This is a genomic window from Solibacillus sp. iso_87, from assembly GCF_056173085.1.
The window spans coordinates 3840857-3898527 of record NZ_CM149656.1; the positions used below are offsets into that span (position 1 = coordinate 3840857).

Consider the following 57671-nt stretch of genomic DNA (forward strand, 5'->3'; position numbering starts at 1 on the left):
AGTACCTTCCGTATTATCTTTTTCTAACGTATTACGTAAATATTCATTGTCGCCAATGATATCTAAAATTTCTTGATCCGAGCCAAAACCTAATGCACGTAAAAGTACTGTTACCGGTAATTTACGTGTACGATCGATACGTACATATACAACGTCTTTAGCATCTGTTTCATATTCAAGCCATGCACCACGGTTTGGAATAACCGTTGCACCAAAGCCTTTTTTACCGTTTTTATCCGTTTTTTCGTGGAAGTATACACTTGGAGAACGAACTAACTGTGAAACGATAACACGCTCAGCACCGTTAATAATAAACGTACCTGTTTCTGTCATTAATGGGAAATCACCCATGAAGACGTCTTGCTCTTTCACTTCGTTTGTTTCTTTGTTGTGCAAACGTACTTTTACACGTAATGGTGCAGCATAAGTAACGTCACGCTCTTTACACTCATCCACATCATACTTAGGATCTCCTAAAGTATAGTCGACGAATTCTAATGAAAGATTACCTGTAAAATCTTCGATTGGAGAAATGTCGTGGAACATCTCGCGCAACCCTTCTTCAAGGAACCACTCATAAGATGCTGTTTGGATTTCGATTAGATTCGGAAGTTCCAGCACCTCACTAATACGCGCAAAGCTTCTACGCTGGCGGTGTTGTCCGTACTGAACTAGTTGACCTGTCAACTCATTCACCCCTCAATAAAGCGATAATAGGTCTTTGCAAATACATACAAATGGTGTATGATTTCGAAAGACAAAAAGAAAACGAGACTTTTTTTAAACCTCATTTTCGGTTAAACTTAACTTATTCTTAGCAGTATACCCGTAACTTTGAATATTTAATGCAAAAGGGCATACTACCTCAAAATAATAATTTTGCATTTTATTATGTTATCATACTCGATTTGTCAAGTCAATATTGGAAACTAACCTTACTTATTTTTTTGCACGAATAATCCAATATCCTTTTTTCTTCTCAACGACATCTACCTCTGAAAACATTCCTTCTAAATGACTCATAGTTGATGGAGCGCCTTGCTTCTTCTGAATGACAATCCACAGCTCACCATTTTCCTCTAACAATTCATATGCACCGTCATAAAACTTGAAGATCGTTTCTTTACCAGCACGAATTGGAGGGTTTGTTAATACTGCGGCTACCTTCGTTCCAGGTTCAACAGCGGCTAATCCATCACTTTCAAAAATACGTACATTTTGAACCCCGTTAAGCTGGGCATTCTTTTGAGACAAACTAACTGCTCGTGAATTAATATCCATCATGTATACTTCACGATCAGGGTTGTTTTTTGCAATCGATAATCCGATCGGTCCATAGCCACAACCTACATCAAGCAAAACACCATCAGTTTTAGGCATTTCAAACACATCGATTAGTACACGGGAACCAAAATCTACTTCGCTTTTACTGAATACACCCGTATCCGTTTCAAACGTAAATGTATTGCCTAATAAAGTAAATTTCCATTGGCGTGGTTTACTTTCAGTTTGAGGCTTATTTGAATAATAATGTTCAGACATGCAACACGCCTCCTTAGAAAAAATACATTTTGCGCTTTGTGCAAAATGATGTCTTTTCATGTGGATTACTATAAAAAATCAATATTTTCATATCCACAAAAGTTAAATAAAGAAAAGCCCGCCGCAAAAATGTGACGAGCTTTCCTTATTAAACTAAGCTCATAGCCTAGCAATTAAAGTTAAACTAAAATTATTTAACTTCTACTGAAGCGCCAACTTCTTCAAGTTTAGCTTTGATAGCTTCAGCTTCGTCTTTAGAAACGCCTTCTTTAAGAGCTTTAGGAGCGTTATCAACAACTTCTTTAGCTTCTTTTAAGCCTAAACCAGTGATTTCACGAACCACTTTGATTACTTTGATTTTTTCTCCACCAGCAGAAGCTAATACTACGTCAAACTCAGTTTTTTCTTCAGCAGCGCCTGCAGCACCACCAGCAACTACTGCTACTGGAGCAGCAGCTGTTACACCGAATTCTTCTTCGATTGCTTTTACTAAATCGTTTAATTCTAGAACTGTCATAGCTTTGATAGCTTCTAAGATTTGCTCATTGTTCATTTTAATTTCCTCCTATGGAATGTTTATTAGTTTTAGGCAGTTTGCCTGATTTTTGAAGTTATGAGGCTACTATTAAGCGCCTTGCTCTTCTTTTTGTTCTGCAACAGCTTTTGTTGCAAGTGCGAAGTTGCGCACTGGAGCTTGAAGTACTGATAAAAGCATTGATAATAGACCTTCGCGAGATGGAAGTTCTGCAAGAGCTTTAACGTCTTCAACTGATGCCACAGTACCTTCGATGATACCAGCTTTAATTTCTAACGCTTCGTTTTTCTTAGCGAACTCGTTAATAATTTTAGCAGGAGCTACTACGTCCTCGTTAGAGAATGCGATAGCGTTAGGACCAGTTAAGAATTCATTGATTCCTTCTAAACCAGCAGCTTCAGCAGCACGGCGAGTTAAAGTGTTTTTGTAAACTTTGAACTCAACACCTGCTTCACGTAATTGCTTACGTAATTCAGTAACTTGCGCTACAGTTAAACCACGGTAGTCTACTACTACGATAGAACCAGCAGCAGAGAATTTATCAGCGATTTCTTGAACTTGAACTTTTTTAGTTTCGATTGCTTTGCTCATGATGACACCTCCTATTAGAATGAGTCATTTATACCGACAAAGAAAAGCCTCTATATCAATAATAGACATAGAGGCTGAAAGTACATCATCTTAAAAAGAATCCGAACTCCTATGTCCTCGGTAGGATCATTAAGTGCATATGGCACCCCTACTGTCTACGGTACAAATGGATGATTCACAACAGCACTCATCTTACCAAGTAAGAGGCGCGTTGTCAACAAATTTTATTTTACGATTTAAAAAAATCGGAAATTACTTAATTGTTACGTTAGCAGCGTCAACTTTTACAGCAGGACCCATTGTAGTTGTAACGTTTACAGACTTCATGTAAGTACCTTTTGCTGCAGCTGGCTTAGCTTTTTGAACTACTTCAAATACAGCTAAGAAGTTTTCTACTAATTTTTCTGTATCGAAAGAAACTTTACCGATTGGTGCGTGGATGATACCAGCTTTTTCAGCACGGTATTCTACTTTACCAGCTTTGATTTCTTCGATTGCTTTTGTTACGTCAAATGTAACTGTACCTGTTTTAGGGTTTGGCATTAAACCTTTAGGACCTAATACACGACCTAATTTACCAACTTCACCCATCATGTCAGGAGTTGCAACGATTACATCGAAATCAAACCAACCTTGTTGGATTTTTTGGATGTATTCTGCATCGCCTACATAGTCTGCGCCAGCAGCTTCTGCTTCTTTAAGTTTTTCGCCTTTAGCGAAAACTAATACGCGTTGAGTTTTACCAGTACCGTGTGGTAATACTACCGCACCACGGATTTGTTGGTCGTTTTTACGAGTATCGATACCTAATTTGAATGCTACTTCTACAGTTGCATCAAAGTTTACAGTGCTTGTTTTTTGCGCTAATGCTACTGCTTCTTCAACAGAGTACAAAGTTGCGCGGTCGATTAATTTAGCTGCTTCTTGCAGTTTTTTACCTTTTTTAGCCATTATAATTTCCTCCTTGATTGTGGTTGTAACGGATTTGACCTCCCACGAATAAAGGTTGCGCACTCATCAAACAAGTATCCGAGTGCAGCAACCTTCCAAAAACAAAAACATCATCAAGTGTTGAAGATGGGATTAGTCTTCGATCGTAATACCCATGCTTCGCGCAGTACCTTCAACCATTAACATAGCAGCTTCAACTGAAGCAGCGTTAAGGTCTGGCATTTTTTGTTCAGCGATTTCGCGAACTTTATCACGTTTAACCGTTGCAACTTTTTTACGATTTGGTTCACCAGATCCAGATTGGATACCAGCAGCTACTTTAAGTAATACTGCAGCTGGCGGAGTTTTCGTAATAAAAGTGAATGAACGGTCTTCAAATACTGAAATTTCAACTGGAATGATAAGACCAGCTTGATCAGCAGTACGAGCGTTAAATTCTTTACAGAATCCCATAATGTTTACACCTGCTTGACCTAATGCAGGACCAACCGGTGGCGCTGGGTTTGCTTTACCAGCAGGGATTTGAAGTTTTACAACTTTAATAACTTTTTTAGCCACGAGACACACCTCCTTAAGTCCGTGATGTGGTAACTGGGTTGCCCCTCCCACTCAAATATCTGTTCGTCAGCTAACTTGCCGATAACATTAAAACTAATTATAATCATACGTCCAATACTTGGACAGTCTGACCTTTGAAATGATAACACTTTTAAATTACTTAATCAAGTGTAAATAATTCTATATTTTTTGAACTTGGTTAAAGTCTAGCTCCATTACCGTTTCGCGACCGAACATATCAACAAGCACTTTTAATTTTGCTTTGTCGACATCTACTTCTTCTACGCGGCCTTGGAAATGTGCAAATGGTCCTTCAAGAACTTCTACAACTTCACCAACAGTAATTTCAACTTCACCTAATAAAGTTTCATTCATACCCATTTGTGCAAGCAGACGTTCCGCTTCTTCAGGTAATAATGGAGTCGGTTTGACACCGCCGCCTGAAGAACCGATAAATCCTGTAACACCAGGTGTATTACGAACGACATACCAAGCATCATCTGTCATAATCAATTCTACTAAAACGTAACCAGGGAAGATTTTACGCATTACTGCTTTTTTCTTACCGTCTTCTTTTACATCGATTTCTTCATGCTCAGCTACGATTACACGGAAAATTTTATCTTGCATACCCATCGTTTCCACGCGTTTTTCAAGATTTGCTTTTACTCGGTTCTCATAACCAGAATACGTATGAACTACATACCAATTTTTCTCCATATAGGTAGGACTAAATCGTCCGTCCCTCCTTTACATTAAGTGTGTTAGGGTATATATTTCCCTGTTCACAAAACTTCAATAATCTATTTCTTTAAATTAAGCTGTCAGCATTTTTTAACAAATGAAAAAACCCGTTATATGGCATGGACGGGCTATTTCGAAATATTAACATGATATTGCTTACAGAGACAAGAACCAACGGAATAATTCTGAGATTCCTAAATCTATTGCTGTAAAGAATAACGCCATCACGATAACCGTTGAAACAACTACTACCGTATACTTCGTTAACTCTTTACTTTTCGGCCAACTTGTTTTGCGCATTTCCGAGCCGACTTCTTGTAGAAAGTTTGTTACTTTACTCATCTTTGCCTAACCTCCGAACAACGAATTAATCTATGTTTCATTTATAACGTTTGTTTATGCATTGTATGCTCATTGCAATGAGAGCAAAATTTCTTCAGTTCTAAACGCTCCGTTGCCCCTTCTTTTTTCGGGACATTGTAGTTTCTTGAACCGCATTTTTCACAACTTAAAACGACTTTCTTTGCCATGTTTATCACCTTTTCGGCAGTTTGTCCTTTAAAGACTAACACCTAAATTTCCCACTGTCAATAAAGGCTCTTGGTGTTTAAGTCATTTCTTTTAGTTCAATATGACGCTCCAATTTGCGCTTCACCCGCTGTAATGCATTATCGATGGATTTTACATGGCGGTCCAATTCTTCAGAAATTTCATTATAGGATTGTCCTTCCAAATAACGAACCAATACTTGCTGTTCGAGTTCGCTTAACACTTCGCCCATCTTCTCTTCCAAATAAAGATAATCTTCACGATTGATCATCAAATACTCAGGGTCGTCCGAAATCGGACTCGTAATAATGTCCATCAACGTACGTTCTGATTCTTCATCGTAAATTGGCTTATCTAAAGAAACATATGAATTTAGTGGAATATGCTTTTGTCTAGTAGCTGTTTTAATTGCCGTAATAATTTGCCGTGTAATGCAAAGTTCTGCAAATGCACGGAATGACGCCAGCTTGTCCTCTTTAAAATCCCGAATCGCCTTATATAAGCCAATCATTCCTTCTTGGATAATATCTTCTTTGTCCGCACCAATTAAAAAATACGACCGCGCTTTCGCCTTAACAAACAATCGGTATTTTGTAATCAAAAAATCTAGCGCATCTGTATTGCCAAGATGCACTTGTTCTACAAGCTCTTCATCTGTCAAATGTTCAAAACGTAGTACCATTTGTAACTTCTCACTTTTAAGCAATGAAAATCACCTCAGTTACGCTAGAATAATTAGGAATAGTATAACTTAATTGGAAATTACGGGCAATCAATTACTTTAGCCCTCTTCTCCATTTTTCAAACTGTAGTTCCACTTCTTTTGAAAGCTTAATTCTTGAGGCCGGTTTTTCGTCGATCGATTCTTTTACTTTGGATGAAATTTTAGACTGAATAATTTGCATTTCAATTTCAAGCTCACGTGCCGATTTTCTTAAAGCACCATGACCAAATACAACGTTTTGTTCAGTCATATCGGATGTTGCGACGTGTATTTGGATTTTTCGTCCTTTTAGTTCGTTCGATAATTTTTCAATGCGCTCGTCCGCTGTTTCGTTTTTACGTGTATAAAGCACTTCCACAGCATGCTGAATATACAATTGCTCAGTGCCTGGTACAAGATGGGCATCAAATACAACGATAACACGCCAGCCTGTATGCGCTTTATACTCCGCCATTCGTTCAATTAACCGATCTCGTGCATCTTCAAAGTGAGGATCGCGTAACGGACGAAGCTCACTCCATGCACCGATCATGTTATAGCCGTCTACTAGCAATATGTTCTGCATGACCTCATCCGTTAGCTTCTTGTCGTTTGCGGTACACTTCATACATAAGTAATGCCGCTGCTACGGAAGCATTCAATGATGTTACATGACCGACCATCGGCAAGTGATATAAGAAGTCACATTTATCTTTTAAAAGACGGCTCATTCCCTTACCTTCACTACCAATAATTAATGCAAGCGGTAATGTTGCATCCATTTTACGATAATCTGCAGAACCTTTCGCGTCTGTTCCGGCAATCCATACACCGCGGTCTTTTAGCTCATCCACCGTTTGGGCTAAATTGGTTACACGGACAACAGGTACATGCTCGATAGCACCTGTTGAAGCTTTAGCAACAACTGCTGTTAAACCGACTGCTCGACGTTTTGGAATAATGATACCATGTGCACCGATCGCATCCGCTGTACGCATAATCGACCCTAAGTTATGTGGATCTTCCAACTCGTCCAATATTAAAAAGAACGGGTCTTCGTTTTTTGCCTTAGCTGCGTTAAATAGATCATCCAATTCTGCATAGTCATATGCCGCGACTGATGCCACAATTCCCTGATGATTTTCTGCAAGCTTGTCGACTTTTTGTTTTGGTACAAACTGTACGAGGACACCTTGTTCTTTCGCTAAGTCCATTAACTCCTGTACACCTGTTTTCTTAACGCCTTCAGCAATCCATAACTTATTGATTTCTCGGCCTGCGCGAAGTGCCTCAAGTACCGGGTTTTTCCCTGCAATCATTTCTCCTGATAATTCTTCCTGGGCAGATTGCGGTTTTTCTTGTTGCTTTTTCTCATGAGTTTTAAAAGTATCTGCTTTTTTTTCGCGTTCTTTAAAATCTCTTGGTTTACGATTTTGCTGTCTTTTCTCTGCCATAGTTACACTCCTTTTGCCTGTTCGACAATTTCGATTGCGTAATCGATTATTTCATTTGCGCGGTGATGTTCTTTGCTAAGGAATAAGAAGCCTAAAACCGCCTCAAATCCAGAGCTATTTCGATATGTGCGGACATCTGTATTTTTCGGAACAGATCCTGATTTGGCATTGCGTCCTCTACGGAAAACAGCTTGCTCTTCTTCTGTTAAATAATTCTCTTCAATCATGCGATGCACAATATGGGACTGGGACTTGGCCGAAACGTATTTCGTTGCTTCTTTATGCAATGTGTTAGGCTTTGCACGGCCCGACAATATTAAATGTTCCCGAATTCTTTGTTCCAGCACGGCGTCGCCCATATAAGCGAGCGCCAGTGCATTTAGCTGTATGACATCATGTGGTGTTAAATTTTGCATTTACTGTCCTCGTTTCCAGCGTGTACCTTGACGAGTGTCTTCAAGCACAATATCCATGCCCAGCAGTTGGTCACGGATTTCATCTGAACGAGCGAAATCACGGTTTTTGCGGGCTTGATTACGTTCCTCGATTAATGCCTCAATTTCTTCATCGAGTAAGCCAGCTTCTACTTTTATATGAATACCTAGTACATTTCCAATTGTATCAAACATCGTTAAAATTGCCTGCAATACTTCTTTATCCGTATTTGCTTCGTTTAAATACACATTGGCAATATGGGAAAGTTCAAATAACGCCGAAACCGCATTTGCTGTATTAAAGTCATCATTCATCGCGTTTTCGAAATCAACTTTAATCTGACCAATTTTTTCAAGCCATTGCTCACTGTTATCCCCTAAACTTGCAGAAGATGTGAGACGGTGCTCCACATTCGTATAAGATGTACGAATACGGTCTAAACCATTTTTTGCTGCTTCCACTAAATCCTGAGCGAAGTTGATCGGATTACGGTAATGAACAGACAGCATAAAGAAACGCAACACTTGCGGGTCAATTTGCTGGCGGATATCATTCACTAATATAAAGTTGCCTAGTGATTTTGACATTTTTTCATTATCAATATTAATATAGCCGTTATGCATCCAATAACGCGCGAATGTTTTATCATTATGCGCTTCAGATTGGGCAATTTCGTTTTCATGGTGAGGGAATGTTAAATCCTGTCCGCCTGCGTGAATATCGATTGTATCACCTAAATGCTCACGTGCCATTACAGAACACTCAATATGCCATCCTGGACGTCCTTCTCCCCATGGTGATGCCCACTTAATTTCGCCTGCTTTCGCCGCTTTCCATAATGCGAAATCCAACGGGTCTTCCTTTTTCTCGCCGGCTTCAATACGTGCTCCTACTTTTAAATCATCGATAGATTGGTGACTTAACTTACCGTAGCCATTGAATTTACGCGTACGATAATAAACATCGCCTTGGGATTCATATGCGTAGCCTTTGTCGATCAGCACTTTTATGAACTCGATAATATCATCCATATGCTCTGTTACACGTGGATGGGCATCCGCCTTTTGGCATCCAAGCGCCGTAATATCTTCAAAGTAAGCAGCGATAAAGCGATCTGTTAAGACAGAAGTTTCTTCACCTAATTCATTTGCTGCTTTAATAATTTTGTCATCCACATCAGTAAAGTTTGAAACAAATTTCACTTCATACCCTGCATATTGTAAATAGCGGCGTACCGTATCATAGACGATTACCGGGCGGGAATTTCCAATATGAATGTAATTGTATACAGTTGGTCCGCATACATACATTTTTACTTTGCCTTCCTCCAACGGAATAAATGGTTCTTTTTGTCTTGTCAACGAATTGAAAATTTGAATCGTCATATTGCCTCTCCTTTTTCATTGTACTCTTTAAAAATTCATTGGGTTAATTTGTAATTTCAATTAAAAAAACGCCTCCATCACCTCCGGAAGGTGACAGAGACGCTAGATGCGCGGTTCCACTCTGGTTGAAAAAGTATCAATACTTTTTCCGCTTGAAGTCCTGTAACGTGGACAAATCGATTTAACCTACTTCAAGTTCAGTTAAATACTCAAAGGTGCATTTCAGCTTTGCCTTAACCTGGATCACTTTCAGCCGGTGGTGATCCTCTCTAATAAGGGGTGCGCAGCGTACTTCTCCTTCTCAACGTGCTATCACTTATGGAATTTACATTCATTTTACATCTATTTTCAGAAAAATCAATCATTATATCCATTCAAACAATTCGGTATTTAGTTCCAAATTTTCGAAAATGGATTACTGGGCAAATTTTTCAACACGAGCAATTGTTTTTTCCTTGCCGATTAAGGCGATGGCATTCGGCAATTCCGGACCATGTGTTTGACCAGTTGTCACAACACGGATTGGCATAAACAGATTTTTACCTTTTACACCTGTTTCTTTTTGTACAGCTTTAATAGCTGCTTTAATTGAAGCGGCATCAAAAGATTCTAATGCTTCTAATTGTGTTTTAAATGAAGCCATAACAGCCGGCACAGTTTCACCAGCTAACACTTCGTTTGCTTCTTCATCATATGCAATTTCTTCTGTGAAAAATAGGCTGGATAATTCTACGATTTCTGCACCGAAGCTCATTTGCTCATGGTAAAGAGCGATTAAATCAGAAGCCCATGCATGTTGTTCTTCCGATAGCTCTTCTGGAAGTAAGCCTGCTTTTTGCAAGTGTGGCAATGCTAAAGCAACTACCTCTTCATGAGACATTTTTTTAATATATTGGTTGTTCATCCATGTTAGTTTTGTTTTATCGAACATTGATGGTGATTTTGACAAGCGCTTTTCATCAAACAGCTTTACAAATTCGTCATGTGAGAAGATTTCTTCTTCTCCCTCAGGTGACCAGCCAAGTAATGCAAAGAAGTTAAACATCGCTTCCGGTAAGTAGCCTAGGTCCTTGTATTGTGTAACGAACTGAATGATTGACTCATCACGTTTTGATAATTTTTTACGCTCTTCATTTACGATTAATGTCATATGACCATATTGCGGATATTCCCATCCGAATGCGTCAAAGATCATCATTTGTTTCGGTGTGTTTGATAAATGCTCTTCCCCACGGAATACATGTGTAATTTCCATGAAGTGGTCATCCAGCACTACCGCATAATTGTAAGTTGGGATACCGTTTGCTTTTACAAGTACCCAGTCACCGATATCTTTTGATTCGAAAGATACTTCACCGCGAACTAAGTCAGTGAACTGATACGTAACATTTTCAGGAACACGCATACGAATTGTGTGCGGGATACCAGCAGCTTCTTTTTCAGCAACTTCCTCAGCTGTTAAATGACGGCATTTACCATCATAGGCAGGTGCAGCAACACCTTGTGCTTTTTGTTTTTCGCGTGATGCTTCAAGCTCTTCTGAAGTACAGAAACATTTATAAGCTTGTCCGTTTTCCAGCATTTTTTCTGCATGCTCTTTATAAATATCAAGACGCTCCATTTGACGGTAAGGTGCATATGGGCCGCCGATATCTATTGACTCATCCGGCATAATGCCTAACCAGCGTAAGTTATCAAGTTGAGAAGCTTCCCCGCCCTCTACATTACGTTCAATATCTGTATCTTCAATACGTACTACAAAAGTACCGTTGTGATGTTTTGCATATAAATAGTTGAATAAAGCTGTACGTGCGCCACCGATATGTAAAAATCCTGTTGGCGATGGTGCATAACGAACGCGAACTGTTTTCGTCATAATTATTGCCTCCTAATTTTAGCGTTAAAACGCTCGACCTTTTTCGCATATAAAAAAGTTTACTTTTATATGTATATAAACGGACACTATATTGTCCAATATCGGCACAATAGATGTCTTTTAAACTTTAACCATTCTACCACTGTAAGTTATTAAATTAAAGTAGCGTGTGCCGATTTTTGACACACGCCCTCATTTTTATCCCGCATTAACGGGTAGTAAGTCTCCCGCCTCCAGACTTACGTAGGGAAAGGGATAGGCGGGAGATCAACTACCCGTAAAAGCCCGATTGGTTCGTACAACAAGATGTTGGTCACACAAGCGTTGTCACAGGATGTGACGGTTTTAGCTTGTGTTCCTTCTAATCAGCGAGGATGAAGATCCCCCACTGATTGAAGTTTCACTTTATGCTTTAACTAAAAGAATCGTTGCCATTGCTGCAATTCCCTCTTCACGGCCAACAAAACCTAACTTCTCTGTTGTTGTCGCTTTTACATTTACTTGTGAAGGTTCCGCATTCAATAATTGTGCTATACGGTTTTGCATTTGTGAGATATATGGAGCCATTTTCGGGCGCTGTGCCATAATCGTACAATCCACATTTCCTAATTTATATCCGCGCTCTTCTACCATCTTCCAAATGTATTCAAGTAACTTCGCTGAATCGGCATCTTTCCACTCCGGATCTGTATCAGGGAAGTGACGGCCAATATCCCCTTCACCAATTGCACCTAATGCCGCGTCTGTCACTGTATGTAAAAGTACATCGGCATCCGAATGACCTACTAAGCCGCGCTCATGTGGAATTGTAATCCCACCTAAAATTAATGGACGTCCTTCTGCAAATTCGTGAACGTCAAATCCTTGTCCAATTCGAAACATATCGTTGCTAGCCTACATAGTAAACTAGCTTTCACCTACTTTCTGCTAATCTCATTATCATTAGTATAATCAACTTGTCCGAAAAAAGCCTCGCAAACCTATTTTCTTTTCAAGGTATCTTCTATTTTCGTTGTTTTAAAATAGCTTCCCCAAAAATCAGATCTTCCTGCGTTGTCATTTTTACATTCTCATAACTGCATTCCACGATATGAATATCATGCCCTAAACGTTCAACGAGCATTGCTTCATCAGTTCCTAAAAAACCTACCTTTTCGGCTACGTCTTCAGCTTCTGCCAGTAAATCGTAACGGAACGCTTGCGGCGTCTGAACCATCCATAAAGATTCACGGTCAACAGTTTCTTTAATTAGGCCGTTATGGACAACTTTCATTGTATCCTTTGCACGAACCCCTGCAATAGCTGCTCCTTTTTCATAAGCGACTTTTGCAAGCTCGGTAATCTTCGGAATCGTAATAAAAGGTCTTGCAGCGTCATGAACAAGGACAACATCCACTGCATTCATTTCTTTAATGCATGAATGCACTGAGTGTTGCCGTTCTTCACCACCTGTAGGCATACCTTTTACTTTTGCAATATTATACTTTTCGATGAGCGACTGGATAAATGGACGTTCCTCATCTTTTACGGCAAGCCAAATACCCGTACAGTTTTCATCTTGTTCAAAAACAAGAAGTGTATGAACTAAAATCGGTTTATCCGCTAAGTTTAGTAATAATTTATTTTGCCCGGCACCCATGCGCTTTCCACTTCCTGCTGCCGGTAAAACAACTTCATAACGCAAAATGCTTCACATCCTAATCCTCTTTTGGCTTGGCAAAAATCATTCGCCCTGCCGATGTTTGAAGTACGCTCGTTACAGTAACTGTAATTGCCTGGCCAATATAGCTTCGGCCGCCTTCTACTACAATCATTGTTCCGTCATCTAAATAGGCAACACCTTGATTGTGTTCTTTCCCGTCTTTAATGACAACGACTTGCATATCTTCACCTGGAATAACGACCGGTTTCACCGCGTTTGCCAAATCATTAATATTCAATACTTGTACACGGTGCAGTTCACAAACTTTATTTAAATTGAAATCATTCGTCAATATTTGAGCACTCATGTTTTTTGCTAAACGAACCAGCTTTAAGTCCACTTCAGACACATCTTCAAAATCCACTTCCGTAATAAGTACCTTTGAAGCACGTTCGTCCTGAAGACGTTTTAAAATATCGAGACCTCTGCGACCACGCGTACGCTTCAATGTATCAGATGAATCCGCAATATGCTGGAGTTCTGTTAATACAAACTGAGGCACGACTAAAATTCCTTCAACAAAGCCTGTTGTTGAAATATCGGCAATACGCCCATCAATGATGACACTCGTATCAAGTAATTTGTACTGCTCCTGAACTTCCTTGACAGATCCGTCACTTTGCCGCTTTTTCGTAGATTTCCCGGAAAAAATCTGCAATAGCTCATCCCGTTTACTGAAACCTAACCGGAAACCGAGATAGCCCAGAACAATGGATAAAATAGCAGGAACAACAGCGGTAATAACAGGAATGTTCATTTGATTGATTGCGACACCGACTAATGTTGCTACACATAGTCCCACAATTAAACCGAGTGTACCAAACAGTAGATCCGCTGCAGGCAATTTGAATAATACTTCCTCTAACCAAGTAATTAATTTTACAAAGTAATCAGATAATGCAAACGATAAAACGAATAATAAAGCAGCACCTATCGCGACACTGAAGTATGGATTATTAAGCCAAGGATTGGATGATAAGTTCATGAATGCATATAAGGGCGGTAAGAAAATAAGGCCTAATGCTCCACCGATAAATAAAAATGCTACTTGAATTATTTTCTTCAACATTTGTTTCACCTCCAGTTAATAATTATACATCTAAAGTTTCATTCATGCGAAGCCCAGGTACCAAAAGACAGGGCAAATAATCAACAAACTGCAATTCCATTCCAATATTAGGATTTTACCCATTTTTTAAGATTATTCCCTATTTTTTTAGTTAAGTTTTACGCGATACTAATTCAAAAATGACGTACTTCATTCTAAATTCCCACTACCGGTAGTTTAATCAAATTAATGTATATTTTATTTTAGTATAATAGAAAATTTCAACTTAGAAGAGGAGAGTACGTTTTGAATACTGCAAAAGAAGTAAAAATTTCTACAGCTGACCCGTCTGCAATTGGTTTATTCGGTTTGGCGATTGTAACATTTGTTGCTTCCACTCAAAAGTTAGGCTGGACAGATGGCTTAGGTTTGGTTATTCCTTGGGCAATATTTTTAGGAGGTATTGCACAATTTTACGCATCTGTATTAGATTCAAAGCATAATAATACATTTGGTACGACGGCATTCAGCGCATATGGTTTGTTCTGGATGGGCGTAGGTATGAGCTGGTTCGTTCAAGCCGGTTTATTTGGTGCAACATTACAGGTATCTGCTGATACAACTCAGCTCGGTGTTGTGTATTTAGGTTATTTAATCTTTACCCTATTTATGACGATTGGTGCAGCTCAAACAAATAAAGTTCTATTCGCCATCTTCGTCATGATCGACTTCTTATTTATCGGTCTGGCATTAAGCTCATTTGGAATTATGGAGAACGGCATGCATTTACTTGCAGCTTACTCTGAGTTAATCATCGCTCTTTTATCACTTTACGGTGCTGGGGCCAATGTACTGAACAAGCATTTCAGCTTCAACTTCCTGCCGATTGGAAAGCCTTTTGGCATTTTCACAAGAGAAGCATTTTTAAAGAAAGAAAAAGGCATGAAAATATTTCCACTTTCCATGCCTTTTGATCGTATTACTAAAAACGTATTCTCTATAAATTTTGGAAAGATTCCCGCAGTGCATCGCTGATTGTTTCGACGCCAACGACTTGAATGTCCGGCGGGAATTCCCAGCCACCAATATTAGAAGCTGGAATAAAGGCGCGTTTAAATCCTAGCTTTGCCGCTTCCTGAACACGCTGTTCAATTCGCGAAACGCGGCGTACTTCACCAGTTAACCCGACTTCCCCGATAAAGCAGTCTGTCGGACGTACTGTCTGATCTTTAAAGCTTGAAACAATACTTGTTAATACAGCCAAATCAATCGCTGGCTCATCCAGCTTCACGCCACCCGCAACTTTAATATACGCATCCTGTGCCTGAAGCATCATGCCCATGCGTTTTTCCAATACCGCCATTAAAAGCTGTACACGGTTTTGATCAACCCCTGTTGCCATACGTTTCGGATAATTGAAACTCGTTGGTGTAACAAGAGATTGTATTTCTACCAAAATCGGGCGTGTCCCTTCCATAGATGCAACAATCGTCGAACCGGGGGCACCTTGCGATCGCTCCTGTAAAAATAACTCAGACGGGTTCAGTACTTCCTTTAATCCTCCATGGAGCATTTCAAAAATCGCAATTTCATTTGTAGATCCAAAACGGTTTTTCTGACTGCGTAAAATCCGATGGTTATGATGGCGTTCCCCTTCAAAGTAAAGCACCGTATCTACCATATGTTCTAAAATACGCGGTCCGGCAATCTGACCTTCTTTCGTTACATGACCAACAAGGAAAATAGCAATATTTTTTGTTTTTGCAATACGCATCAGTTCCGCGGTACATTCACGCACTTGCGACACACTGCCTGGTGCGCTTGTTACTTCCGGATGGTGTACCGTTTGAATGGAATCGACAATAACAAATTTCGGTTGTACTTCATCAATTGTTTGATTTAAAAACTCCAGATTCGTTTCCGAGTAAATATAAAGCTCCGGCGTATGTACACCTAAACGTTCAGCTCGCAGCTTCGTCTGACGTACAGATTCTTCACCGGAAATATATAAAACACGTTTTCCCTGATTGGAAAGAAGCGCCGATACTTGCAGTAATAAAGTCGATTTTCCGATACCTGGATCACCGCCTATCAATACAAGCGAACCTGGTACGATACCGCCTCCGAGCACACGGTTGAACTCATTCATTTCTGTAGCGATACGTGTTTCTTCCTGTACCTCCACATGAATAATAGGTGTTGCCTTTGTAGCGGTTGTAGAATGCTGGAACGCACCACGCGGACCTTTTGTGATGACTTCGACTTCTTCATTCATCGTATTCCACTCACCACAGCCAGGACAGCGCCCCATCCATTTTGCCGCTTCATAGCCACAGCTGCTGCACATAAATTTAGACTTCTTTTTTGCCATTTTGCTAGCTCCTTCGAATGTTTGTTCTATAATTGTACACGAATCAAAATCGAATACCCACTAATCTGTCACGAAATTCATTCTAGGCTAGCGTATCCCATAAAAATAATTTCTGTTTAGTTTGTATTCCCCGATTTCTAACGACGAGAGTGAAAAAAAGAGACGAAGCAGGAATTACCCGCCTCGTCTGTTTTTGTTAATTCGTTGCTACTTTTTCTTGTGTACGTACGACAAACTCATCATCTGCATAATCCAGTACGACTGTTTGCGTCTTATCCAATGTACCTTTTAACAGTTCTTCGGATAAGCGGTCTTCCACATGTTTTTGTAATGCACGACGTAATGGACGCGCACCATATTGTGGATCATAGCCTTCTTCCGAAATTTTCTCAAGCGCTGCATCTGTAAGTTGCAGTTCGATATCCTGCTCTTTCAGACGATTCGTTAAAGAGTTAGCCATTAATGATACGATTTCTTTTAAGTGTTCCTTTTCTAATGAATGGAACACGATCATTTCATCAATACGGTTTAAGAACTCTGGACGGAACGCTTTTTTCAGTTCTTCCAGCATTGTGTTCTTCATGTCTTTGTCTTTCGATGCATTTACACCGGCACCGAATCCTACATGTTTGCGGTATTTCAGAGCATCTGCCCCAACATTCGATGTCATAATGACTACTGTATTGCGGAAATCAACAACACGGCCCTTTGAGTCAGTTAAGCGGCCGTCTTCCAACACTTGTAATAAGATGTTGAATACATCCGGGTGCGCTTTTTCAATTTCATCCAACAGTACAACCGAATATGGCTTGCGGCGGACTTTTTCTGTTAATTGACCACCATCGTCAAATCCGACATAGCCTGGAGGTGAACCGACTAAACGAGAAGTCGAATGTTTCTCCATATACTCAGACATATCTACACGGATCATCGCATCTTCATCACCGAACATTACTTCGGCAAGTGCTCGTGCTAGTTCCGTTTTACCTACCCCTGTAGGACCAAGGAAGATGAATGAACCGATTGGACGTTTCGGATCTTTTAAGCCTGCACGTGCACGACGGATTGCACGGGAAATTGCCTCTACTGCTTCACCTTGACCAACTACACGTTTGTGTAATTCTTCTTCAAGGTTTAATAACTTCGCAGATTCTGCCTGTGCGATTTTCGAAACAGGAATTCCCGTCCACATCGCCACCACTTGTGCGATGTCGTCTACATATACTGTAGACTCTTCTTTGCCTTGTTTTTCTTTCCACTCTTTTTTCAGTTGTTCAAGCTCTTGTTTCAGCTTCTGCTCTGTATCACGCAATGCAGCTGCTTTTTCAAACTCCTGTCCTGAAACAGCGGCATTCTTTTCAGACTTGATGTTTTCCAATTTATCTTCCAACTCTTTTAAGTTAGGTGGAACAGTATAAGAGCGTAAGCGCACTTTCGAACCAGCTTCATCAATTAAGTCAATTGCTTTATCCGGTAAGAAACGATCTGAAATGTAGCGATCCGATAATTTTGCAGCCGCTTCTACCGCTTCATCCGAAATTTTCACACGGTGATGTGCTTCATAGCGGTCACGTAAACCATTAATAATTTGGATTGTTTCTTCAACAGATGGCTCATCAACTTGGATTGGTTGGAAACGACGCTCTAATGCCGCGTCTTTTTCGATATATTTGCGGTACTCATCCAATGTTGTCGCACCGATACATTGCAGTTCGCCACGTGCCAATGATGGTTTTAAAATATTCGACGCATCAATTGCACCTTCAGCGCCACCTGCACCGATTAATGTATGAAGCTCATCGATGAATAAAATAATATTGCCAGCCTGGCGAATTTCATCCATCACTTTTTTCAGACGGTCTTCAAATTCCCCACGATATTTCGTACCTGCAACAACTGTACCCATATCAAGCGTCATTACACGTTTATCGCGCAGCGTTTCCGGTACTTCATTATTGATAATTTGCTGTGCCAAGCCTTCTGCAATAGCCGTTTTACCGACACCTGGTTCCCCGATCAGTACCGGGTTGTTTTTTGTACGACGTGACAGTACTTCTACAACACGTGTAATTTCTTTTGAGCGACCGATAACCGGGTCAAGTGAACCTTCACGCGCTACAGCTGTTAAATCGCGGGCTAAACTATCAAGTGTTGGTGTATTTACTGTTTGTGTCATGCTGGAATTACCACTAGTGTTTGAATCATTATTGCCTAATAAAAGTAAAACTTGTTGGCGTGCTTTATTGATGCTTACACCTGTATTCGCCAATACGCGGGCAGCAACCCCTTCACCTTCACGAATTAAAGCTAATAAAATATGCTCTGTTCCGACATACGCATGCCCTAATTTACGTGATTCATCCAATGAAAGTTCGATTACCTTTTTAGCACGTGGTGTGTAATGTACGATTGGGCCTACATCTTCAGTACCTTTTCCAACGAGTTCCTCAATGCCAGTTTCAATCATTTGAGGGCTAATATTAATTGCTTCCAAAGCTTTAGCGGCAATTCCGCCACCTTCACGAATTAAGCCAAGTAAAATATGTTCAGTTCCGATTTCTTTATGCTTAAGACGAATTGCCTCTTCTTGAGCAAGTTGTAATACCTTCTGAGCACGTTGTGTGAATCGATTAAACATCATAGAAAATCCTCTCCTTTTTCCCCATTGTTTGTAGCTTCATCTTGCTCGTTTAACTTTTCTTGCAACAGCTTCGCACGATACATATCACGCTCTGCTGGTTGTAACGTAGTACCAATATATTGCTGAATGAGTCCAGGTTGCATAATAAGCATGCACTCATTTAGTTTACGCTGTGAAATTGCTTCTAATAATCCTAAACTTACCCCAAGACGTACATTTGATAAACAGCTTGCCGCTTCTTCACTCGTTAAAATTTTTGCGTACTTCAATGTACCAAGGGAACGGCTTAAGCGGTCTTCCAACATCGAGGGGGCACGCATCAGCAAATTTTTGCGGGCAAGTTCTTCTTTTTTGATTACTTGCTCTACAACATCCTGAAGCTCCTGCAAAATCATTTCTTCTGATTTACCTAATGTGATCTGGTTTGATATTTGATAAATATTCCCTAAATTTTCACTGCCTTCCCCATATATACCCCGCACAACCATTCCTAATCTTGTCATCATCTGAATTAATGGATTCATCTGTTTCATCATTGTGAGTGCTGGTAAATGGAGCATGACAGAAGCTCGAAGTCCTGTTCCGACATTTGTTGGGCAACTTGTCAAATAACCATAGCGGTCTTCATATGCATACGCAATTGACTTACTTAAGTAGCGGTCAATATTGCGAGCCTTATCAAATGCTTCTTTTAAATTCATCCCTTGAGTAAGACTCTGTATGCGAATATGATCCTCTTCATTTACTAATATGCTAATGGATTCATCTTTTGTTAAAAAAAATGATCCAATTTTTTTTCTTCGTGCCAAATTCGGGCTGATCAAATGCTTCTCCACTAAAATTTGGCGTTGTAAAACCGGCATATCTTTTATTTGGAAATAGGAAAACTGATATGGGTTGTTATCCGAAGATAATAATGACTTCATCAATTTTTCTTCGATTATTTGTGCTTCCTGTTCTGTAAAACTTATCGGAAATCGAGTATTGGCAATATTACGAGCAAGCCGAATGCGCGTGCTAATGACGATATCGGAATCGCTTTCGTGTTGCATCCAGCTGGGACTGGCATTCGTTAAAAAATGCTCGATGTTCATGCGTTCCCCTCACCTTCCTGTTTTATTTTACTTTCCAATTCCCTTACTTCATCACGTATGGAAGCTGCATCTTCAAAACGCTCTTCCGCAATAGCTTGCTGCAGTGATGAACGGAGCTCTTGGATTTGTTGTTCTACTTTTTCTTTTGAAGGTCCTTCTTCCACATACCCTACATGCTGAGTACCTGCCTGAAGACGTTCAAGTAGCTGTGGTAATTGCTCGCTAAATGTTTCGTAACATTGACCGCATCCAAATTTCCCTTGCTTTAAAAACTGTCGGTACGTAAACCCGCAGGAAGGACAGGATTTTGGGCTGTTTGTATTCGTTGTCGTACTTTCTTTCTTTGCATTCACAGGTACAAAATTGAACCAATTTGAAATAAGCTGCTGAAGAGATGCAGGCTCTTCATTTACGTCAAATTGAAATGGATGAAATTGAGTGGCACATACTTCACAGTAGTGACGCTCCACTTTTTGACCATTGTGAACTTGAGTAACGGTAACATTGGCATGACGCTGTTTACAATGCTCACATATCATAATAATCCACCTCTACTTTTCAAAAGAAATCGTTTGTAGCATTGCATGCATAATACGTGCTCTTAGCTGATCACGCAGCGGTAAACCTACCTGTAATGTGACCCGGTCTAAAGCGGCCTTCATAATGCTTGCTTCTCGCTCTGTAATAATGTCCTCATCCAATAACCGGAAAATAATACGTTCAGCATTAGTTTGAGCAATTTCGTTACCTATTTGTGTTTCCATTTCGTCCAATAGATTTTTCTTAGAGTGGATCGTTACTCGCAAAATCCGAATATAACCGCCACCACCCCGCTTACTCTCTACATAGTAGCCATGCTCGGTCGTGAAACGCGTATTGATAACGTAATTGATTTGGGAAGGAGCACAGGCAAATTGCTTTGCTAATTCATTTCGCTTTATTTCAATAAGTCCCTGTCCCTCTAATTCAATAACTTCCTTCAAATACCCTTCAATTATGTCAGATATATTCCTCATGCTGTCTCTCACCTCTCATCAACTGACTTTGACTATCTTTGACTTAAATATACAATATTTTTTTTTTGAAATGCAACTAATCACTCTTGTTTTAGGTTTCCCTATTTTTACATTAATAAATCCCTATTTATGTAAAAAAAGCGATAAGGTGTTTTAAACAAACCTTACCGCTTTTATGAACTTTGCCAAATTGAGGATAAATTATACCCAGCGTCCTACAATTGGATAATTCCAGTGCTGATCAGATAATGCTTTTACAATACCGATGACCGGTGCAATCCAGAAGATGAGTAAAAATACTAATAGGAATGGTAAACCAATTAACAATACAGAAAGAACTCCTGCAATGGCTATTAAAATTCCGAATACGACTTGGAAAAGCAATGCTTGGATTGCTGTACGCTTTACTTCATCTTCAGAACTTATTAAGAAAAACAGAATCGGTACTAGGAACGGCGCAAAGAATGCACTGGCATGAATAATGATTTTCGACCATTTAGATTCCATTTGTTATCAACCTCACTTTAGTTTATTAGCTTATTTACGGATAATATTCGTAAAAGTTTCATAGAGAGGACAAAAATCCCGAATTTTTATTTCGAGATTTCTTTTGATGTCTATATTTGATTAATATGGGCCTCTATCTTTCGGGTTATCCCCTTCTTGTGGGAATAAAAAGTAGGAAATAACTGCGGTTAAGATGGTTGCTCCAATAACTATTAAAATGCGGTCACGGTAGCCTACTTCTGCATAATTGTTTACTAGCATGATATACGATGCGATCGCAACTCCAAGCGACAATGGTAAAACAAATTTTAAACGCCCTTTATGAAACTTCATCATTACAACGCCTTTCACTATTTACTGCATCCATTTTAATAGTTATATTACCTCAAATACAAATTACTGTAAATTTTTAATCTCTATAGAAATATTAATATTTCATCCGATATAAACAGTAAAATAGTATTATTTAATAATACATGAATCGAGGAAGAACATGGGTATTCTGTTTTCTAGAGCAACAAAAGTTTCAAACAAGCCTTATTTTGATATTGCAAATTATGCACAGCAAGTAAACCTGGATGTTTCAAACTATCCTAACTTACATAAACAGCTTCAATTGCTAAATTTAACGAAAGAGGATTTAGCCGTGATTAAACAGCTGGAACCTTTTGCAAAACAAGTTGTTCCAGTTATGGTGGAGAAGTTTTATGGTGCGATTAGCTTAAGTCCGGAGCTTGTGGATATTATAGGAAGTTCAGCTCGAATGGAGCGTCTTAAAGGGACATTAACAAAGCATTTAGAAGCGATGTTCAACTGTAATATCGATTCAAATTATATAGAGGAACGACAAACGATTGCACATGTCCATGTTAAAATCGGACTGCAATCAAAGTGGTATATTGCATCATTCCAATCGCTAATGACCACGTTTATCGACTTTATTAGTAAAATTGAAATGTCAAATGAAGAAATGGCTAAAGCAATTAATGCTTTTTCAAAACTAATCAACTTTGAGCAGCAGCTTGTGATTGAAGCATATGAAAAAGAAGAGCAGCGCATTCGTACTGAAAGTTTGGAAATGAAATACCGAATTGTGGAGCGAATTCAACATACTGCACAAGAGTTAACGCATATTAGTGATCAGACAAATGCCTCATTACAGGAAATTGCGAGTCAATCCGAAGAAATTGCTTCCAACACAACACAAGGATTAAATTTAGTAGCGGAAACAGAAAATAAATCAACGACAGGGACTACATATTTAGTTAACCAGACAGCAATCATGACAAACATTTTAGATCGTGTGGACACTCTTGAATCATCAATGGTTAAATTGCGTCAATCGTCCAAAAAAATTGCTGAAATTGTAGGGTTAGTAACAGGGATTGCCGATCAGACAAACTTGCTTGCATTAAATGCATCTATTGAAGCAGCACGTGCAGGTGAACATGGGAAAGGATTTGCCGTAGTAGCTGATGAAGTTCGAAAGCTTGCTGAGGAAACTAAAAATGCGGTACAAAACGTCTCTCATTTAATTAAAGAAACCGAACTTAGTATTTCACAAATGTCCGACTCTGTTTCAAGTGTTGATGAGCAAGTAAAAATGAGTGTGGATACGCAAAAAAACTTGGCGGATTCCTTTACATCAATTACTGAAGCCGTACATGGCATTAAAACGCAATATGAAAACACGAATGAAGACATTCATGCCATTTCATCTGTTATTACCGGTTTAACACATACAACAAACAATGTGTTAACATCATCGGATTCATTGCTCCACATTGTTCAGGAACTGCATGATTAATTTTGCTTAAATACTAAAAGAAGGTGGAACATAACCCATAAATGCTATTTTTCTCTGTGAGAAAAATAGCATTTTTTTTGCTGTGCGTTAAAATATCCGTTTCTTAATAAGGGTTTTCTTTTTATTAATTGGTACTTCTACCACTGTACAAAACCCTTTTTTATGCACGCCGTTTTTTTGATAATGCTCGCTTTTGTTTTCGATGCTCCTGACGAATCGGGCCTGTTTCAAATAAATGGCGTTCGAAATCTGTCTCCGGCTCAACACCCGGTACTTCCTTCGGCTTGCCGTTTTCGTCGATCGCGACCATCGTTACGAATGATTCCGTCGTTAATTTCTTTGCACCTGTTTTAATATTTCTTGATACAACCCGTACATATACTTCCATCGAAGTACGACCTGTTCCAGATACAACAGCTTCCAACTCAATCATATCCCCTGCATAGGCAGAGGATACGAAATCTACTGAGTCAAAAGAAGCAGTAACGACTTCACCTTGGCAATGTTTCATTGCAGCAATCGCCGCGATTTCATCAATATATGCTAACACTTTTCCTCCGAATATCGATTGATGATGATTTGTATCAGGAGGTAGTACTAATCGTGTTTGGATAGATTTTGAAAAGCTCATCGGCAGAGTATTTTTCATAATCTTCCTCCTTTCTAAACTACACTCCATGTTACTATTCAGAAGATGGAAGTGCTAGTACAAACTATTCATAATTCAACTTCATTGTAATAAATTTTAAATCGGTCATTTCTTCCACTGCATACTTAATGCCTTCTTTACCGTAGCCGCTCATTTTGACGCCACCATACGGCATATTGTCTACACGGAATGTTGGAATATCGTTAATGATCACCGCGCCTGCTTCAATCTCTTCAGCAGCTTTCATCGCATCTGTTAATACATTTGTGTAAATACCCGCATTTAACGCAAGCTCCGATTTATTTACAAGGGCAATTGCCTCATCCAGTGTTTCATACGGCACAATGGATACAATCGGCGCAAAAGTCTCCTCACAAACAATTCTCATATCAGGCTTCACATTCGTCATGACTGTTGGAGAGCATGTGCGTTCTGTAAATTCAGCTCCTGCTGCAACCGTTGCACCTTGCTGCTTCGCCTCTTCAATCCAGTTTTTTATACGGCTAACTTCATCAGGATGAATCATTGCACTCACATCTGTTTTTTCATCATGCGGATCTCCAACAACTAGTTTCTTTGTCTCTTCAACAAATAATTTTGTAAATGCTTCATAAATTGAGGTATGAACATAAATACGTTGCAATGAAATACATACTTGTCCGGCAAATCCAAATGCACCGCCTACACCACGCTTCATTATTTTTTCAAGCGGTGTTGAAGGTTCTACAATGAGTGCCGCATTTGAACCAAGCTCTAATGTAATTTTTCGCAAGCCGATTTTTTCTTTAATTTTTAGACCAACCGCACCACTACCTGTAAATGTCACTTTTTTTACAAGTGGATGTGTTACAAGTGGTTCGCTCAACTCCCCGCCGCTGCCTGTTACAATTTGCAATGCGCCATCCGGTAAACCTGCTGCTTTGAAAATTTCAGCCATTACAAGTGCACTTAACGGAGTTTGAGATGCAGGCTTTAATACAACCGTATTCCCTACAGCAAAGGCTGGCCCTAATTTATGGGCTACGAGATTAAATGGAAAATTAAACGGTGTAATCGCAGAAACTACGCCTAATGGAACTCGCTTCGTATAACCGATTCTGTCTTTTACGCCTGGTGCTGCATCCATCGGAATCGTTTCTCCTGTACTTTGTTTTGCCGCTTCTGCAGCAAACTGGTAGGTCGCAATCGTACGGTCTACTTCGGCAATACCTGCTGATATCGGTTTTGCCGCTTCATCCGCCAATATTTTCGCAAGTTCTTGTTTACGTTCCCGCATAATCGTTACGACTTTGTATAAAATTTCCGCGCGTTCATAAGCAGTTGTTTTTTTGAATGACTGGAATGCTTGGTGGGCACCTTCAATTGCACGCTCCACGTCCGCTGCCGTTGCTTTTGCTACATTTGCAAGTACTTCTCCCGTATAAGGTGCTGATAACTCAGTCGTTTTATTCGTACTTTCCCACTGGCCATTGATCCATAATTTTGTCTGTTTCATTTAATTCACTCCTTACTATTGTTTACCCAAATTAAAAAAATATATCGAGAATATCGAATGCTAATAAAAATGGGATATCACCTATATAATCGCTCATCGCAAGAGCCTGCATAAATAATAAACTATCTTTGAAATCGGATAACATATTGTTTTCCATCAAACTTTTCAGCACATACTGGGCAGCGGTCATTAAAGCATACGCTTGCATATCCACATACATCGGAAGTTTGACGAGTGTCTGTTCCATTTCTACAATTTCATCGACAACTTCCGATGTAGCTCCTGCTAAAGCAAGCAAAGCTAAATATGGATAAAACCTTTTCTTTACTTTCAAGCCACTATTAATAAATGACTGCTTCATCGCAACTACATAATCTACTAATACAGGCTGGAATTCTTCGTCATACAATGGCAATAGCTGTGTCAGTGCCTGTAGGGCATCTCCATTTTTAAACCCTTTACCGTGTAATGCAACATAGTATTTCCGCATTGTTTCGGCGAGCTTAACCGGGTCACTTTGCTTCTTCGTCATTAAAACCGCATACGGGATATCATCTTTGCCCGTCAGGAAGAAATGATACTTTTTCATTTCGTCATGTAAGATTTTTGCTTTTTTTGCATGTGCTTCGTCTCCTAAAAAAAGCGCTGCAATTCGTTGATAACCACTGCTTTTAAACCCTGCTTTCAATAACGCCTTTTCATTGAAACTTACTCGCTGAAGCTCCTGTTCAGGCTGCGGATGCAAGACGAAATGGGCTAACATTTTATACGTTAAAACCGATCTATTTGATGTCGTAGAGAAGAACTCGAAGAATGATTGCTTGGATTTTTGGCTATGTATATCTTTTACATTTTTCTCGAATAAAGGACCGTTAAATGTTTCACGTGAAAATGTAAATTGCACCGCTAACGGTATCCGGGCATTGCTTTGAACATCCGCACCGAAAAATAGCTCCATCCGCTCATTATTGTTTTTAAGTAATTGTATAAAAGCTGTTTGATCCATCAGTTCACACTCCTACTTATAATTATACGCCAAAATTTTTGAAGTGAAAAAAATTTGCTTTTTCATAAAAAAAGAGAATGCTGATTGTCGAACCAGCATTCCCTTTTATAACGTTATACTTGAAGCTCATCAAGCTCTTCTTTTGTGAAGGCCCTTGATCTAGATAAAAAGCGCTTCCCTTCGACGCCTTCCAACGAAAACATACCACCACGTCCATCGACGACATCAATAATAATCTGTGTATGCTTCCAATAATCATATTGGTTTTTGTGCATATAAAACGGACTTCCGCCAATATGACCAAGCAATATATCCTGGTTGCCGATAATTAAATCGCCATCAGGATAACACATTGGGGACGAACCATCACAGCAGCCTCCGGATTGATGGAACATAACCGGACCGTGGCGTTCTTTCAACTTCTCGATTAATTGCAGTGCTGCATCGGTTGCTATAACACGTTCAACCAAATTTTGCATCCCCTCTCTTAGAAGAAGCCTAAGCGGTTTTCATCATAGCTTACTAAAAGGTTTTTCGTTTGTTGATAGTGGCTTAACATCATTTTATGGTTTTCGCGTCCTACACCACTCATTTTGTAGCCGCCAAACGCCGCATGTGCCGGATATGCATGGTAGCAGTTCGTCCATACACGTCCTGCCTGAATGCCGCGGCCAAAACGGTAAGCGGTATTCATATCACGTGTCCAAACACCTGATCCCAATCCGTATAATGTATCATTTGCGATCTCCAAAGCTTCTTCTTTCGTTTTAAATGTTGTTACAGCAACAACCGGACCGAAGATTTCCTCTTGGAAAATACGCATTTTATTATGACCTTTAAATACAGTCGGTTTAATATAGTAGCCTTCTGCAAAGTCGCCGCCTAAATCATTTTTCTCGCCGCCGATTAAGCATTCCGCGCCTTCTTCTTTACCGATTTGTAAATAGGACTGGATTTTCTCCATTTGTTCCGATGATGCTTGAGCACCCATCATTGTATCTGTATCTAAAGGGTTACCTGTTTTAATTGCTTCTACGCGCTTTAATACGCGCTCCATAAATTTCTCGTAAATCGATTCCTGAATAAGTGCACGAGAAGGACATGTACATACTTCACCTTGGTTTAAAGCGAATAATACGAAGCCTTCCACCGCTTTATCCAAGAATGCATCGTCTGCATCCATAATATCTTCAAAGAAAATGTTCGGTGATTTACCGCCCAATTCAAGAGTAACCGGAATTAGATTTTGTGATGCATATTGCATAATAAGGCGACCTGTCGTCGTCTCACCGGTAAACGCAATTTTACCAATGCGTGGATTCGAAGCTAACGGCTTTCCTGCTTCTAAACCGAAGCCATTCACAACGTTCAGCACACCTGGCGGAAGTAAATCTTCAATTAGCTCAACAAGCACTAAAATGGATGCTGGTGTTTGCTCAGCCGGCTTTAATACGACACAGTTTCCTGCAGCTAAAGCAGGTGCCAATTTCCAGACAGCCATCAATAACGGGAAGTTCCATGGAATAATTTGTCCAACTACACCGATCGGCTCATGGAAGTGATATGCCACTGTATTTTCATCAATCTGACTAAGAGACCCTTCCTGTGCGCGTAAAGCACCCGCAAAGTAGCGGAAGTGATCAATGCCCAAAGGTAAATCTGCATTCAATGTTTCACGTACTGCCTTACCGTTATCCCATGTTTCTGCAACGGCCAGCATTTCTAAATTTTGTTCCATACGATCTGCAATTTTAAGTAAAATATTCGAGCGCTCAGTTGCTGATGTCTTACCCCAGGCATCCTTTGCTGCATGTGCTGCATCTAAAGCAAGCTCGATATCTTCTTCCGTAGAACGCGCCACTTGGGTATATACTTTACCAGTTACAGGGGTAATATTGTCGAAGTACTCCCCTTTTACTGGCGGTGTCCATTTACCACCGATAAAGTTGTCGTAACGCTCCTTGAAATTTACTAATGCGCCATCCGTGTTTGGATTTTGATAAACTGCTGCCATTGAAATCTCTCCCCTTTGCACAAATTATGGTGACCATACCTTCTCATAAAAAGGCAGTGCTGAAATTCATGCTGTAAAGCTCACTCTTCCGTGAGAGGTATCTTCATCTATTATATTGTCAGAAAAGTTGAATCATTTCAAATATTAAACTACGATTTTCTGATTATTTTATTATTCTTCACTCTGTTATACTGAAAATGAAGAGAATACTATAATAAAAATGTATAAAATGGGTAAATTCCAGTAAAGATAGGTTTGTACATTATATAATCAAGCGTCATTTTGAACGAAGTATTACAAAATTACAGATAAACTCATGTATACTGAAGATATTCTATTAGTAGGTGAAAAATTATGAGAATCAATAAATTTTTAGCAGAAACAGGCATCGTTTCCCGTCGTGGTGCAGATAAATGGGTAGAAGACGGCCGTGTAAAAATCAATGGGGTTGTTGCGACAAACGGCAGTCAAGTTGAAACAGGCGATGAAGTATTAGTTGATGGCAAGCCTGTAAAGAGACAGGAAGAATTAGTCTATATTGTACTGAATAAACCAGTTGGAATTACGAGTACAACGGAAAAACATATTGAAGGAAATGTTGTGGATTTTGTAAACCACCCGCTCCGTATTTTCCATATCGGACGTCTGGATAAAGATTCAGAAGGATTACTGCTTCTTACAAATGACGGAGATATCGTCAACGAAATTTTACGGGCAGAAAACCACCATGAAAAGGAATATGTTGTGCAGGTAGACAAGCCGATTACTGATCAATTTATTCGTGACATGAGTTCGGGAGTGGAAATTTTAGATACAACGACATTACCTTGCCGAGTAGAAAAGGTATCTTCAAAAGTATTTAAAATTATTTTAGAGCAAGGATTAAATCGCCAAATTCGTCGTATGTGTTCTGCTCTTGGCTATTCTGTACAGCGATTACAGCGCATTCGTATTATGAATATTCATATCGGCAATTTAAAAGTCGGACAGTGGCGTGACCTTACAGATAAAGAAAGAAATGAACTGTTCCAATTACTGAACTACACATCAAAGCAATAAGGACTGTTCTCATAATGTGAACGTGCTTCTACATGCAAAGGGGGTATCATCATGCTGACAATTAAACCAACTGAAAATTTAACAGGATTAACGGTAAGTGGAGATTTTTGGGATTTAGATGATATTATTCATGCAATTTATGAAGTAATCGGGGAAGAAAAGCGCTACTTTCATTATGAAGGAGTAAGACAGCGCCTATTATCATTTTGTTTAAAAATGCGCCAGGCTTCCAAAGGCGAACAACAAATTGATTTCGTGGCGAATGGTATGAATAAAGAGACGAAAAAGAAAATGAACGCCATTATTCCAGAACGAAATATTTATTACGGGGTCAATTTTTTATTACCTGAACTTGTCTTTGCAGCACTAGCATTAAATGATTTCATTTCTCTTTATAAACAGCCTATAAATAATTCGGAGTGGAGCATCGCTGTTACATCGGTTCGTAAATTCCAAGCACTTGTTGCTGACGCAATCGCCTCTTTCATGACAAAGGAGCATTACGTGGCATTCTTAACGAGGCTTCATACTAATTCACCTTTGTTCCATCAGTATGCAACACAGTATGTTGATATTTTAAATTTGGAGTATTTATCATTATCCAAAGAGGAACGTGCAGCACATATTACATCGTTCGCTTTACGCTTTTTAACAGAGGATGAGACATATAAAGTGCTCAATCAGCAGCTTTTAGGGGTGACAAGCATTTCAAAGCAATCAATCCATGAAGTGGAGCTCACTTTCAAATATCCGGAAGAGGATACCATCGTTTGGTAGCCTTTTAGGAGCCTTAATAATAAAAGTCCGCTATTTTCAAGTTGAAAGTAGCGGACTTGTTTTCATTTTATAATCCGCCTAAATAAGCGGCCCTTACTTCATCGCTTTCCTGCAGTTCTTTTGCTGAACCTGTCAGGACGATTTTGCCTGTTTCCAAAACATAGGCACGGTGGGCAACTGATAATGCCATGTGGGCGTTTTGCTCTACAAGCAGTACCGTCACGCCTTCTTTGTTAACCATTTCGATAATGTTGAAGATGTTTTTTACCATGAGTGGAGCAAGACCCATTGATGGCTCATCCATAATGATCAGCTTTGGCTTAGCCATTAGAGCCCGGCCCATCGCAAGCATTTGCTGTTCACCGCCTGATAACGTCCCTGAAAGCTGCTTACGTCGTTCTAACAGACGAGGGAATAACTCAAATACATGATTTAAATCCTTTTTTATAGCCTCTCTGTCATTTCGTAAATAGGCACCTAATTCCAGATTTTCTTCCACTGTCATATTTGAGAATACACGACGGCCTTCCGGTACATGGGAGATTCCTGCCTTTACAATCGATTGTGCCGGCTTTCCATCAATTGCCGTACCTAAATACTCAATCGAGCCGCGCTTTGGTTTCAGTAAACCTGAAATTGTTTTTAGCAATGTGCTTTTCCCTGCTCCATTGGCACCGATTAGTGTAACAATTTCACCTTCTTTTACTTCGAGGGAGATTCCTTTCAATGCTTGGATATTACCATAGAAAACATCGATATCATTAATTTTTAGCATATTATTCTGTAACCTCCTCACCTAAGTACGCTTCAATTACTTTCGGATTTGAACGTATTTCATCAGGTGTTCCATCAGCAATCAATTGTCCATGATCAAGCACGTAGATCCGTTCGCAAATCCCCATAACTAAGTTCATATCATGTTCGATCAGTAAAATTGTTAAATTAAATTCCTTACGAATGAAAGCAATAAGTTCCATCAAATCATGTGTTTCCTTTGCATTCATCCCTGCTGCCGGTTCATCCAGCAATAGTAGCTTTGGTGCGGCAGCCAATGCCCGGGCAATTTCCAGTCGACGCTGCATTCCGTATGGCAAATTTTTCGCAAGCTCATCCCGGTATACATCAAGCCCGAAGATTTTCAAAAATGCCAATGACTCCTGTTCCATTTTCTCTTCGCCTTTAAAGTGACTTGGTAAACGGAAAATGCTCGACACTAAATTATGTTTTGCCAAACCATGGTTTGCGACTTTTACATTATCCAGTACAGATAACTCTTTAAATAGGCGGATATTTTGGAATGTCCGGCTAATTCCTTGGCGTGTCACTTTATAAGGATCCAAACCGCCAATTGATTTTCCGTTGAATAGAATTGTGCCTTCCGTTGGTGCATATACACCTGTCAGCATATTAAATGTTGTTGTTTTCCCTGCACCATTCGGGCCGATTAAACCGATCAATTCTCCTTGATTCATATGCATTTCTACATTTTGAACAGCTTTTAAACCACCAAACTGAATACCTAGGTTCTCTACTTTTAGAAGTGCACTGCTCATACGCGTGTACCTCCTTTTTTACCAAACTTGAAGTATGCCGTAATCTCTTTTGAGCCTAATAAACCTGTAGGACGATAAAGCATAACTAATATTAAAATCAGTGAGTAAATAATCATCCGCGTTTCCGGGAAGTCCTGTAAATACGTAGAAACGAATGTTAATAATACTGCAGCAATAACAGAACCAGATAAACTGCCCAAACCGCCCAATACGACGAATATTAATATATCGAAAGATTTCAAAAATCCGAATGCAGTCGGCTGAATAATATAGTAGTTATGGGCATAGATTGCACCTGCCACTCCAGCGAAGAACGAACCGATTGCAAATGCGACAACCTTATAATACGTTGTATTGATACCCATTGCGTCAGCTGCGATTTCATCTTCCCGTATCGAAATACACGCACGACCGTGGCGCGAATTCGTAAAATTGGAGATGACAAGAATGGTAATGAAAGTTGCAAAAAAGGCATATGTCCATGTAGACTGATGGGCAACTTGCAAGCCTGCTGCACCACCTACATAATCGGTATTCACAAATACAATTCGAATGATTTCTGCAAACCCAAGCGTCGCAATCGCCAGGTAGTCACCTTTTAAACGAAGTGATGGAATACCTACAAGTAATCCGGCAAGTGCTGCAACAATAGCACCAATTAAAATAGCTGTAATAAATGGCATGCCAAATTTCATTGTACAAATAGCCGATATGTAAGCTCCGACAGCCAGGAAACCTGCATGCCCTATCGAAAACTGACCTGTAACCCCGATAATGACGTGTAAACTTACCGCCAAAATAATATTGATACACATTGCGATGAACATATTTTGATAGTAGAACTGGATAATACCGTTGGAAATCATTAATTGAACAACTGCATAAATCACAAGTGCTAGGACGGCATAACCCCAAAAGATTTTCGATTTTTTCATGCTGTTCACCTACACTTTCTCGCGAGTATTTTTACCGAAAATACCCGCTGGACGTAATATTAGAATTAAAATCAGGATGACAAATGCGGCTGCATCTCGCCATAAAGAATATCCGAGCGCCGAAACGACTGTTTCAACAACCCCTAGTACAAGACCGCCTACCATTGCCCCCGGAATAATGCCAATACCACCTAAAACAGCGGCAATGAAAGCTTTAATACCAGGCATAATCCCCATTAACGGATCGATACGTGTATAGTAAATACCAAAAATTACGCCCGCAGCTCCTGCCAATGCTGAACCAATTGCGAATGTGGCTGAAATCGTATTATCTACGTTAATGCCCATTAAGCGAGCTGCATCTGCATCATGGGAGACGGCGCGCATCGCCTTACCGATTTTTGTTTTATGAACAATGAATTGTAATAAGATCATTAAGAAAATCGAAACAGATAAAATAAAAATCGCTAATGTACTGATCTGTGCACCGAAAATTTCAATATTCTTCGTTGCAAATACATTCGGGTACGCCTCCGGAGAAGGACCTCTAAAGAAAATTACCGTATACTCGATTAACAGTGAGACACCAATTGCCGTAATAAGAGCTGCAATCCGAGTTGCATTTCGCAGTCGTTTATAAGCGACACGCTCTATAATTACTCCGATGACAGCACATAATATCATCGCGATAATAAGGGCTAAAAAGACATTCATTTCCCAACGCGCAATAGCATAAAAGCCGATAAAAGCACCAAGCATGAAAACGTCACCGTGGGCAAAATTGATGAGCTTAATAATTCCGTATACCATCGTATAGCCTAGTGCGATTAATGCATAAATACTACCTAGCGAAATACCATTCACTAATTGTTGGATCCATTCCATACAGTTCACTCCTTTTTCTCTATTAATGTATGAAAAAAAAAGGGAGGCTAGTTCCGCCCCCCTTACTCGTAAAAAATTAAGGATTAACTTTAGAGTTGAACTGTTGTTTGCCGTCTACGAATTCTAGAACTGTTGCTGATTTTACTGGGTTGTGGTTTTCGTCAACTGTGAAAGTACCTGTTACTAAGCTTAAATCTTTCGTTGCTGCAAGCTGCTTCTGAATTGCTTCACCTGTAATGTCTCCATCTACACGTTTAATCGCATCTACGATAAAGTAAATAGAATCATAACCTAATGCATGGAAAGCGTTTGGTGATTGGCTGTACTCATCATTAAATGCTTTAACGAAATCCTGAATCTTTGAATCCGGATCTTCAGACGAGTAGTGGTTCGTAATAAACGTATTATTTAACGCATCAGCACCAGCTAATTCAATTAAAGTTGGCGAGTCCCAACCATCAGCACCCATTAACGGAACGGTAATACCTAATTCACGGGCTTGTTTTACGATGATTCCTACTTCCTCATAGTATCCAGGGATAAAAATGAAATCAGGATTTTTCCCTTTAATGTTTGTTAATTGAGATTTAAAGTCTACGTCCTTAGCAACATACGCCTCTTCAGCAACTACTGTTCCACCGTTTGCAGAAATAGTCTCCTTGAATGATGCCGCTAAACCTTTTGCGTAATCTGAAGCATTATCCGCGAAAATCGCCACATTTTTAGCTTGTAGTTCATTAGTCGCGAAGTTTGCTGCTACCGTCCCTTGGAATGGGTCGATGAAACATGTACGGAATGCATACTCATTTATTGAGCCATCCTCGTTTACTGTTACATTTGGCGCAGTACCTGAGCCTGTAACCATTGGAACTTTATGCTGAGCTGCAATTTGTACCGTTGCCACCGAGTTACCTGAAGTAGCCGGCGCCAACATTGCCACTACCTTTTCCTGTTCTGCCAATTTCATCGCAGCAGAAGTTGCCTCAGCTGTTTCTGATTTATTGTCGACTGGAATGTACTCCAGCTGTTTGCCATCTATACCGCCTGCTGCATTAATTTCTTCTATCGCCAATTTTGCACCATCATTAATCGATGATCCGTAAGAAGCTACAGCACCAGATAATTCTAAGTTTGCTCCGATTTTAATAGTGTCGCCAGCTGCATTATCGCCGCCACCTGATCCAGAAGAACTAGAGGTATCATCACCGCACCCAGCCAACACCCCTGTTAATAATGCTGTTGCCATGAATAATGAACCATACTTTTTTGTCTTTTTGTGATTTGTCATCATCATTTCCCCCTTAGTCATACTCCAAATGTTAGATATTTCTGATAATTATAACCAATACCTTACATTCGCACAATCTAAATTTTCAATATTCAGAATAAAGTTTACGAGAATAATATAAACAATCATTCCAACTTCTGTATTGTAAACGAATAATAATTATTAGTCTAGTACGATTATTCTGCTAATTTTATGTATTCTAAATTTACAGTTTATTATTTTATTAATAAAAAAATCGCCGTTTATTTTTCCGGAATCCGAAAAACGACGATACGTTCATTTTCATTTTTTTCATGTCGTAATTTTATATCTAAATAGCAATGAAGTAACTGCTCTTCTTGTAAAAAATCCATATATTCAGAGGATGGATAATATAAAATAATATCTACCATTCTCGGATACAGAGTGATGGAATCCATAACATGCTTCATAAACTCACGAAATACATGGATCGAAAAGGGGTTGAAGAAGAAAAAGACATTATCATGCTTTGTAATTTCATATGTTTCGGCAATGATATTCAAAAATTGAATCGGTGCTTGTTTCTTCTTTACTTTTTTTAAATATTGCTCTGCATTATGCTCTGCTTCTGTAAAAAACTTCTGATCCATTTCAATACCTTTAACGGGAATATGGAAGCGATGATATATATAAATAGGAACTCGCCCTTTTCCACAGCCGATATCCAGAAAACGTGCATTATCCGGTAGCTCGTAGCATTCGAATAATTGTTCCAGCCCGCTGTAAGGTGTTGGTTCATAGCGATGGTACTTTGCTAATTTGGGGAAACCGTATTGATATCCGGTCGTTTGAATGTTTAGCATATGATCATATTGCTGTTCGTTCATTCGTTCACCTCACAAGTTTGTTAGAAATTTTATATTACGATAACGTTAATCCAAATTGAAGCTATATTTAAGCTCATGTTCAAGCAGCCACTGTTTTCTCCATAAACCGCCTGCATACCCTGTAAGTTTCCCATTTTGGCCGATAACCCGGTGGCATGGGACGATAATACTTATGACATTTTTGCTGTTTGTCATCCCAACTGCGCGGACCGCCTTTTCATTTGCTATTTGTAGGGCAATTTCTTTATAGGAAGCAGTTTTTCCGTAAGGAACGGTTGTTAATGCTTGCCATACCGATGTTTGAAACATCGTTCCCTCTAATTTATAAAGTACCGAAAAGTCTTTGCGTTGACCTTTAAAATATTCATCCAGTTCTATGCGGCAGTCTAATAATAGCTGAGGGGTATCATTAGTTGGGAAGTTTAGCATTTCTTCTCGCTCTGCAAATAATACCGATGCTATAAAATGTTCGGTTCCTGCAATTTCAATAACGCCTATTGGTGAAGCATAATCTAATTTATACATCGTAATCCTCCTTCTCCAAATTTTACTATAGCGTAATTTCTTTATTAAAAAAAGAACCTTTAATCCGACAATGATTAAAGGTTCTTTCTATTAACAATTATGCTTTGTTTAAACCTAAAGCTTTCGTTGTTGTTTCATGTACTTCTTTAAGAAGTGCTGTATTTTCAACTAAGTTTTCACCGTAAGATGGAATCATTTCCTTAATCTTAGGCTCCCAAGCTTTCATTTCTTCCGGGAAGCATTGATTGATTACTTTTAACATAACAGATACAGCTGTAGAAGCACCTGGAGATGCACCTAGTAATGCTGCAATAGAACCATCATGTGCAGTTACAACTTCAGTACCGAATTGTAATGTACCTTTACCAGCGTCTGTGTCTTTAATTACTTGAACACGTTGACCTGCAACACTGATTTCCCAGTCTTCTGATTTAGCAGCAGGGATGAATTGACGTAATTCTTCCATACGTGCTTCTTTTGAAAGAACTAATTGAGAAACTAAATATTTGCTCAATGACATTTCTTTCACACCACAAGCAAGTAGTGTCAACAAGTTATGTGGTTTGATTGATGCAAATAAATCCATATTTGAGCCTGTTTTTAAGAACTTCGGAGAGAAGCCTGCAAATGGTCCGAATAATAATGATTTTTTACCATCGATATAACGAGTATCTAAGTGTGGTACTGACATCGGTGGCGCGCCAACCGCTGCTTTACCATATACTTTCGCATGGTGTTGGTTAACTACTTCTTCATTGTTACAAACTAAGAATAAACCAGAAATCGGGAATCCACCGATATGTTTTGATTCAGGGATACCAGATTTTTGTAGTAACTCAAGGCTACCACCACCAGCTCCAAGGAATACAAATTTCGCAGTGTGGTATTCAACTTTACTGTTTTCTTTGTTATGAACTTTCACTTCCCAAGAACCATCTTTTAAACGCTTAATATCTAAAACATTATGGTTGTAGTTTACATCTACATCTTGCTTTTGTAAGTTCGAGATTAATGTACGAGTTAACGCCCCAAAGTTAACATCCGTACCAGAATCAATTTTTGTTGCAGCAATAGGTTCACTTGAAGTACGTTCATTCATAATTAAAGGAATCCATTGTTTTAGTGTTTCAGGATCATCTGAGAATTCCATACCTTCGAATAATGGATTTGCTGTCATTGCTGCATGACGCTTTTTAAGATATTCGACATTGCCAGCACCTTGTACCATACTCATATGCGGTAGAGGCATAATGAATTCTTCCGGTTTCTCGATTTGCTTTGTGTTAACTAAGTGTGTCCAAAATTGTAGTGAATCTTGGAATTGTGTGTTAACGTTAATCGCTTTAGTAATATCGATTGTTCCGTCTTTTTTCTCGCTTGTGTAGTTAAGCTCACATAAAGCGGCATGCCCAGTTCCGGCATTATTTAATTCGTGAGAGCTTTCTTCACCAGCTTTAGCTAAGTTCTCAAATACTTTGATTTTCCAATCCGGTGCTAATTCTTTAAGCATTGTGCCTAAAGTAGCACTCATAATTCCGGCACCAATTAAGATAACGTCTGATTTGATATGCTTGTTACTCATTTTTACCTTCCCTTACATATATATTAAGATTTTTAGAATAATGTAAGCGCTCTATTTTACTATCGACAACCCTATATAGGAGACGATTCCATTGATTCTATATCATTTATTACCTTATTGTAGTGTAACACAATTGTGAAAAGATTAAAATATATACAGACTGGGCCTTTGCAAGCAAGTGAAAAGGTTGTCATTTGCGAGAAAAGAGGAAACATTTGTGAGCATATTTTGTAGAAGCTTAAAATTATTTATTTATTTTTTCTTTATTTTCCAACAACCTTTTTCTAACTATTTTGTCTATTTAAAGTTATGCTACAATGAGAAGCATATACTTTTCATTAAATGGAATTTCTATTAATATCAACTTGAAATATCGGCAATATTTTGTAAGAATAGTAGGCATCGCTCTTTGCATAAATTATATAATAAGTACAGTTATCATAAGAAATACATGACAAATGTAAATAGTTCATAATTTAAATTTAAAACTAAAATCAAATCTGAGTGAGATAAGGGGGATGTTTATGAAAATTTATACGGATAGTGGTTCTGACTTACCGAAATCATTTTTTGATAATGAAGAAGTACAGCTTTTTCCGTTACGCGTATTAGTGAAAGGTGTTGAGTATGATGACATTATTGGCATCACAACAGACCAAGTATACGCGGCAATTGCTGAAGGTGAGCAACTTAAAACATCACAAGTTTCATTAGAAGTATTTATTAACGCTTTTGAGGAATTAGCAAAATCCGGTGAAGAAGGAGTTTATATTGCCTTTTCATCAGAACTGTCTGGTACATGCCAAACTGCAATTTTGGCAAAAAATCAGGTATTGGAAAGTTATCCGAACTTGAAATTAGAAATTATTGATACGAAATGTGCTTCTTATGGTCAAGGCTTAGTAGTAAAAGAAGCAGTACGTTTAAATAAATTTGGTATTGAGTTTAATGATGCCGTTGGAAAATTAACAACAATGGCCAATTCAATGGAACATCTATTTACAGTAGGCGATTTAAACCACTTAGCAAAAGGCGGTCGCGTTTCAAAAGCGAGTGCATTTATGGGTGGGTTACTTAATATTAAACCTATTTTAAATATGGATGATGGCAAGCTTGTACCAATCGAAAAAACACGCGGATTCAAAAAAGCGATTAATCGTATGACTGAACTTATGAAAGAGCGTGGCGGTGACTTCACGAATAAGATCGTTGGTATTTCTCATAGTAACGATGAGGAATTAATGCATGAAGTGAAAGTTGCTATTAAAGAAAAGATTCAGCCTAAAGCAATTGAAACAACAACAATCGGTGCGGTGATCGGTGCACATGTAGGTCGAGGAACAATCGCTATTTTCTTTACAAATGATAAATAAAATAAAGGCTGGCACAAAATTGTGCCGGCCTTTTTATTTTACCAGAAAAAAATCGATGCTAGTGCAATACCTGTAATTGCTCCTAATGCAATGCCATAGCCAAAACCTGGTGCTCCATATCCTCCACCAAATCCCCAGAACCCAATTCCATAGCCCGCTCTATCAGGCATAATCCAAACCATACGATTGTCTACTTTCGTAATTCTTCCAACGTGGACATTTCCTTTATTATCATTTATTCTCACACGTTTTCCGTGATGTTTGCAGCACAAATCATACGCCTCTTGATGATTCATCAGTTCTCCTCCTTTCTGTAAGTTTTTCTACTATATGTTCAAGCTTTTTGCACATACATGCGCATCGTCTAGTTCATACACTAAGAAAAAAGGAGAAAGTCATGCCCATTCTTGATACAAAAATATTGTTTGAAAAAACGGAGCATCGTGAGCTGGCAGCCTATCCAATCATCCAATCCATTTTCCCTAGATTTCCACCTGAAGCCGTGCAATTTGAACTTTTACAACAAGGGTTGCTTCAACATGAGGAACTTCACTTAACATTGGATGTGTGGCAAATATCAAAAAGACTATTAGAGGAATTAATACGTTTATGGGACGGACCTGATATACCTGTTGCCATTTTGCCGATAAAAAACGGGTTTGTAAAAAACGGTGTTGCCTACCCTTATGGCATTTGTTTGTATGTATCCCCCCGCGTCACAATAAAAGAACTTCATGCGCTGTTTACCCATGAATATCATCATATTTGCAGGCGCAGATTTTTAATAGAACCACCTACATTACTTGATTCATTGCTTATGGAAGGACTGGCCGAGCATGCGGTGGAAAGCTTATATGGAGAATATGCATTAAGTTCTTGGACGAAACGGTATTCCTTAGAGGAAGTATTAAGCTATTGGGATACGCATTTCACCCAAGCATTGCATGTACCAGGATTACATGAACATCAAGCGTTTTTATTCGGGGACTCGGCATTAAATTTACCCCCTTGGATCGGGTATTGTACCGGGTACCGATTAGTTGAAGCCTTTTTACAAAAGAAAGGTCCTTATGATGTAAAACAACTGCTGTCCATGCCATCACATTATTTATTAGAAGGTGCAGGATGGAAAAAGGGAGTAACCGAATAATTAGTTACGGTTACTCCCTTACATATTATTTTTGAACGACTGGCTCCGGATAGTCAAAGCCTTTCGTGTCTACTTCAACTGTTTTAATCTTTTGATCTTCCAGCGGTTTATCATTTTTCCCGCGTTCAGCAGCCACAATCTCATCGACTGTTTCCATTCCTTCAGTTACCTTACCGAATGCTGCATAGTCACCATCTAAATGCGTTGCTTGCTCCGTCATTATAAAGAATTGGGAGCCTGCCGAATCCGGATCTTGGGAACGAGCCATTGAAATTACACCGCGCTCATGTGCTAATGTATTTTCAAATCCGTTTGATGTAAATTCTCCTTTAATTGCATAATCAGGTCCACCCATACCTGTACCATCCGGGTCTCCACCTTGTATCATGAAACCGGGAATGACACGGTGGAAAATTAGCCCATCATAAAACCCATCTTCCACAAGAGAGATAAAATTGGCCACTGTATTAGGGGCAGTTTTTGGCTCTAGCTCCATAACGATCTTTTTATCATTTTCCATTGTAATGGTAACGATTGGATTTTCGGTTACTTCCTCAGTATAATTTGCATTAGTTTCCTGCTCTCCGTTTTCCGGCGTTTCCTTACCGCATGCAGCTAAAATAGCGATTAGCACTGTAAATAAAACGATTTGATAAAACTTCTTCACTCAAATTCATCTCCTTTTCCAACATAATTCCATCATACTACGGAAGTATAAATAAGAGCATCAATTGGAAGCAGTGTTTTCAAAAAAACACCTAATTCATTGCAGCTGCAACGTTTAGGTGTTGTAAAGGTCGTTATTATTTAAATTCCACAGGAAAGGAAATACTATGGTTTTAAAATGAATTTAATACTTTGATCTTCATGATCATGGAATTTCTTATATGCTTCACTTGCCTCAGATAGCGGTACTTTATGGGTAATGATTTCTGTTGGATCAATCTTCCCTTCAGCAACCATATCATAAAGCATTTGACTGTAATGAATTGCTGGTGCCTGACCCATTTTCACGGTTACATTACGCTCAAAAATATTGCCTAATGGGAACATATTGTATAGTGAACCATACACACCTGTCAGTTGGATGGTACCAAACTTTCGAACAGATTTTATACCAACATCAATTGCACTCAGTGTTCCGCCTTGAAGTTTCAGCTTTTGCTGCGCCTTTTCTACAAGAGACATTTTCCCGTCCATTCCAACACAGTCAATAACTACATCGGCTCCGCCATGGGTAATTTCATGTAGATGATTTCCTACATCATCAAAATCATCAAAATTAAATATTTCTACATTGTTTGTTTTTTTCGCATGCTCTAAACGATAGCTTAGAGGATCTACTACCATTACACGCTTTGCACCTTTCATCCACGCAAATTTCTGTACCATTAAGCCGATTGGTCCTGAACCTAGCACAATGACCGTATCGCCTTTTTTAACACCCGCGTTTTCTACACTCCAATAGGCAGTCGGCAATACATCAGATATAAACAGTAGTGCCTCATCTTCTAGTTCACAGTTGTCAGGTACTTTAAATGGTATGAAGTTCCCGTACGGTACACGTAAATATTCAGCCTGTCCGCCTGGGATGTCACCGTAGCGCTCTGTAAATCCAAAGTATGCACCCGAATCAATTGCCGGATTTTCATTGGCATTATCACATTGGCTTTCCAACTGATTTTGACAGTAAAAACATTCGCCACAAGCGACATTAAAAGGAATAACAACACGATCACCTTTTTTAACTTTCGTTACGTCAGGTCCTACTTCTTCCACAATTCCCATTGGCTCATGACCAATTACAAAATCCTCTCTTGCTGGCATTGCCCCGCGATAAATATGGAGATCTGATCCACAAATTGCCGTTGAGGTAATACGTACAATAATGTCATCTGGCTTTTCAATTTTTGCATCCGGAACTTCTTTTACTTCTACTTTTTTTGCACCTTGATACGTTACTGCTTTCAAAAAGACCCCTCCTGGTGGATAAAGTATTAGAATTAAACTTCGGTGAAGTGTCATTCTGTAACTTATACCCCCCGGCCAAAAAAGTATACATAAAATCAACTATTGCTTAGCCAATAGACGGACAAAAAAACACTAACCCTCTATAAGGATTTGTGCTTTATATTACGGCTGTTTAATATTATTTCGTTCCAAATAAGCTGTATAGTCTGTCCCTTCTTTTAGCGCTTTTTCCTCCATCGGAATGCGAATAGACAGGATAATGAAATTTAAAATGGTGAAGCAAATAGCTGTAAAGTATGCCTGAAACATAAGCGGCAATACAGCAATTTCTAAACATACAACTAAATAGTTTGGGTGACGGATAAAAGAATACGGCCCCTTCGCTACTACATTTGCTCCCGGTAAAATAATAATTTTCGTATTCCAGAAAGATCCTAATGAAAATAGACACCATACCCTTAACATCTGCAACAATAAAAATAAAACGATCCATATATAATGCGGTGTAAATTGTCCACTGAAAAATACTACTTCAATAAGAAGACTTACAAAAAAGCTCGTATGCAGTAATATCATGAATGGATAATGAGAAGCACCTACTTCATATGCTCCTTTAGCAAGCATTAATTTTTCATTTCTCTTTGCTACAACTAGCTCTACTAATCTTTGAATAATTACAAAAGCTAGTACAATATAAAAAACCAGCTTACTCCCTCCATTCCAATAATACTACTTCTCCGCTAAAACCTGGCCCTAATGCAACCAATAGGCCTAAAGCATCCGCTCTTTTTTCGTTTAACATAAATTGTTCCAAAACATACAGAACTGTCGGAGAAGACATATTTCCATTTTTTCTCAATATTTCACGTGAAACATCAGTATGTTCCGTTGTTAAATTCAATGTTTCCTCATAAGCTGTTAACACTTTTTTTCCACCAGGATGTGCTACAAAATTCTTAATTTGCTCCGGTGAAACATCGTGCTTATTTAAAAATTCATGTATAAACGGTCCAAGCCACTTTGAAATAATGACCGGAATACTTTTCGAAAATACAACATGCAAACCACTATTCTTTACATCCCAGCCCATAACATCTTCAGAATCCGGCATCCACTTTGAGCCGCGTCCCTTAATATATGGGATTGGGACATTTTGCTCTAGCTCAACATCATCGCCGCATACAAGGGCACAAGCTGCTCCATCAGCAAATAATGAAGTACCTACAAGATTACTTTTAGAATAATCCTCTTTTTGGAATGTAAGACTGCATAGCTCAACACAAACGACAAGCACCTTTGCGTTAGGGTGTGCTTTGCAATAGTCATACGCCCTACTAATACCTGCCGCTCCCCCTGCACAGCCTAGCCCCCATATCGGGATTCTAACTAGTTCATTGGAAAAGGGAAGAATATTCATAACGCGAGCATCAATGCTTGGCGTTGAAATGCCTGTACTACTAATAAAAATAATGGCATCTATATCTTCGGTAGATACATCCTGTTGTAAAAAGGAACGGTTTGTTAAACACTTTTTTATAACTTCAACACTATATTCAGTAGCCAATTTTATATATAGTTCATTGCGTTCTTCAAATGTATGGTCTTCACGATACCAATCAGGTGAAACACACAGATTCCTTGTTTTTATTTCGCCATTCTCAAAAACTTTTAGTAACCGTTCTAACTTGGGAATTTTATGTTGGAAAAGCTCTTTCGTCAATTGCTCAATATTCGTCTGAGCTAATGTGAAAGGCGGTGTATGAGTACTTACTGAAGCGATTTTTGGAATAGTAATTTCTCCTTATATGATTATTTTCTTTCAATGTATTAATAAAATCATAAAAATATACAGAAATAGATGGAAATTTTGAGGTCTTGTCCATGAATAATAGCACTATCCATTAACAGGACGGTGCTATTATCTTTTTTATTAACTTTAGCCACAACTATCGAAGAACGACTTACCAGCCTCTTCGTTTTGAACAACCACAGCCGCCATTCGGTCTAAACGGTGTTCCACACATCGTATTAGTTTCGAAACACTCATTCACAACTGATTGTGTATGAGGGAAATAGTGTTGGTTGTTAATATAATGTTGGTTGACCGTTGTTAAATGTGATGGATGGACATGTGGCACCACCGTGTTTGATACATTTCTTTGAACATATTGTCTCGTTGGTGAAATTTGCGGTGATGCATATTGAGTTGGTCCTGTTTGCGTTGGCAATTGCTGTGCATTATTGAAAAACGATTGACCTCTTTCATCATTAAATGAATTAAACCAGTTTCTATTAACCAATTTTATCCTCCTTCCTTCACCTTGATGTATCTCTACTAACTTATGAAAGGAATTCGGAATAACCTATTTAATTGCCTATTGTTATGAAACAAATTTTAAAGAATATGCAGTTATCTATAAAAATAGCGAAGTAAAGTCAGGAAAGTAATTGTCTGGTAAAAACCTATTGAATCTTTTGTGAAATTGATGTGTAAAGTTTTCCCCATATTTCTTTTACACCGGCTGAAGCATGTCCTTTTGCATAATGGATATGCTCATTTTCCGATAATGCCAATATGGCGTCACATGCGTTTCCAACTGCAATCGCAGGGTACCCGAGATTGAAAAGACTGAGATCATTTTCGGAATCTCCTGCTACAACAACCTCCCCATCATACTGACACTTATTAAGTACATATTTCAGAGCAGCACCTTTATTAATATTTGCAGGGAGAATATCTACATCTCTTTCACTGCTGAAAATAAGATCAACTGCTAAATTATGTTGCTTGATCGCTTGCTTAAGTATTTGAACTTGCATTTTACTCGCAAAATAGGCCAATCGCCAAGGTGTATCAATTGGCTGTCTGGCAATATCAATGGACTTTGCTATTGTATTAACCTGTTCAAAGTCTTCCTGCTTAATGTTACCTGCCCATTCCTGATCAAGCTCATATGAGGGACCAAGGTAAATCGAAGCTCCAACATCACATATTAAAATGTCTGGTTTTGGCAGTTGTTCACGTTCGATTAAATCAATCGCGGACTGTCTATATCTTCCTGTAATATATATAAGAGATGTGTTTTCAAGTGCCAGTGTTTCCCACAATTCAGTATGCGGAACCTTATCACTAACAATCGTATTATCTAAATCTGTTGCTAAAACACGAGGTTTAAGGTAAGGAAATGTAAGCATTTTTTCTTTCATACAGCTCCTTTACTTTGCGGGAAATAAGAGACCAGTTAAATTCTTTTATCGCATATTGTTTTGCATCACGACGCATTTTTAATAGTTTAGGCGAGTTCTTTAAGAAATACGCCATGCTATCGCTTAGTTTTTGCACATTCGCTTTAGGTATATGAAGACCTGTCACTCCGGATTTAACGACATCTTTTAGTCCACCTACATGTGTCGCAATTACAGGACAACCACAAGCCTGTGCTTCTGCAGCTACCATACCAAACGATTCATAATGTGAAGGCATAATAGTTGCTAATGCACCTGAGTAAAGTCTCTTTAACTGTTTTTCGTTTTTGGGGCCAAGGAATAACACTCGATCTTCCATTCCTTTGATTGCTTCCTTTAGCGGTTCGCTTATCGGGCAATGGTTCTTTACATCAACTGACTCCGGACAGCCACCAGCAATAAGCAGCTTCACGTTATCAGGGACTTCATGCATTTTCAGCATATGTCTGAATCCTTTTAAAAGATCAAAAATCCCTTTTGACGTTTCTAAACGGCCCGCATAAAAATAGTACGGAAATGCAAACTGTTCCTCTTCTTCAGAAGACGCCAGATACACTGGTGAAACTCCTACCGGCACAACGGATACAGAACTTTTTTTCTTTGTAAAAACTTCAATCTGCTGCTTCTCATTTGGAGTAGTAGCAATAACTACATCCGCTTGTTCCATAATCAGTTTTTCAAAGTGCTTACGCTTATTTTCTATAAAGCCAGTACCTTGCTCTTTTGCAATTGCAAGAGAGTGATTTGTGTGGCACCAGTAAAATGAATATTCTTTCTGCAGATTATATGCAAGTACTCCTGACAACCAATAATGGGTATGAACAACATCATAGCTGCTAATATCCAGTGCTTCTGTCATTTCTTCGTATAATCGAGGAAGTAAAGTAAACATCTGCCGCTTATCAACAAAGCCTTTTTGTCCACCTGCAAAGCGGTAAACTTTACTAAGCTCACCCAACTGTTCAACAGCCGGCTTTTGTTCGTCACTCCAATGTGTAACAATATCAACACTGTAACCAAGTCCGTCAAGTTGCAGGGCTAAATGTTTTACATAGTTGTTTTGTCCACCTGCTTGTTTACTTCCAAGCGGAATTAAAGGGTCGCCATGATCAGAAATAAATAATATCTTTCTCAAATGAAATCTCATCCTTTCCTTCTTAAGCAGCGAATCATAGCTGTAAAACTTTACTGCTGTCTTGCTGATTTTTAATGAAATGATGGTAACTTTTCATAAATTACTCTCCATTAGCTAGGTAGAATTTATAACTTCTTAAGCTGTCCTTTATTCTTAATTGATTCAAACACCCTTACACTACCTAGCAAATAAATAGAAGAGAGATTAAGGGCATTGAATTTTACGTTCTAATAAAAAATAATTATTTTTTAGCTCGATTGATACGTTCCCGCACCGGGTAGCGATTAAACAAAATATTCTAAAAAATAGTACAAATGAAACTTTATTATTATATTAAATAAGTAAAAACGATGAAAAATACCTATAAATTCTTTTACTTATATGTCTGTGCAGCTTATTTAAATAACTTCAAGCGTCACTTCAATATTGCCTCTTGTTGCTTTTGAATAAGGGCATACTTCATGCGCTTTATGCACCAGTTCTTCCAGCTGTTCACGCTCTATATCTGTCCCTTTCACCTGAAGCACAACACCAAGCTTAAATCCTTGATCTTGTTCATCTTTTAATAAGCTGACATTAGCTGTTACTTCAGACGTGAATTTAACACGGGCTTTACTTGCTGTTAATTGAAGAGCACTATCAAAACAGGCAGCATACCCTGCAGCAAATAATTGTTCTGGATTTGTTGCATTTTCAATTTTTTTCGATCGCGGTGTACCTGGCATTGCTGTTTCAAATTGAATTACTCCATCATCCGACTGTACTTTCCCTTCACGTCCTCCTGAAGCAGTTGCAATAGCAGTAAATAATTTTTCAGACATTCCACTTCCACACCTTTCAATTTTAGATACAACATATCCTTACCCGTTTTTTCCTTCTTTCAAAAGTGTTTTATGTTAATTAATTGTTAAATTCATTATTAGAGAGCAATAAATTATTCATTTAAAAGTTTTTATAGGTCAATATATTTGATGGGAAGAGCTGATTGGAAGCTGAGGTTGTCAGACTGAAGTTATGTATATTTACTATTTTTATATATTATTTTTTTCGTAACAACAGCTTTAAGAAATGCAATGTAAGTGTAGTTAATAGAGCGATTGCTTATGTTTTGATTTGTTGATGAGGGGTATCAACTTACAAGTATTCGTTGGGAGGGGATAGTAATATGTTTGGCATATCCGATCTCATTTCATTAGTCATTTCTGCATTTATTATCTTGCCTGCTGTCGTATTTCTTAGGGAGATGGGTTACGTAATTGTCAGCAAGCTGTTCGGAGTACTCGAACCAAGAGTAACGATTGGATCTGGACGTAGAGTTTTTAAGTTTGGTATGTTCGATATTCGCAGATACTATCATTTTTATAGCTGGTTTTCGTATGACAAATTAAAGCATGAAAATAAATTTGCCTATATTAGTATTTATTCCGGACCAATTTTAATCAATCTTGTATTCGGTCTTACAATCAATTTTCTAATTGCCAACGGGGTAATTGAGGAATATAAAACATTTTGGGATCGCTTTGTTTTTTATGCATTTTATTATGTATTATTCGATGCTGTTCCGATGACCACATTTAATGGAAAACCGAATAACGGGATGATAATTTATAAAATGATTCGCTATGGACAACGGATCAATTCATCAAAAGAACATATCCTGCCTTCCACATCTGAAGTGGAGAAAGAATACCAGGAATACATGAAAGAGATTGAAGAAACGGAGGAGAAAATAAAGAAACAAAATCATGACTGAACCAGTAGCTACTTAATTGTAGAACCAACTGTTAAATGATACAACCGTTCTATTTGCACTATGTAAATTACCTTTCAATAAAAAAGAACCAAGGCCTAAGCCTTAGTTCTTACCTCAATGTGCTGAATAGATGTCAAATATAAATTAGTTCCAGGCAGTTCGTTCACTTTCAGGCTCGTTCATGCCTGTTTTATTTCTTTTGGCAGGAACATTGTTTTCTTTTGCTGGATCTGCATTAAAAATAAAATCAAGTTCTGATACAAACTCTTCTTGCTGGGAGTTTTTACGTTTTTGATTTACCTCTAGCTTATTCGCACTTTGCACGCCTCTTACTTTTGCATTGTTACGTTTAAAATCCATATTTGACATAGCCATCCTCCATTGATTATTTATTTGAAAAGTATAAAATCTTTTCACCTTTATACTTTCCATTTAAAAGTTTAACCACTCTTCCTACCTTTTATTAAAGATATATACAATCTCATTTCCTCTATTAGTGATTTAGGTCCATCATTTTTTTACTTCTCATAAGAAAGTTCTACTATTTTACCAATTTACTAGGAAGATAGATTTAACTTATATTTTCCAAACTGATACTATTTATCAATCTTTTGGAAAAAATATAAATTTCGATATTCGGATAAATTCCATTGTGATAAATTGGTAATACCGCATTAAACTGAATAGTGCGAAAATTTAATACAAAGGGGAAATGAGAATTGAAAAAGTTTAAGTTTACGAGATTCTTTAGCAGTATTCTAGCTTTTGTTATGGTGCTCTCTTTATTAGTTCCATTCTCGACTGCAAGTGCTGAAGAATCAAAACTGTTCAAGCAGGATGGGCAAAGTGAGAGCACCATAGAGCTAAAAGCAGCGATCGCTGAACAGCTTAGCTTATCTAAAGATGGGCCAATCCTTCATGAAAGCCTGCAAAATATTTCAGGTAATCAAGAGGTAGCAGTCATCGTTCATTTATCAGAAAAACCGGTAGCATTAGAGCAAGGAATCAGCCAAGTTAAAGGCAAAAAATTTTCTAATGCCCGTGCAAATGAAGTACGTTCAAATGTAAAAGCACAACAGGCAAAAGTAAAAAAAGAATTAACTGCCAAACAGGTACAAATGACACAAGGATACACTTTTGATACGGTACTAAACGGATTTGCAGCAACAATTAGAGCAAATGACATTCCAAAGCTGCTTTCAGTAGAAGGAATCACTTTAATTGAACCGGATGCAACGGTATACGCTTCAGAAGAGATTACAACTAAATCACCAAAATCAAAAAAATCATCAGAACTTATTAAAGATGGGCAATTGGAAGCCCAAATGAATACAAGTATTTCTTTCCTTGGTATTGAAAAACTTTGGAATGAAGGAATTGAAGGACAAGGGATAAAAGTGGCAGTACTTGATACAGGTATTGATGCAGATCACCCTGAATTTGCCGGCATTTATAAAGGCGGGAAGAACTTTATTCCGAACTCTTCAACTTACTCTAAACCTCGTGCCGATGACGATGCATCGGAAACATTACCATCAGAGCGTCCAGCAGGAACACCTGAATTTAATGCAAACGGAAGCTCGTTCTATACTTCTCATGGTACGCATGTTGCCGGGACAATTGCGGCAATAGGCGCTAACGAATTCGGCATTAAAGGGATTGCTCCAAAAGTAGACCTTTATGCTTACCGCGTTCTTGGAGCATACGGAAGCGGTGCGACATCAGGTATTGTTAAAGCAATTGAAACAGCTGTTTTAGAAGATATGGATGTTATTAACCTTTCACTTGGCGGTGGTGCTAACACTGAAACAGATGCAGGATCATTTGCGATCAATAACGCAATGATGGCTGGAACAATCGGTGTTGTTGCAACAGGTAACTCAGGTCCAAACCGTGGAACAATGGGCACACCTGCAACTGCTCGCTTAGGGATTGCAGTCGGTAACACAACAAATCCAGAAACAATGTATAACGGGGAAGTTAATATTACAGTAGGTGACTACAACTTTACAAAACAGCTTCCTTTAATGGGAACAACTTTTGGTAAAAACTTATCAACACAGCTTCAAGGTGAGTTTGATTTAGTCGCGATTCCTGGAAACGGGGAAGCAAAAGATTTTGAAGGAATTGATGTTGAAGGTAAAGTCGCATTAATTTCCCGCGGTAATATTGCATTTGTTGATAAAATTGCAAATGCTAAAGCAAACGGCGCAGTGGCTACAATTATCCATAACTTTGCCGGCGGAACAAATGCACCGGACATTTCAGGCACATTCCTTGGTGACTCTTTTGATTTCCTGCCAACATTCGATATGTCAGTAACAGACGGCAATGCAATTCGTGCTGCGTTGGCAAGTGGTACAGGTAAAGTAAGCTTCGGCAAGTTTGCTTCAACTACGACAACTGGAGATGATGTAAATTCTTCTAGTTCACGTGGACCTTCTACACCGAACTTTGATATTAAACCAGACGTAACAGCACCTGGAACAAACATTATGTCAACGATTCCTATGTATAAATCGGACTTCCCTGATGCGGTTTACGATGAAGCATATGATCGTAAAACAGGAACATCTATGGCTACACCACATATTGCTGGTATCGCAGCATTAGTAAAACAGGCAAATCCGGATTGGGATGCGTTCGATGTAAAAGTAGCCCTTTCGAATACAGCAAAAGTATTGGATACAGCAAAATATGATGTGTTCTCTCAAGGTGCTGGACGCGTAAATGCTTATGCTGCAGCTCACCCGGAAATTCTAGCTTATGCACTTGATACGGCAGTTTTAGACGGCAATGGTGAAATTGTAGAAAACAAAAAAGGGACTGTTACTTTTGGTCCTCAATCATTGAAAGACGGAAACATTTCTGTAACGAAACAAGTATTAGTAAAAGACATTAAAGGAAACGGTGGTAATTACAACGTATCCGTAGATGTAACTAAAACATTTGGCGATGCAGCTGTTACAGTTGATCAGCCAACATTTACTTTAGCTGGTGAACAGCTTTTAAACATTACATTAACTGCTTCACAAGCTGTGGCACCAAACGGCTCTGAAATTTTAGGTTTTATCCACATTAACGGTGGATCTACAGAAGCTTCATTGCCATTCGCGGCTGATTTCGGCAGCGCTGCAGCAGCTGAAATTAAAGATTTAAAAATCACAGAAACTGACCTGTCATTTAACGGTGACGGTATTAAAGACTCAGGTGTGCTTTCATTCACATTAACTGGTGATGTTACAACGAACTATATTGAGCTTTGGGATATTATGAATCCTGAAGGTGGAGAATATGGAGACGGCTACATCGGTTATCTGCATGCAGGTTCTTCATTAGGAAAAGGATCTTATACGCTGAATGTTGGCGGACAATATAAACCATGGAGCGATGAACCGGCAACTACGATTCCGGATGGTCTATATACAATCGACTTTACTGGTCTTTCAGCTACAGGAGTAGTTTCGGATTATGTAGGACCAATTGTTGTAAAAACGACAAAACCGGAAATTACAGGATCAGAGGCTGAAGGTATTGTTTCAGGACAAGTAACAGATAAGTATATCGACTACAATGAAGAATTATATTTATACGGTTTAGACTACAATTTAAATGATAAATTAAAAGCTTCATATGTTGCGACTGTAAAAGGCGAAGTACAAGCACCTGTTGCATTCGATTTAAATCAGGACGGCAGCTTCACATTCCCGGTAACAGCAGAAACAAATGCTGTAACAGTAGTTATTACAGATGCTGCTGGTAATGTTGGCGAAGCGATTATCTTTGAAAAAGAAGTAGGAGAACCTGTAGTAACTCTTTCTGTAAATCCGACTGAGCTAGACCTGACAGCTGGGGAAACTGCACAGCTTGCGGTAACAGAAACAACGACACCTGCTGAAGGTGATGCAACAGAAGAAGACGTAACTTCAAAAGCTACGTATGTTGTAGCAGATGAAAATGTAGCTACAGTTGTAAATGGTTTAGTAACTGCAGTAGCGGAAGGCACAACGACAATTTCTGTTTCACATGGCGAAAATGAAGCAACAGTAACTGTTACAGTTAAAGCCCCTGTAGTGGAAGAGCCAGTTGTAACTCTTGAAATCGACCAAGCTCAAGTTGAAACGAGAATCGGTAAAGAAGTTACAGTTAAAATTACTGAAGTAACAACTTTAAACGGTGAAACAACAGAGAAAGATGTTACAAACCTTGCAAATTACCAAGTTGAGAACGATAAGATTGCTACTGTTAAAGCAGGCACTGTAAAAGGAAAAGGCCAAGGTACTACTTCTGTTACAGTAACATATGGTGAGCATACCCTTACGTTTGATGTCAATGTTGTAAAGCCTGGTAACGGTAATGGCAACGGCAACGGTAATGGCAATGGCAACGGCAACGGCAATGGCAATGGCAATGGCAATGGCAACGGTCCTAAAAATAATAATGAAGTTACAGAATATGAAATTTAATTAATGTTTTAGATAGTATTGCTAAGTTTAAGACTCCATCCCCGATGGAGCTTAAACTTAGCTTTTTTTATCCTTAAGAAAAAGGATGCCCTTTAATCAAAGCACCCTTTCATAATTTATCCTATTACTATTTCTTTTTTCTTATTAAACTCTTCATTTTCTAAGTTCACTTTTTCAGGTTTCACAACGAATATACTAATTAAAGTCGCAATCGTGAACAATGCTGCAATTACGTATAATACCATGTCATAGGATTGTGTCTTTTCCAAAATAATTGCACTTAGCTGATTGCCTGTCAAACCTGCAAATGCCCAGGCAGATAAAGCTAAACCATGCACAGTTGAAATACTATCGATACCAAATCGGTCTGATAACAGCGGCGGTAAAGATGAGAATCCTCCACCATAACCTGCATTTACTATACAAAGTAAAGCAATGATAAGGATTGCCATAGAATTATTTATCCCATCAAATACAACAGTACATAAAATAATGCTAATTGAAGAAATAAAAATAATTTTATAGATGGAGTTACGATCTTTTAAACGATCCCCCCATGCAGAAAATGCAATTCGTCCACCTGCATTGAAAATGGCTGTAAGCGAACTAACTAAACCAATCGCTCCAAATCCAATGAAGGCTAAAATACCTTTTTCTTGTGAGATTAACGCTAAACCACATGTAATATTAATATAGAACATTAGCCAAATGCCGATAAACGTCTTATTCGTCAATACTTTTCTATAACTAAAGCTATGCATCTCAATACTTTCTTCTTCATGTCCAGCCGGTTTCTTTAAAATTAAGTGTCCGACAACCATCATTATTAAATAGATCGCTGCTAAAATATAAAACATGGTATAGATATTTGTAGGGTTTACTAAAATCCCTTCACTATTTCGATTACCGAGTAACTTTTCCATTAATGGACTTGCAATAACTTTTGCTAAGCCGAAGCCGGCAACAGCAAGACCCGTTGCTAATCCCTTTTGTTCTTTAAACCAAAGCATCAGTGTTTTTACAGGTGTTAAATAGCCAATTCCAAGTCCAATCCCCATAACAACTCCATAAGAAATATAAATACCCATCAATGATTTTTGATAGATAAAGAAACCTGTTGCTGCCATCCCTACAACAAAAAATATTGCCGCTAGCAAGGATGACTTATGAATATTCTTTTCAACAAATTTCCCGCCAAAAGCCGCAGACATACCAAGAACAAAAATAGCTATACTGAATGCCCATTCCACTTCACTGACAGGTTTTCCAATATAAGAAGCAATATCCCCCTTAAACAACGACCAGCAATAAACTGTACCAATACTACAGTGAATCAATAAAGCTGGAATGACCGCATGCATCCACTTGTTTTCAAACTTCCCCACTTTAAAACTCCTCATTATTCATTTAATCTAAAAGACGAACTTTAATTATAAATAAATTAATATAGTTCGTATATTAACTATATTATTATTAATAAATAATAATTTTTAGATCAAATATTTTATTTTCACGAACATTAACAAAGTGATTATATAATAATATTCATAATAAATGAATATTTATTTTAATATAATTTTTTAATTTATAGAAAAAGTTTCATAAGTTATTCAAATTACTTTGTACTTAAGCAAATAAAAAACAGCCTAATTATATTAATTAGACTGTTTTGAAGCAGCAAAATATATCCTCTTATTTAAACGGATAAAATTAAAATCTATTTAAACGTTATTTTCACACTATAGCCTAGATTTCTGTAAAAACCTGCGAGAACTTTCTCAGCACTTTTTTCTGCTGATTCCAACAAACCTATTTCAATGGCCTCATCTTTGATTTTTTTCTGCGCTTCCGCTGTCAGGTCAAATCCTTCATCCCATTTCACTTCACCACGGAATAACCCTTCATCTGAGAAAGTTTTGATATCTTCCATCTGAATAGCAGGGTCCTGTATAAGTGTTGCTCGGGGCAGGGCGATCTCTAACTCTTTGTCATCTTCATTGATTTTAATATCCTCTGATGTTACTTCTTTAAGATTAACGCCCGCAATAACTGTAGCAGGGACTATTAATAATAACTCTCTTTTTGTACCTGGTAAATTAACCGAAATATCATTTCCAAACAGTTTATTATCCTCTTGCTCAATGATTACTTTCATATGGGCTTCAGCTGTTGCAAGCGTTGCTAATTCCTGGACCTGTTCTACAAATACTGTACTTTCTTTTTCAAATGTATTACCGAAATATAACCAAGTAGCTCCAAATGTAAAAAGGATAAGAAGCAATGCAATGATTAAAATCTTAAATCCCCAAAATTTAAATATAACCTTAAATATTGCTCCGGAAATATTGGCGTTTCCACTGCGCTGTCCTATAACCGCGGTGGCAGCACTTTCTTCCTCACCCTTTTTCAATTCCTTCAATACTTGTTCAATTTGTGATAATGCTTCATCTTTTTTATTCATATCGTTCCCCCTCCCTTTATGTTGTTGAGGAAAATTAAATTATAAATTCCATATTTATACTTGAATATCATATCAAATTATAGAGCCTAATTAATATTAAAAAAGATGACTAAGAGATATATCGGGGAATGTGTAATACTTTTTCATAATTTTCAAATCTTGTTAATAGCAATTTTCATTAAATACATTTAAACTATCGAATGGAATTATACTAAGAGAGGTTACAATATGAAAAAACAATCGTTGTTTATACGAGGGGCTCTATTTACAGCCATTTTAACAGGTTTATTCTTTGCACTTTATAAAAGCGGTATTTCTGTTTCCGATTTGTCACCCCAGCTTATTTTAGAGCTTGCCCATAACAATCTAACTATCGTTATTTTAATAATGCTATTATTAATGTTCCTGCAAAATTTATTTACATTTATCCCATTAATTTTAGTCATCACGATTAATATTGCATTGTTTGGGTTTTGGCGTGGTTACTTTTTTAGTACATTCAGCAGTGTTATTGGAAGTACATCAATTTTCCTTTCCATTCGCTACTTTTTCGCAAATTTATTTACTTCAGAAAAACTAAAAAAATATGAGCGGCAAATCAATAAAAACGGCTTTCTATTTGTTTTGTCAGGGCGTATTTTGCCATTCCTTCCTACGAATTTAATTAACATCGTATCCGGCTTAAGCAAAATGAAAATATCGTATTTTATCTCAGCTACAACAATTGGAAATATGATTTATGGGCTTGTATTAGCCTCTATTTCTTATGGAATTGTCTCTGTCTCACAGCAATATCGGCAACTATTTTATGTGATTATTGCAATTGCCGCCATTATCGTTGCGGTTCGATTCATCAAAAAGCGACGTACAAGCAGTATATAAAAAGAAGGTGTTATACCTTCTTTTTTATTGTGAAATGCTTCCAAGTTTATTCGTAAAATTCATCCGTCCTTGGGTACCAATTCGCTTTGCTTCTGAAGGTTTACGAGAAATTTTCCACTTCGGTAGCGGATTCTACGCAAGTGCATCCTTCAACACAATTTTAGGAATTGGTATTGCAGGTTTAGTTATTTCCTTACTGTCTATTTTCAAACCGGTAAAAGGTAAAGAACAACAGAACTAACACATTAAAAAACGTTATTTTGCATTTAGGGCAAAATAACGTTTTTATTTAACTTCTTTTAGATCAGTCCGATATATATTTCAATATTTTAACTCTTTTGGTTTTTTTGCGAAAAAAGTTCATCTCCAGCCGTTATATATAATGTAAAAGCTTTTGCAGTAACAATACTATAAAAAGGAGAACGATATGAAGATTAATGAGCAAAATTTTATAAATTATCTTCAAGCCGGCAAAGAAAACGCTCTTGATTACGTAATCGATCACTATCTTCCATTAATAAAAGGTGTTGTTTTAAAAATTTTAGGTCCGTTAGACATTAATGAAAGCCCGAAGGAATGCTGTAACGATATTCTATTATCTATTTGGAAAAATGCAAAAAATTTTAACGGGGATGCAGCTGACTTTAAGAAATGGGTTTGCGTTATTGCTAAATATAAAGCAATCGATTATTACCGCATGGAAATGAAGAAAAAAGAAAGCCCTTCTTTGAACATAGAAATGACACAGTCCGAATCCATGATGTATGAAAATTCCTTCCTGGAAGAACAGGAGGACATTCAGGCAATCATCTCTAGTTTAAAGCCCGTCGATCAGAAAATTTTTATAATGAAGTACTTGCTAGATTTTGATACAGAAGAAATTGCTCGTCAGTTGGAGATGACAAAATCGGCAATAGATAACCGTCTTTACCATGGCCGAAAAAAACTTAAAAAAGATTTAGGGGGTATGCCCATTGAAAAATCTGTTTAAACACTTCAATGATATTGACATTGATGTAAATGAATTTGAAGAAGCTGATGTAACAGAATTTGAAAAGGCTCAGTTTAAAAGAGATTTGAAATTTCATGTATCCAAAACAAAAAACGGA

General features: G+C 38.3%; 61 protein-coding genes, 1 pseudogene and 2 other annotated features (2 of these 64 running past the window's edge). Of the genes and pseudogenes, 12 read left to right on the forward strand and 50 right to left on the reverse strand.

Annotated elements, in window-relative coordinates; translation table 11 throughout:
• From rpoB to AC0VXV_RS19730, 18 genes are all read right to left on the reverse strand, one after another.
• A protein-coding gene (gene rpoB / locus AC0VXV_RS19645; RefSeq protein ID WP_475529761.1) for a DNA-directed RNA polymerase subunit beta crosses the window boundary here: on the reverse strand, window positions 1-696 show its beginning. 2859 nt of this gene lie to the left of the window's left edge; 696 of the gene's 3555 nt are visible here — the first part of the coding sequence; the start codon lies at window positions 694-696; its stop codon lies off the left edge, out of view.
• A gap of 243 nt (window positions 697-939) precedes the next feature.
• Entirely contained in the window at window positions 940-1542 is a 603-nt protein-coding gene (locus AC0VXV_RS19650; protein WP_475529762.1) for a class I SAM-dependent methyltransferase, read from the reverse strand.
• A 190-nt stretch (window positions 1543-1732) separates the two neighbouring features.
• The gene (gene rplL / locus AC0VXV_RS19655) at window positions 1733-2095 is read right to left on the reverse strand and encodes a 50S ribosomal protein L7/L12 (RefSeq protein ID WP_079523499.1); all 363 of its coding nucleotides are present in this window, start codon (window positions 2093-2095) and stop codon (window positions 1733-1735) included.
• 72 nt (window positions 2096-2167) lie between these two features.
• Window positions 2168-2668, reverse strand: a complete 501-nt coding sequence (rplJ, locus tag AC0VXV_RS19660; RefSeq protein WP_008406995.1) for a 50S ribosomal protein L10 — start codon at window positions 2666-2668, stop codon at window positions 2168-2170.
• A 32-nt stretch (window positions 2669-2700) separates the two neighbouring features.
• Window positions 2701-2847: a sequence feature (ribosomal protein L10 leader region), on the reverse strand.
• 73 nt (window positions 2848-2920) lie between these two features.
• Complete coding sequence (gene rplA, locus AC0VXV_RS19665; RefSeq protein WP_475529763.1) at window positions 2921-3619, reverse strand: 50S ribosomal protein L1; 699 nt, start codon at window positions 3617-3619, stop codon at window positions 2921-2923.
• A 132-nt stretch (window positions 3620-3751) separates the two neighbouring features.
• Entirely contained in the window at window positions 3752-4177 is a 426-nt protein-coding gene (gene rplK, locus AC0VXV_RS19670) for a 50S ribosomal protein L11 (RefSeq protein WP_008406998.1), read from the reverse strand.
• 180 nt (window positions 4178-4357) lie between these two features.
• Complete coding sequence (gene nusG / locus AC0VXV_RS19675; RefSeq protein WP_079523503.1) at window positions 4358-4897, reverse strand: transcription termination/antitermination protein NusG; 540 nt, start codon at window positions 4895-4897, stop codon at window positions 4358-4360.
• A gap of 180 nt (window positions 4898-5077) precedes the next feature.
• A complete protein-coding gene (gene secE, locus AC0VXV_RS19680; protein WP_008407002.1) occupies window positions 5078-5263 on the reverse strand; it encodes a preprotein translocase subunit SecE in 186 nt (61 codons plus the stop codon).
• 41 nt (window positions 5264-5304) lie between these two features.
• Window positions 5305-5451 carry a 50S ribosomal protein L33 gene (gene rpmG, locus AC0VXV_RS19685; RefSeq protein ID WP_079523505.1) on the reverse strand — a complete coding sequence of 49 codons (147 nt, stop codon included), beginning with the start codon at window positions 5449-5451 and terminating at the stop codon, window positions 5305-5307.
• A gap of 77 nt (window positions 5452-5528) precedes the next feature.
• Window positions 5529-6152 carry an RNA polymerase sporulation sigma factor SigH gene (sigH, locus tag AC0VXV_RS19690; protein ID WP_475529764.1) on the reverse strand — a complete coding sequence of 208 codons (624 nt, stop codon included), beginning with the start codon at window positions 6150-6152 and terminating at the stop codon, window positions 5529-5531.
• 94 nt (window positions 6153-6246) lie between these two features.
• Complete coding sequence (locus AC0VXV_RS19695) at window positions 6247-6759, reverse strand: NYN domain-containing protein (protein WP_475529765.1); 513 nt, start codon at window positions 6757-6759, stop codon at window positions 6247-6249.
• 4 nt (window positions 6760-6763) lie between these two features.
• Window positions 6764-7627 carry a 23S rRNA (guanosine(2251)-2'-O)-methyltransferase RlmB gene (rlmB, locus tag AC0VXV_RS19700; protein WP_475529766.1) on the reverse strand — a complete coding sequence of 288 codons (864 nt, stop codon included), beginning with the start codon at window positions 7625-7627 and terminating at the stop codon, window positions 6764-6766.
• A 2-nt stretch (window positions 7628-7629) separates the two neighbouring features.
• Entirely contained in the window at window positions 7630-8043 is a 414-nt protein-coding gene (locus AC0VXV_RS19705) for a Mini-ribonuclease 3 (protein WP_475529767.1), read from the reverse strand.
• On the reverse strand, window positions 8044-9447 hold the full coding sequence (gene cysS, locus AC0VXV_RS19710; RefSeq protein ID WP_087617868.1) for a cysteine--tRNA ligase: 1404 nt from the start codon (window positions 9445-9447) through the stop codon (window positions 8044-8046). It abuts the gene before it with no gap.
• A gap of 92 nt (window positions 9448-9539) precedes the next feature.
• Window positions 9540-9761 (reverse strand) — a binding site (T-box leader).
• A gap of 101 nt (window positions 9762-9862) precedes the next feature.
• The gene (gene gltX / locus AC0VXV_RS19715) at window positions 9863-11323 is read right to left on the reverse strand and encodes a glutamate--tRNA ligase (protein WP_475529768.1); all 1461 of its coding nucleotides are present in this window, start codon (window positions 11321-11323) and stop codon (window positions 9863-9865) included.
• 405 nt (window positions 11324-11728) lie between these two features.
• Complete coding sequence (ispF, locus tag AC0VXV_RS19720) at window positions 11729-12205, reverse strand: 2-C-methyl-D-erythritol 2,4-cyclodiphosphate synthase (protein WP_251690903.1); 477 nt, start codon at window positions 12203-12205, stop codon at window positions 11729-11731.
• 121 nt (window positions 12206-12326) lie between these two features.
• A complete protein-coding gene (ispD, locus tag AC0VXV_RS19725; protein ID WP_475529769.1) occupies window positions 12327-13007 on the reverse strand; it encodes a 2-C-methyl-D-erythritol 4-phosphate cytidylyltransferase in 681 nt (226 codons plus the stop codon).
• A gap of 13 nt (window positions 13008-13020) precedes the next feature.
• Window positions 13021-14094: a PIN/TRAM domain-containing protein gene (locus AC0VXV_RS19730; protein ID WP_079523511.1), complete on the reverse strand. Its 1074-nt coding sequence runs from the start codon at window positions 14092-14094 to the stop codon at window positions 13021-13023.
• Between the two features lie 285 nt (window positions 14095-14379).
• Between AC0VXV_RS19730 and AC0VXV_RS19735 the strand changes: the two are divergent.
• Window positions 14380-14988: pseudogene (locus AC0VXV_RS19735) on the forward strand (acetate uptake transporter); the annotation flags it as partial.
• An 82-nt stretch (window positions 14989-15070) separates the two neighbouring features.
• Here the strand turns inward: AC0VXV_RS19735 and radA are convergent.
• The 7 genes from radA to AC0VXV_RS19770 all read right to left on the reverse strand — a co-directional run bounded on the left by radA (window position 15071) and on the right by AC0VXV_RS19770 (window position 22053).
• A complete protein-coding gene (gene radA / locus AC0VXV_RS19740) occupies window positions 15071-16444 on the reverse strand; it encodes a DNA repair protein RadA (RefSeq protein ID WP_079523513.1) in 1374 nt (457 codons plus the stop codon).
• 196 nt (window positions 16445-16640) lie between these two features.
• Window positions 16641-19085, reverse strand: a complete 2445-nt coding sequence (locus tag AC0VXV_RS19745; protein ID WP_475529770.1) for an ATP-dependent Clp protease ATP-binding subunit — start codon at window positions 19083-19085, stop codon at window positions 16641-16643.
• A complete protein-coding gene (locus AC0VXV_RS19750; protein WP_475529771.1) occupies window positions 19082-20179 on the reverse strand; it encodes a protein arginine kinase in 1098 nt (365 codons plus the stop codon). Before AC0VXV_RS19750 ends, AC0VXV_RS19745 begins: the two co-directional genes overlap by 4 nt.
• Complete coding sequence (locus tag AC0VXV_RS19755; protein WP_079523516.1) at window positions 20176-20718, reverse strand: UvrB/UvrC motif-containing protein; 543 nt, start codon at window positions 20716-20718, stop codon at window positions 20176-20178. Before AC0VXV_RS19755 ends, AC0VXV_RS19750 begins: the two co-directional genes overlap by 4 nt.
• Before the next feature lie 12 nt (window positions 20719-20730).
• Window positions 20731-21195 carry a CtsR family transcriptional regulator gene (locus AC0VXV_RS19760; RefSeq protein ID WP_475529772.1) on the reverse strand — a complete coding sequence of 155 codons (465 nt, stop codon included), beginning with the start codon at window positions 21193-21195 and terminating at the stop codon, window positions 20731-20733.
• 201 nt (window positions 21196-21396) lie between these two features.
• Window positions 21397-21702, reverse strand: coding sequence for a DUF4870 domain-containing protein (locus AC0VXV_RS19765; RefSeq protein ID WP_079523518.1), 306 nt, complete (start codon window positions 21700-21702; stop codon window positions 21397-21399).
• A 120-nt stretch (window positions 21703-21822) separates the two neighbouring features.
• Entirely contained in the window at window positions 21823-22053 is a 231-nt protein-coding gene (locus AC0VXV_RS19770) for an acyltransferase (protein WP_475529773.1), read from the reverse strand.
• A 142-nt stretch (window positions 22054-22195) separates the two neighbouring features.
• On the opposite strand from AC0VXV_RS19770, the gene AC0VXV_RS19775 reads away from it, so the two are divergent.
• Window positions 22196-23509 carry a protoglobin domain-containing protein gene (locus AC0VXV_RS19775; RefSeq protein WP_475529774.1) on the forward strand — a complete coding sequence of 438 codons (1314 nt, stop codon included), beginning with the start codon at window positions 22196-22198 and terminating at the stop codon, window positions 23507-23509.
• 160 nt (window positions 23510-23669) lie between these two features.
• On the opposite strand, the gene AC0VXV_RS19780 is transcribed toward AC0VXV_RS19775, so the two are convergent.
• The 5 genes from AC0VXV_RS19780 to adh all read right to left on the reverse strand — a co-directional run bounded on the left by AC0VXV_RS19780 (window position 23670) and on the right by adh (window position 28673).
• The gene (locus AC0VXV_RS19780) at window positions 23670-24158 is read right to left on the reverse strand and encodes an acyl-CoA thioesterase (RefSeq protein WP_008407032.1); all 489 of its coding nucleotides are present in this window, start codon (window positions 24156-24158) and stop codon (window positions 23670-23672) included.
• Window positions 24159-24222: 64 nt separating this feature from the next.
• Entirely contained in the window at window positions 24223-25653 is a 1431-nt protein-coding gene (locus AC0VXV_RS19785) for an aldehyde dehydrogenase family protein (protein WP_475529775.1), read from the reverse strand.
• A 31-nt stretch (window positions 25654-25684) separates the two neighbouring features.
• Window positions 25685-26659, reverse strand: coding sequence for a DUF4003 family protein (locus AC0VXV_RS19790; RefSeq protein WP_475529776.1), 975 nt, complete (start codon window positions 26657-26659; stop codon window positions 25685-25687).
• Window positions 26660-26772: 113 nt separating this feature from the next.
• Window positions 26773-27129: a DUF779 domain-containing protein gene (locus AC0VXV_RS19795; RefSeq protein WP_079523523.1), complete on the reverse strand. Its 357-nt coding sequence runs from the start codon at window positions 27127-27129 to the stop codon at window positions 26773-26775.
• Window positions 27130-27146: 17 nt separating this feature from the next.
• Window positions 27147-28673: an aldehyde dehydrogenase gene (gene adh, locus AC0VXV_RS19800; protein ID WP_475529777.1), complete on the reverse strand. Its 1527-nt coding sequence runs from the start codon at window positions 28671-28673 to the stop codon at window positions 27147-27149.
• Between the two features lie 354 nt (window positions 28674-29027).
• Between adh and rluF the strand changes: the two genes are divergently transcribed.
• Both rluF and AC0VXV_RS19810 read left to right on the forward strand, forming a co-directional pair.
• Window positions 29028-29732 carry a 23S rRNA pseudouridine(2604) synthase RluF gene (gene rluF / locus AC0VXV_RS19805; RefSeq protein ID WP_475529778.1) on the forward strand — a complete coding sequence of 235 codons (705 nt, stop codon included), beginning with the start codon at window positions 29028-29030 and terminating at the stop codon, window positions 29730-29732.
• Window positions 29733-29783: 51 nt separating this feature from the next.
• Window positions 29784-30509, forward strand: a complete 726-nt coding sequence (locus AC0VXV_RS19810; protein ID WP_475529779.1) for a DUF6904 family protein — start codon at window positions 29784-29786, stop codon at window positions 30507-30509.
• A 67-nt stretch (window positions 30510-30576) separates the two neighbouring features.
• Here AC0VXV_RS19810 and AC0VXV_RS19815 read toward each other — a convergent pair whose 3' ends face one another.
• The 8 genes from AC0VXV_RS19815 to mqo form a co-directional block, all read right to left on the reverse strand.
• Entirely contained in the window at window positions 30577-31284 is a 708-nt protein-coding gene (locus AC0VXV_RS19815) for an ABC transporter ATP-binding protein (RefSeq protein ID WP_475529780.1), read from the reverse strand.
• 1 nt (window position 31285) lies between these two features.
• Window positions 31286-32062 (reverse strand): ABC transporter ATP-binding protein, encoded by a 777-nt coding sequence (locus AC0VXV_RS19820; RefSeq protein WP_475529781.1) that lies wholly within the window; start codon window positions 32060-32062, stop codon window positions 31286-31288.
• Window positions 32059-32997 (reverse strand): branched-chain amino acid ABC transporter permease, encoded by a 939-nt coding sequence (locus AC0VXV_RS19825; protein ID WP_475529782.1) that lies wholly within the window; start codon window positions 32995-32997, stop codon window positions 32059-32061. The genes AC0VXV_RS19820 and AC0VXV_RS19825 overlap by 4 nt, the downstream gene beginning before the upstream one ends.
• Before the next feature lie 9 nt (window positions 32998-33006).
• Window positions 33007-33882 (reverse strand): branched-chain amino acid ABC transporter permease, encoded by an 876-nt coding sequence (locus AC0VXV_RS19830; protein ID WP_079523531.1) that lies wholly within the window; start codon window positions 33880-33882, stop codon window positions 33007-33009.
• Window positions 33883-33958: 76 nt separating this feature from the next.
• Window positions 33959-35170 (reverse strand): ABC transporter substrate-binding protein, encoded by a 1212-nt coding sequence (locus tag AC0VXV_RS19835; RefSeq protein WP_475529783.1) that lies wholly within the window; start codon window positions 35168-35170, stop codon window positions 33959-33961.
• 242 nt (window positions 35171-35412) lie between these two features.
• Window positions 35413-36018, reverse strand: a complete 606-nt coding sequence (locus AC0VXV_RS19840) for a class I SAM-dependent methyltransferase (protein ID WP_475529784.1) — start codon at window positions 36016-36018, stop codon at window positions 35413-35415.
• 45 nt (window positions 36019-36063) lie between these two features.
• Entirely contained in the window at window positions 36064-36543 is a 480-nt protein-coding gene (locus AC0VXV_RS19845) for a methylated-DNA--[protein]-cysteine S-methyltransferase (RefSeq protein WP_475529785.1), read from the reverse strand.
• A 97-nt stretch (window positions 36544-36640) separates the two neighbouring features.
• Window positions 36641-38125 (reverse strand): malate dehydrogenase (quinone), encoded by a 1485-nt coding sequence (mqo, locus tag AC0VXV_RS19850; protein ID WP_475529786.1) that lies wholly within the window; start codon window positions 38123-38125, stop codon window positions 36641-36643.
• Between the two features lie 524 nt (window positions 38126-38649).
• Here mqo and AC0VXV_RS19855 point away from each other — a divergent pair.
• Window positions 38650-39498, forward strand: a complete 849-nt coding sequence (locus AC0VXV_RS19855; RefSeq protein ID WP_475529787.1) for a DegV family protein — start codon at window positions 38650-38652, stop codon at window positions 39496-39498.
• Window positions 39499-39536: 38 nt separating this feature from the next.
• Here the strand turns inward: AC0VXV_RS19855 and AC0VXV_RS19860 are convergent, their stop codons facing one another.
• A complete protein-coding gene (locus AC0VXV_RS19860) occupies window positions 39537-39794 on the reverse strand; it encodes a hypothetical protein (protein ID WP_008407058.1) in 258 nt (85 codons plus the stop codon).
• A 101-nt stretch (window positions 39795-39895) separates the two neighbouring features.
• Here AC0VXV_RS19860 and AC0VXV_RS19865 point away from each other — a divergent pair, with 101 nt between their 5' ends.
• Window positions 39896-40648, forward strand: coding sequence for a DUF2268 domain-containing putative Zn-dependent protease (locus tag AC0VXV_RS19865; RefSeq protein ID WP_475529788.1), 753 nt, complete (start codon window positions 39896-39898; stop codon window positions 40646-40648).
• Between the two features lie 25 nt (window positions 40649-40673).
• Here AC0VXV_RS19865 and AC0VXV_RS19870 read toward each other — a convergent pair whose 3' ends face one another.
• The 8 genes from AC0VXV_RS19870 to AC0VXV_RS19905 all read right to left on the reverse strand — a co-directional run bounded on the left by AC0VXV_RS19870 (window position 40674) and on the right by AC0VXV_RS19905 (window position 47821).
• Window positions 40674-41315: a peptidylprolyl isomerase gene (locus AC0VXV_RS19870; protein WP_475529789.1), complete on the reverse strand. Its 642-nt coding sequence runs from the start codon at window positions 41313-41315 to the stop codon at window positions 40674-40676.
• A gap of 164 nt (window positions 41316-41479) precedes the next feature.
• Window positions 41480-42619: a zinc-dependent alcohol dehydrogenase gene (locus AC0VXV_RS19875; RefSeq protein WP_475529790.1), complete on the reverse strand. Its 1140-nt coding sequence runs from the start codon at window positions 42617-42619 to the stop codon at window positions 41480-41482.
• 162 nt (window positions 42620-42781) lie between these two features.
• The gene (locus AC0VXV_RS19880; protein WP_475531502.1) at window positions 42782-43324 is read right to left on the reverse strand and encodes an isoprenylcysteine carboxyl methyltransferase family protein; all 543 of its coding nucleotides are present in this window, start codon (window positions 43322-43324) and stop codon (window positions 42782-42784) included.
• Window position 43325: 1 nt separating this feature from the next.
• A complete protein-coding gene (locus AC0VXV_RS19885; protein ID WP_475531503.1) occupies window positions 43326-44408 on the reverse strand; it encodes a type III polyketide synthase in 1083 nt (360 codons plus the stop codon).
• Window positions 44409-44580: 172 nt separating this feature from the next.
• Complete coding sequence (locus AC0VXV_RS19890; protein WP_413079666.1) at window positions 44581-44919, reverse strand: CotD family spore coat protein; 339 nt, start codon at window positions 44917-44919, stop codon at window positions 44581-44583.
• Between the two features lie 163 nt (window positions 44920-45082).
• Window positions 45083-45826: an HAD-IIB family hydrolase gene (locus AC0VXV_RS19895; protein ID WP_475529791.1), complete on the reverse strand. Its 744-nt coding sequence runs from the start codon at window positions 45824-45826 to the stop codon at window positions 45083-45085.
• Window positions 45792-47000, reverse strand: a complete 1209-nt coding sequence (locus AC0VXV_RS19900; RefSeq protein WP_475529792.1) for a glycosyltransferase — start codon at window positions 46998-47000, stop codon at window positions 45792-45794. Before AC0VXV_RS19900 ends, AC0VXV_RS19895 begins: the two co-directional genes overlap by 35 nt.
• A gap of 398 nt (window positions 47001-47398) precedes the next feature.
• On the reverse strand, window positions 47399-47821 hold the full coding sequence (locus AC0VXV_RS19905) for an organic hydroperoxide resistance protein (protein ID WP_475529793.1): 423 nt from the start codon (window positions 47819-47821) through the stop codon (window positions 47399-47401).
• A 344-nt stretch (window positions 47822-48165) separates the two neighbouring features.
• Between AC0VXV_RS19905 and AC0VXV_RS19910 the strand changes: the two genes are divergently transcribed.
• Complete coding sequence (locus AC0VXV_RS19910; RefSeq protein WP_475529794.1) at window positions 48166-48753, forward strand: hypothetical protein; 588 nt, start codon at window positions 48166-48168, stop codon at window positions 48751-48753.
• 144 nt (window positions 48754-48897) lie between these two features.
• Here AC0VXV_RS19910 and AC0VXV_RS19915 read toward each other — a convergent pair whose 3' ends face one another.
• The gene (locus AC0VXV_RS19915) at window positions 48898-49122 is read right to left on the reverse strand and encodes a hypothetical protein (protein ID WP_475529795.1); all 225 of its coding nucleotides are present in this window, start codon (window positions 49120-49122) and stop codon (window positions 48898-48900) included.
• A gap of 350 nt (window positions 49123-49472) precedes the next feature.
• On the opposite strand from AC0VXV_RS19915, the gene AC0VXV_RS19920 reads away from it, so the two are divergent.
• Window positions 49473-53219 (forward strand): S8 family serine peptidase, encoded by a 3747-nt coding sequence (locus AC0VXV_RS19920; RefSeq protein WP_475529796.1) that lies wholly within the window; start codon window positions 49473-49475, stop codon window positions 53217-53219.
• A 116-nt stretch (window positions 53220-53335) separates the two neighbouring features.
• Here AC0VXV_RS19920 and AC0VXV_RS19925 read toward each other — a convergent pair whose 3' ends face one another.
• Entirely contained in the window at window positions 53336-54604 is a 1269-nt protein-coding gene (locus tag AC0VXV_RS19925) for an OFA family MFS transporter (protein WP_475529797.1), read from the reverse strand.
• Window positions 54605-54936: 332 nt separating this feature from the next.
• A complete protein-coding gene (locus AC0VXV_RS19930; protein ID WP_475529798.1) occupies window positions 54937-55680 on the reverse strand; it encodes a DUF4230 domain-containing protein in 744 nt (247 codons plus the stop codon).
• Between the two features lie 228 nt (window positions 55681-55908).
• On the opposite strand from AC0VXV_RS19930, the gene AC0VXV_RS19935 reads away from it, so the two are divergent.
• The 4 genes from AC0VXV_RS19935 to AC0VXV_RS19950 form a co-directional block, all read left to right on the forward strand.
• Window positions 55909-56562 (forward strand): TVP38/TMEM64 family protein, encoded by a 654-nt coding sequence (locus AC0VXV_RS19935; protein WP_475529799.1) that lies wholly within the window; start codon window positions 55909-55911, stop codon window positions 56560-56562.
• Between the two features lie 34 nt (window positions 56563-56596).
• A complete protein-coding gene (locus AC0VXV_RS19940; RefSeq protein WP_475529800.1) occupies window positions 56597-56803 on the forward strand; it encodes a hypothetical protein in 207 nt (68 codons plus the stop codon).
• A gap of 186 nt (window positions 56804-56989) precedes the next feature.
• Window positions 56990-57553: a sigma-70 family RNA polymerase sigma factor gene (locus AC0VXV_RS19945; protein ID WP_475529801.1), complete on the forward strand. Its 564-nt coding sequence runs from the start codon at window positions 56990-56992 to the stop codon at window positions 57551-57553.
• On the forward strand, window positions 57537-57671 hold the 5' portion of the coding sequence (locus tag AC0VXV_RS19950) for a DUF4179 domain-containing protein (RefSeq protein ID WP_475529802.1). Its footprint extends 948 nt past the window's final position; 135 of the gene's 1083 nt are visible here — the first part of the coding sequence; its start codon is at window positions 57537-57539; its stop codon lies beyond the right edge, outside the window. Before AC0VXV_RS19945 ends, AC0VXV_RS19950 begins: the two co-directional genes overlap by 17 nt.

Coding starts and splice junctions, on each gene's coding strand:
- AC0VXV_RS19650 (WP_475529762.1), bottom strand. CDS start 1,542: ATGTCTGAACATTATTATTCAAATAAGCCTCAAACTGAAAGTAAACCA.
- rplL (WP_079523499.1), bottom strand. CDS start 2,095: ATGAACAATGAGCAAATCTTAGAAGCTATCAAAGCTATGACAGTTCTA.
- rplJ (WP_008406995.1), bottom strand. CDS start 2,668: ATGAGCAAAGCAATCGAAACTAAAAAAGTTCAAGTTCAAGAAATCGCT.
- rplA (WP_475529763.1), bottom strand. CDS start 3,619: ATGGCTAAAAAAGGTAAAAAACTGCAAGAAGCAGCTAAATTAATCGAC.
- nusG (WP_079523503.1), bottom strand. CDS start 4,897: ATGGAGAAAAATTGGTATGTAGTTCATACGTATTCTGGTTATGAGAAC.
- secE (WP_008407002.1), bottom strand. CDS start 5,263: ATGAGTAAAGTAACAAACTTTCTACAAGAAGTCGGCTCGGAAATGCGC.
- rpmG (WP_079523505.1), bottom strand. CDS start 5,451: ATGGCAAAGAAAGTCGTTTTAAGTTGTGAAAAATGCGGTTCAAGAAAC.
- sigH (WP_475529764.1), bottom strand. CDS start 6,152: ATGGTACTACGTTTTGAACATTTGACAGATGAAGAGCTTGTAGAACAA.
- AC0VXV_RS19695 (WP_475529765.1), bottom strand. CDS start 6,759: ATGCAGAACATATTGCTAGTAGACGGCTATAACATGATCGGTGCATGG.
- rlmB (WP_475529766.1), bottom strand. CDS start 7,627: ATGGCAGAGAAAAGACAGCAAAATCGTAAACCAAGAGATTTTAAAGAA.
- AC0VXV_RS19705 (WP_475529767.1), bottom strand. CDS start 8,043: ATGCAAAATTTAACACCACATGATGTCATACAGCTAAATGCACTGGCG.
- cysS (WP_087617868.1), bottom strand. CDS start 9,447: ATGACGATTCAAATTTTCAATTCGTTGACAAGACAAAAAGAACCATTT.
- gltX (WP_475529768.1), bottom strand. CDS start 11,323: ATGACGAAAACAGTTCGCGTTCGTTATGCACCATCGCCAACAGGATTT.
- ispF (WP_251690903.1), bottom strand. CDS start 12,205: ATGTTTCGAATTGGACAAGGATTTGACGTTCACGAATTTGCAGAAGGA.
- AC0VXV_RS19730 (WP_079523511.1), bottom strand. CDS start 14,094: ATGTTGAAGAAAATAATTCAAGTAGCATTTTTATTTATCGGTGGAGCA.
- radA (WP_079523513.1), bottom strand. CDS start 16,444: ATGGCAAAAAAGAAGTCTAAATTTATGTGCAGCAGCTGTGGCTATGAA.
- AC0VXV_RS19745 (WP_475529770.1), bottom strand. CDS start 19,085: ATGATGTTTAATCGATTCACACAACGTGCTCAGAAGGTATTACAACTT.
- AC0VXV_RS19750 (WP_475529771.1), bottom strand. CDS start 20,179: ATGAACATCGAGCATTTTTTAACGAATGCCAGTCCCAGCTGGATGCAA.
- AC0VXV_RS19755 (WP_079523516.1), bottom strand. CDS start 20,718: ATGATATGTGAGCATTGTAAACAGCGTCATGCCAATGTTACCGTTACT.
- AC0VXV_RS19760 (WP_475529772.1), bottom strand. CDS start 21,195: ATGAGGAATATATCTGACATAATTGAAGGGTATTTGAAGGAAGTTATT.
- AC0VXV_RS19765 (WP_079523518.1), bottom strand. CDS start 21,702: ATGGAATCTAAATGGTCGAAAATCATTATTCATGCCAGTGCATTCTTT.
- AC0VXV_RS19775 (WP_475529774.1), top strand. CDS start 22,196: ATGGGTATTCTGTTTTCTAGAGCAACAAAAGTTTCAAACAAGCCTTAT.
- AC0VXV_RS19780 (WP_008407032.1), bottom strand. CDS start 24,158: ATGAAAAATACTCTGCCGATGAGCTTTTCAAAATCTATCCAAACACGA.
- AC0VXV_RS19785 (WP_475529775.1), bottom strand. CDS start 25,653: ATGAAACAGACAAAATTATGGATCAATGGCCAGTGGGAAAGTACGAAT.
- AC0VXV_RS19790 (WP_475529776.1), bottom strand. CDS start 26,659: ATGGATCAAACAGCTTTTATACAATTACTTAAAAACAATAATGAGCGG.
- adh (WP_475529777.1), bottom strand. CDS start 28,673: ATGGCAGCAGTTTATCAAAATCCAAACACGGATGGCGCATTAGTAAAT.
- rluF (WP_475529778.1), top strand. CDS start 29,028: ATGAGAATCAATAAATTTTTAGCAGAAACAGGCATCGTTTCCCGTCGT.
- AC0VXV_RS19810 (WP_475529779.1), top strand. CDS start 29,784: ATGCTGACAATTAAACCAACTGAAAATTTAACAGGATTAACGGTAAGT.
- AC0VXV_RS19815 (WP_475529780.1), bottom strand. CDS start 31,284: ATGCTAAAAATTAATGATATCGATGTTTTCTATGGTAATATCCAAGCA.
- AC0VXV_RS19820 (WP_475529781.1), bottom strand. CDS start 32,062: ATGAGCAGTGCACTTCTAAAAGTAGAGAACCTAGGTATTCAGTTTGGT.
- AC0VXV_RS19825 (WP_475529782.1), bottom strand. CDS start 32,997: ATGAAAAAATCGAAAATCTTTTGGGGTTATGCCGTCCTAGCACTTGTG.
- AC0VXV_RS19830 (WP_079523531.1), bottom strand. CDS start 33,882: ATGGAATGGATCCAACAATTAGTGAATGGTATTTCGCTAGGTAGTATT.
- AC0VXV_RS19835 (WP_475529783.1), bottom strand. CDS start 35,170: ATGACAAATCACAAAAAGACAAAAAAGTATGGTTCATTATTCATGGCA.
- AC0VXV_RS19840 (WP_475529784.1), bottom strand. CDS start 36,018: ATGAACGAACAGCAATATGATCATATGCTAAACATTCAAACGACCGGA.
- AC0VXV_RS19845 (WP_475529785.1), bottom strand. CDS start 36,543: ATGTATAAATTAGATTATGCTTCACCAATAGGCGTTATTGAAATTGCA.
- mqo (WP_475529786.1), bottom strand. CDS start 38,125: ATGAGTAACAAGCATATCAAATCAGACGTTATCTTAATTGGTGCCGGA.
- AC0VXV_RS19855 (WP_475529787.1), top strand. CDS start 38,650: ATGAAAATTTATACGGATAGTGGTTCTGACTTACCGAAATCATTTTTT.
- AC0VXV_RS19860 (WP_008407058.1), bottom strand. CDS start 39,794: ATGAATCATCAAGAGGCGTATGATTTGTGCTGCAAACATCACGGAAAA.
- AC0VXV_RS19865 (WP_475529788.1), top strand. CDS start 39,896: ATGCCCATTCTTGATACAAAAATATTGTTTGAAAAAACGGAGCATCGT.
- AC0VXV_RS19895 (WP_475529791.1), bottom strand. CDS start 45,826: ATGAAAGAAAAAATGCTTACATTTCCTTACCTTAAACCTCGTGTTTTA.
- AC0VXV_RS19905 (WP_475529793.1), bottom strand. CDS start 47,821: ATGTCTGAAAAATTATTTACTGCTATTGCAACTGCTTCAGGAGGACGT.
- AC0VXV_RS19910 (WP_475529794.1), top strand. CDS start 48,166: ATGTTTGGCATATCCGATCTCATTTCATTAGTCATTTCTGCATTTATT.
- AC0VXV_RS19915 (WP_475529795.1), bottom strand. CDS start 49,122: ATGTCAAATATGGATTTTAAACGTAACAATGCAAAAGTAAGAGGCGTG.
- AC0VXV_RS19930 (WP_475529798.1), bottom strand. CDS start 55,680: ATGAATAAAAAAGATGAAGCATTATCACAAATTGAACAAGTATTGAAG.
- AC0VXV_RS19935 (WP_475529799.1), top strand. CDS start 55,909: ATGAAAAAACAATCGTTGTTTATACGAGGGGCTCTATTTACAGCCATT.
- AC0VXV_RS19940 (WP_475529800.1), top strand. CDS start 56,597: ATGCTTCCAAGTTTATTCGTAAAATTCATCCGTCCTTGGGTACCAATT.
- AC0VXV_RS19945 (WP_475529801.1), top strand. CDS start 56,990: ATGAAGATTAATGAGCAAAATTTTATAAATTATCTTCAAGCCGGCAAA.